The 55840-nt window shown below is 69.8% G+C and carries 58 protein-coding genes and 3 tRNA genes (2 of these 61 only partly in view); 33 read left to right on the top strand and 28 right to left on the bottom strand.

The window, feature by feature from the left end; genetic code table 11:
- The 8 genes from recF to LX12_RS05330 form a co-directional block, all read left to right on the top strand.
- A protein-coding gene (gene recF / locus LX12_RS05365; protein ID WP_253653487.1) for a DNA replication/repair protein RecF crosses the window boundary here: on the top strand, positions 1 to 136 show its 3' portion. Its footprint begins 1061 nt before the window's first position; only the last 136 of its 1197 coding nucleotides appear in the window; its start codon lies off the left edge, out of view; it ends in the stop codon at positions 134 to 136.
- The gene (locus tag LX12_RS05360) at positions 129 to 650 is read left to right on the top strand and encodes a DUF721 family protein (RefSeq protein WP_253653486.1); all 522 of its coding nucleotides are present in this window, start codon (positions 129 to 131) and stop codon (positions 648 to 650) included. Before recF ends, LX12_RS05360 begins: the two co-directional genes overlap by 8 nt.
- Positions 651 to 906: 256 nt before the next feature.
- Positions 907 to 3009 carry a DNA topoisomerase (ATP-hydrolyzing) subunit B gene (gyrB, locus tag LX12_RS05355; RefSeq protein ID WP_253653485.1) on the top strand — a complete coding sequence of 701 codons (2103 nt, stop codon included), beginning with the start codon at positions 907 to 909 and terminating at the stop codon, positions 3007 to 3009.
- Between the two features lie 72 nt (positions 3010 to 3081).
- Entirely contained in the window at positions 3082 to 5574 is a 2493-nt protein-coding gene (gyrA, locus tag LX12_RS05350; protein WP_253653484.1) for a DNA gyrase subunit A, read from the top strand.
- Positions 5575 to 5602: 28 nt separating this feature from the next.
- On the top strand, positions 5603 to 6607 hold the full coding sequence (locus tag LX12_RS22180) for a DUF3566 domain-containing protein (protein WP_253653483.1): 1005 nt from the start codon (positions 5603 to 5605) through the stop codon (positions 6605 to 6607).
- Between the two features lie 65 nt (positions 6608 to 6672).
- Positions 6673 to 6746 (top strand) — tRNA-Ile (locus tag LX12_RS05340).
- Positions 6747 to 6891: 145 nt separating this feature from the next.
- Positions 6892 to 6964 (top strand) — tRNA-Ala (locus tag LX12_RS05335).
- Between the two features lie 95 nt (positions 6965 to 7059).
- Positions 7060 to 8193 (top strand): hypothetical protein, encoded by a 1134-nt coding sequence (locus LX12_RS05330; protein WP_253653482.1) that lies wholly within the window; start codon positions 7060 to 7062, stop codon positions 8191 to 8193.
- Between the two features lie 6 nt (positions 8194 to 8199).
- On the opposite strand, the gene LX12_RS05325 is transcribed toward LX12_RS05330, so the two are convergent.
- Together LX12_RS05325 and LX12_RS05315 are read right to left on the bottom strand one after the other, a co-directional pair.
- Positions 8200 to 8622 (bottom strand): DUF4190 domain-containing protein, encoded by a 423-nt coding sequence (locus tag LX12_RS05325; RefSeq protein ID WP_253653875.1) that lies wholly within the window; start codon positions 8620 to 8622, stop codon positions 8200 to 8202.
- 148 nt (positions 8623 to 8770) lie between these two features.
- Positions 8771 to 9121, bottom strand: coding sequence for a hypothetical protein (locus LX12_RS05315; RefSeq protein ID WP_253653481.1), 351 nt, complete (start codon positions 9119 to 9121; stop codon positions 8771 to 8773).
- Positions 9122 to 9223: 102 nt separating this feature from the next.
- Here LX12_RS05315 and LX12_RS05310 point away from each other — a divergent pair, with 102 nt between their 5' ends.
- Positions 9224 to 9751 (top strand): peptidylprolyl isomerase, encoded by a 528-nt coding sequence (locus LX12_RS05310; RefSeq protein ID WP_253653480.1) that lies wholly within the window; start codon positions 9224 to 9226, stop codon positions 9749 to 9751.
- A 170-nt stretch (positions 9752 to 9921) separates the two neighbouring features.
- Entirely contained in the window at positions 9922 to 10620 is a 699-nt protein-coding gene (locus LX12_RS05305; protein WP_253653479.1) for a rhomboid family intramembrane serine protease, read from the top strand.
- Here LX12_RS05305 and LX12_RS05300 read toward each other — a convergent pair.
- Entirely contained in the window at positions 10610 to 11026 is a 417-nt protein-coding gene (locus LX12_RS05300; RefSeq protein ID WP_253653478.1) for a PH domain-containing protein, read from the bottom strand. The genes LX12_RS05305 and LX12_RS05300 overlap by 11 nt on opposite strands.
- A gap of 88 nt (positions 11027 to 11114) precedes the next feature.
- On the bottom strand, positions 11115 to 11405 hold the full coding sequence (gene crgA / locus LX12_RS05295) for a cell division protein CrgA (RefSeq protein ID WP_253653477.1): 291 nt from the start codon (positions 11403 to 11405) through the stop codon (positions 11115 to 11117).
- A 68-nt stretch (positions 11406 to 11473) separates the two neighbouring features.
- Between crgA and LX12_RS05290 the strand changes: the two genes are divergently transcribed.
- Complete coding sequence (locus LX12_RS05290; protein ID WP_253653476.1) at positions 11474 to 12136, top strand: aminodeoxychorismate/anthranilate synthase component II; 663 nt, start codon at positions 11474 to 11476, stop codon at positions 12134 to 12136.
- Between the two features lie 13 nt (positions 12137 to 12149).
- Here the strand turns inward: LX12_RS05290 and pknB are convergent, their stop codons facing one another.
- The 7 genes from pknB to LX12_RS05255 all read right to left on the bottom strand — a co-directional run bounded on the left by pknB (position 12150) and on the right by LX12_RS05255 (position 22028).
- A complete protein-coding gene (gene pknB, locus LX12_RS05285; RefSeq protein WP_253653475.1) occupies positions 12150 to 14051 on the bottom strand; it encodes a Stk1 family PASTA domain-containing Ser/Thr kinase in 1902 nt (633 codons plus the stop codon).
- Complete coding sequence (locus LX12_RS05280) at positions 14051 to 15427, bottom strand: serine/threonine-protein kinase (RefSeq protein WP_253653474.1); 1377 nt, start codon at positions 15425 to 15427, stop codon at positions 14051 to 14053. The genes pknB and LX12_RS05280 overlap by 1 nt, the downstream gene beginning before the upstream one ends.
- A 58-nt stretch (positions 15428 to 15485) precedes the next feature.
- Positions 15486 to 17000, bottom strand: a complete 1515-nt coding sequence (locus LX12_RS05275) for a peptidoglycan D,D-transpeptidase FtsI family protein (protein WP_253653473.1) — start codon at positions 16998 to 17000, stop codon at positions 15486 to 15488.
- The gene (locus LX12_RS05270; protein ID WP_253653472.1) at positions 16997 to 18424 is read right to left on the bottom strand and encodes an FtsW/RodA/SpoVE family cell cycle protein; all 1428 of its coding nucleotides are present in this window, start codon (positions 18422 to 18424) and stop codon (positions 16997 to 16999) included. Before LX12_RS05270 ends, LX12_RS05275 begins: the two co-directional genes overlap by 4 nt.
- Positions 18425 to 19897, bottom strand: coding sequence for a PP2C family protein-serine/threonine phosphatase (locus tag LX12_RS05265; RefSeq protein ID WP_253653471.1), 1473 nt, complete (start codon positions 19895 to 19897; stop codon positions 18425 to 18427).
- On the bottom strand, positions 19894 to 20361 hold the full coding sequence (locus tag LX12_RS05260) for an FHA domain-containing protein FhaB/FipA (RefSeq protein ID WP_253653470.1): 468 nt from the start codon (positions 20359 to 20361) through the stop codon (positions 19894 to 19896). The genes LX12_RS05265 and LX12_RS05260 overlap by 4 nt, the downstream gene beginning before the upstream one ends.
- A gap of 209 nt (positions 20362 to 20570) precedes the next feature.
- Entirely contained in the window at positions 20571 to 22028 is a 1458-nt protein-coding gene (locus tag LX12_RS05255; protein WP_253653469.1) for an FHA domain-containing protein, read from the bottom strand.
- A 245-nt stretch (positions 22029 to 22273) separates the two neighbouring features.
- Here LX12_RS05255 and LX12_RS05250 point away from each other — a divergent pair.
- Positions 22274 to 22356: transfer RNA gene (locus tag LX12_RS05250), tRNA-Leu, on the top strand.
- Between the two features lie 29 nt (positions 22357 to 22385).
- A complete protein-coding gene (locus LX12_RS05245) occupies positions 22386 to 23003 on the top strand; it encodes a MarC family protein (protein ID WP_253653468.1) in 618 nt (205 codons plus the stop codon).
- 6 nt (positions 23004 to 23009) lie between these two features.
- Here the strand turns inward: LX12_RS05245 and LX12_RS05240 are convergent, their stop codons facing one another.
- Positions 23010 to 23705 carry a hypothetical protein gene (locus LX12_RS05240; RefSeq protein WP_253653467.1) on the bottom strand — a complete coding sequence of 232 codons (696 nt, stop codon included), beginning with the start codon at positions 23703 to 23705 and terminating at the stop codon, positions 23010 to 23012.
- A 237-nt stretch (positions 23706 to 23942) separates the two neighbouring features.
- On the opposite strand from LX12_RS05240, the gene LX12_RS05235 reads away from it, so the two are divergent.
- A complete protein-coding gene (locus LX12_RS05235) occupies positions 23943 to 24218 on the top strand; it encodes a hypothetical protein (protein WP_253653466.1) in 276 nt (91 codons plus the stop codon).
- Positions 24219 to 24263: 45 nt separating this feature from the next.
- Here LX12_RS05235 and LX12_RS05230 read toward each other — a convergent pair whose 3' ends face one another.
- The 4 genes from LX12_RS05230 to LX12_RS05215 form a co-directional block, all read right to left on the bottom strand.
- A complete protein-coding gene (locus LX12_RS05230) occupies positions 24264 to 25211 on the bottom strand; it encodes a glycine betaine ABC transporter substrate-binding protein (protein WP_253653874.1) in 948 nt (315 codons plus the stop codon).
- Positions 25212 to 25279: 68 nt separating this feature from the next.
- Positions 25280 to 26053, bottom strand: coding sequence for an ABC transporter permease (locus tag LX12_RS05225; protein WP_253653465.1), 774 nt, complete (start codon positions 26051 to 26053; stop codon positions 25280 to 25282).
- A complete protein-coding gene (locus tag LX12_RS05220) occupies positions 26050 to 27234 on the bottom strand; it encodes an ABC transporter ATP-binding protein (protein ID WP_253653464.1) in 1185 nt (394 codons plus the stop codon). Before LX12_RS05220 ends, LX12_RS05225 begins: the two co-directional genes overlap by 4 nt.
- Positions 27231 to 27881: an ABC transporter permease gene (locus LX12_RS05215; protein ID WP_253653463.1), complete on the bottom strand. Its 651-nt coding sequence runs from the start codon at positions 27879 to 27881 to the stop codon at positions 27231 to 27233. Before LX12_RS05215 ends, LX12_RS05220 begins: the two co-directional genes overlap by 4 nt.
- Positions 27882 to 28008: 127 nt before the next feature.
- Between LX12_RS05215 and LX12_RS05210 the strand changes: the two genes are divergently transcribed.
- The 4 genes from LX12_RS05210 to LX12_RS05195 are packed head-to-tail and all read left to right on the top strand — an operon-like array spanning position 28009 to position 32056.
- Positions 28009 to 29007 carry a TauD/TfdA dioxygenase family protein gene (locus tag LX12_RS05210; protein WP_253653462.1) on the top strand — a complete coding sequence of 333 codons (999 nt, stop codon included), beginning with the start codon at positions 28009 to 28011 and terminating at the stop codon, positions 29005 to 29007.
- Between the two features lie 7 nt (positions 29008 to 29014).
- On the top strand, positions 29015 to 29449 hold the full coding sequence (locus LX12_RS05205; RefSeq protein ID WP_253653461.1) for an SRPBCC family protein: 435 nt from the start codon (positions 29015 to 29017) through the stop codon (positions 29447 to 29449).
- Positions 29450 to 29504: 55 nt separating this feature from the next.
- Positions 29505 to 30551, top strand: a complete 1047-nt coding sequence (locus LX12_RS05200; protein WP_253653460.1) for a GGDEF domain-containing protein — start codon at positions 29505 to 29507, stop codon at positions 30549 to 30551.
- Entirely contained in the window at positions 30548 to 32056 is a 1509-nt protein-coding gene (locus tag LX12_RS05195; RefSeq protein WP_253653459.1) for an ATP-dependent DNA ligase, read from the top strand. The genes LX12_RS05200 and LX12_RS05195 overlap by 4 nt, the downstream gene beginning before the upstream one ends.
- 26 nt (positions 32057 to 32082) lie before the next feature.
- Here the strand turns inward: LX12_RS05195 and LX12_RS05190 are convergent, their stop codons facing one another.
- The 4 genes from LX12_RS05190 to LX12_RS05175 all read right to left on the bottom strand — a co-directional run bounded on the left by LX12_RS05190 (position 32083) and on the right by LX12_RS05175 (position 34164).
- Entirely contained in the window at positions 32083 to 32352 is a 270-nt protein-coding gene (locus tag LX12_RS05190) for a barstar family protein (protein ID WP_253653458.1), read from the bottom strand.
- Positions 32353 to 32370: 18 nt separating this feature from the next.
- Complete coding sequence (locus LX12_RS05185; RefSeq protein WP_253653457.1) at positions 32371 to 32766, bottom strand: guanyl-specific ribonuclease; 396 nt, start codon at positions 32764 to 32766, stop codon at positions 32371 to 32373.
- 66 nt (positions 32767 to 32832) lie between these two features.
- Positions 32833 to 33735, bottom strand: coding sequence for an SAM-dependent methyltransferase (locus tag LX12_RS05180; RefSeq protein ID WP_253653456.1), 903 nt, complete (start codon positions 33733 to 33735; stop codon positions 32833 to 32835).
- A 9-nt stretch (positions 33736 to 33744) separates the two neighbouring features.
- Entirely contained in the window at positions 33745 to 34164 is a 420-nt protein-coding gene (locus tag LX12_RS05175; RefSeq protein ID WP_253653455.1) for a YccF domain-containing protein, read from the bottom strand.
- A 65-nt stretch (positions 34165 to 34229) separates the two neighbouring features.
- Here LX12_RS05175 and LX12_RS05170 point away from each other — a divergent pair, with 65 nt between their 5' ends.
- The 3 genes from LX12_RS05170 to LX12_RS05160 all read left to right on the top strand — a co-directional run bounded on the left by LX12_RS05170 (position 34230) and on the right by LX12_RS05160 (position 37280).
- The gene (locus LX12_RS05170; RefSeq protein ID WP_253653454.1) at positions 34230 to 35105 is read left to right on the top strand and encodes an SDR family NAD(P)-dependent oxidoreductase; all 876 of its coding nucleotides are present in this window, start codon (positions 34230 to 34232) and stop codon (positions 35103 to 35105) included.
- 83 nt (positions 35106 to 35188) lie between these two features.
- Complete coding sequence (locus LX12_RS05165) at positions 35189 to 36457, top strand: helix-turn-helix domain-containing protein (protein WP_253653453.1); 1269 nt, start codon at positions 35189 to 35191, stop codon at positions 36455 to 36457.
- Between the two features lie 40 nt (positions 36458 to 36497).
- A complete protein-coding gene (locus tag LX12_RS05160; RefSeq protein WP_253653452.1) occupies positions 36498 to 37280 on the top strand; it encodes an acetoacetate decarboxylase family protein in 783 nt (260 codons plus the stop codon).
- 13 nt (positions 37281 to 37293) lie between these two features.
- Here the strand turns inward: LX12_RS05160 and LX12_RS05155 are convergent, their stop codons facing one another.
- Complete coding sequence (locus tag LX12_RS05155; protein WP_253653451.1) at positions 37294 to 37761, bottom strand: SRPBCC family protein; 468 nt, start codon at positions 37759 to 37761, stop codon at positions 37294 to 37296.
- Positions 37762 to 37877: 116 nt separating this feature from the next.
- On the opposite strand from LX12_RS05155, the gene exaC reads away from it, so the two are divergent.
- A complete protein-coding gene (gene exaC, locus LX12_RS05150) occupies positions 37878 to 39401 on the top strand; it encodes an acetaldehyde dehydrogenase ExaC (protein WP_253653450.1) in 1524 nt (507 codons plus the stop codon).
- Positions 39398 to 39814: a DUF779 domain-containing protein gene (locus LX12_RS05145; protein ID WP_253653873.1), complete on the top strand. Its 417-nt coding sequence runs from the start codon at positions 39398 to 39400 to the stop codon at positions 39812 to 39814. The genes exaC and LX12_RS05145 overlap by 4 nt, the downstream gene beginning before the upstream one ends.
- 25 nt (positions 39815 to 39839) lie before the next feature.
- On the opposite strand, the gene LX12_RS05140 is transcribed toward LX12_RS05145, so the two are convergent.
- Positions 39840 to 40580 (bottom strand): SDR family oxidoreductase, encoded by a 741-nt coding sequence (locus LX12_RS05140; RefSeq protein WP_253653449.1) that lies wholly within the window; start codon positions 40578 to 40580, stop codon positions 39840 to 39842.
- A gap of 99 nt (positions 40581 to 40679) precedes the next feature.
- Here LX12_RS05140 and LX12_RS05135 point away from each other — a divergent pair, with 99 nt between their 5' ends.
- Together LX12_RS05135 and LX12_RS05130 are read left to right on the top strand one after the other, a co-directional pair.
- A complete protein-coding gene (locus tag LX12_RS05135; RefSeq protein WP_253653448.1) occupies positions 40680 to 41216 on the top strand; it encodes a TetR/AcrR family transcriptional regulator in 537 nt (178 codons plus the stop codon).
- 49 nt (positions 41217 to 41265) lie between these two features.
- The gene (locus tag LX12_RS05130) at positions 41266 to 42156 is read left to right on the top strand and encodes an SDR family oxidoreductase (protein WP_253653447.1); all 891 of its coding nucleotides are present in this window, start codon (positions 41266 to 41268) and stop codon (positions 42154 to 42156) included.
- 288 nt (positions 42157 to 42444) lie between these two features.
- Here the strand turns inward: LX12_RS05130 and LX12_RS05125 are convergent, their stop codons facing one another.
- A complete protein-coding gene (locus tag LX12_RS05125) occupies positions 42445 to 43767 on the bottom strand; it encodes a hypothetical protein (protein ID WP_253653446.1) in 1323 nt (440 codons plus the stop codon).
- Positions 43760 to 45007, bottom strand: coding sequence for a hypothetical protein (locus LX12_RS05120; protein WP_253653445.1), 1248 nt, complete (start codon positions 45005 to 45007; stop codon positions 43760 to 43762). The genes LX12_RS05125 and LX12_RS05120 overlap by 8 nt, the downstream gene beginning before the upstream one ends.
- A 183-nt stretch (positions 45008 to 45190) precedes the next feature.
- Here LX12_RS05120 and LX12_RS05115 point away from each other — a divergent pair, with 183 nt between their 5' ends.
- Complete coding sequence (locus tag LX12_RS05115) at positions 45191 to 45673, top strand: hypothetical protein (RefSeq protein WP_253653444.1); 483 nt, start codon at positions 45191 to 45193, stop codon at positions 45671 to 45673.
- On the opposite strand, the gene LX12_RS05110 is transcribed toward LX12_RS05115, so the two are convergent.
- Complete coding sequence (locus tag LX12_RS05110; RefSeq protein WP_253653443.1) at positions 45656 to 46894, bottom strand: MFS transporter; 1239 nt, start codon at positions 46892 to 46894, stop codon at positions 45656 to 45658. The genes LX12_RS05115 and LX12_RS05110 overlap by 18 nt on opposite strands.
- 82 nt (positions 46895 to 46976) lie before the next feature.
- Here LX12_RS05110 and LX12_RS05105 point away from each other — a divergent pair, with 82 nt between their 5' ends.
- Positions 46977 to 47849: a LysR family transcriptional regulator gene (locus LX12_RS05105; RefSeq protein ID WP_253653442.1), complete on the top strand. Its 873-nt coding sequence runs from the start codon at positions 46977 to 46979 to the stop codon at positions 47847 to 47849.
- Positions 47850 to 47857: 8 nt separating this feature from the next.
- Positions 47858 to 48757, top strand: a complete 900-nt coding sequence (locus tag LX12_RS05100) for a haloalkane dehalogenase (protein WP_253653441.1) — start codon at positions 47858 to 47860, stop codon at positions 48755 to 48757.
- Here LX12_RS05100 and LX12_RS05095 read toward each other — a convergent pair whose 3' ends face one another.
- Positions 48758 to 49420, bottom strand: coding sequence for a response regulator (locus LX12_RS05095; protein WP_308213969.1), 663 nt, complete (start codon positions 49418 to 49420; stop codon positions 48758 to 48760). It abuts the gene before it with no gap.
- Positions 49417 to 50595: a sensor histidine kinase gene (locus tag LX12_RS05090; RefSeq protein ID WP_253653440.1), complete on the bottom strand. Its 1179-nt coding sequence runs from the start codon at positions 50593 to 50595 to the stop codon at positions 49417 to 49419. Before LX12_RS05090 ends, LX12_RS05095 begins: the two co-directional genes overlap by 4 nt.
- A gap of 164 nt (positions 50596 to 50759) precedes the next feature.
- On the opposite strand from LX12_RS05090, the gene LX12_RS05085 reads away from it, so the two are divergent.
- The gene (locus tag LX12_RS05085) at positions 50760 to 51278 is read left to right on the top strand and encodes a hypothetical protein (RefSeq protein WP_253653439.1); all 519 of its coding nucleotides are present in this window, start codon (positions 50760 to 50762) and stop codon (positions 51276 to 51278) included.
- A 10-nt stretch (positions 51279 to 51288) separates the two neighbouring features.
- Here the strand turns inward: LX12_RS05085 and LX12_RS05080 are convergent, their stop codons facing one another.
- Positions 51289 to 52344 carry an alpha/beta hydrolase gene (locus LX12_RS05080; RefSeq protein ID WP_253653438.1) on the bottom strand — a complete coding sequence of 352 codons (1056 nt, stop codon included), beginning with the start codon at positions 52342 to 52344 and terminating at the stop codon, positions 51289 to 51291.
- Positions 52345 to 52583: 239 nt separating this feature from the next.
- Between LX12_RS05080 and LX12_RS05075 the strand changes: the two genes are divergently transcribed.
- The 4 genes in view from LX12_RS05075 to LX12_RS05060 are tightly spaced (at most 23 nt apart) and all read left to right on the top strand, a layout consistent with a single transcriptional unit that may run on beyond the window.
- Positions 52584 to 53513, top strand: coding sequence for an ABC transporter ATP-binding protein (locus LX12_RS05075; protein ID WP_253653437.1), 930 nt, complete (start codon positions 52584 to 52586; stop codon positions 53511 to 53513).
- On the top strand, positions 53510 to 54304 hold the full coding sequence (locus tag LX12_RS05070; protein ID WP_253653436.1) for an ABC transporter permease: 795 nt from the start codon (positions 53510 to 53512) through the stop codon (positions 54302 to 54304). The genes LX12_RS05075 and LX12_RS05070 overlap by 4 nt, the downstream gene beginning before the upstream one ends.
- A gap of 23 nt (positions 54305 to 54327) precedes the next feature.
- On the top strand, positions 54328 to 55461 hold the full coding sequence (locus LX12_RS05065; RefSeq protein WP_253653435.1) for a sensor histidine kinase: 1134 nt from the start codon (positions 54328 to 54330) through the stop codon (positions 55459 to 55461).
- A protein-coding gene (locus LX12_RS05060; protein WP_253653434.1) for a response regulator transcription factor crosses the window boundary here: on the top strand, positions 55454 to 55840 show its 5' portion. 228 nt of this gene lie beyond the right edge of the window; the window shows 387 of its 615 coding nt (coding positions 1-387); its start codon is at positions 55454 to 55456; its stop codon lies off the right edge, out of view. The genes LX12_RS05065 and LX12_RS05060 overlap by 8 nt, the downstream gene beginning before the upstream one ends.

Genomic DNA, 55840 nt, shown 5'->3' with positions numbered 1-55840 from the left:
CACCGCGGCTGTCGGGGACGACATCCCGGGTGCCGTCGCGGGCCGCCGGCTGGCTGTCGGGGTGGACGACGACCATGAGGTCCGGGAGTCCTACCTGATCGGCGAGACACCGGGTGAGGAGGTCGCACATGGATGACGACACCGCGCACTCGTCGGGTCACGAACTGGCCCGCAAGGCGCTCGAGGACGCCCGCGCCAAGGCGAGAGCCGCGGGCAAGGCCGTCGGCCAGGGCCGTGCGTCCGCGCCGGCGCAGCGGAAGGGTCGGCGGCGATGGTCGGGAGCGCGGCCGGACGGCCGCGATCCGCAGTCGCTCGGGTCGGTGGCCGGTGCGATGGCGAAGACCCGCGGATGGCAGTCCAAGCTGGGGGAGGGCCAGGTGTTCGCGGCCTGGGATCGCATCGTCGGCGAGGACATCGCCGCCCATGCGCAGCCCACGGACCTGCGGGATCGGGTGCTGTCGGTGAGTGCGGAGTCGACGGCGTGGGCGACACAGCTGCGTCTGGTCCAGCGCGACATCCTCGCGAAGATCGCCGCCTCGGTCGGCCGGGACGTGGTCGTGTCGCTGCGCATCACCGGTCCCCGCGCCCCGTCGTGGCGGAAGGGCACGCGCACCGTGCCGGGCCGCGGTCCCCGCGACACCTACGGGTAGATCGCCCACCCGGGAACCGACGGGTCCGACGGTGCGTCCAATGGATACCGTCAGGGCCGCGAGGAGCCTCCCTGAGGGCACGGTTGTCAAGCGGCCCTGGATTTCGGCGAGAAAATCCGTCTACGGCCGCGTCAGACGTGCGCCACGCCCGTTTCCGTACGGGTGAGGCAGTAGTATGGAGAGGTACTGCCCCGAGTCGGGGCACGAGCGTGTGCGAGAGATCGCCGGCGCGGATCAAAAGGAGCGGACCCCACTCGTGGCGGACACCAACGGCACCAGCAAGCCGACCCGATCGACCAAGAAGGCCGGTAGCGACTACGGCGCCGACTCGATCAGCATCCTCGAGGGTCTCGAGGCCGTCCGCAAGCGGCCCGGCATGTACATCGGTTCCACCGGTGAGCGCGGGCTGCACCACCTGATCTGGGAGGTCGTCGACAACTCCGTCGACGAGGCGATGGCCGGCTTCGCGTCGCAGGTCGACGTGACGATCCTCGCCGACGGTGGTGTCCAGGTCGTCGACGACGGCCGCGGGATCCCGACCGACATGCACAAGACCGGCGTCCCCACGGTCGAGGTCGTGATGACCCAGCTCCACGCGGGCGGGAAGTTCGACTCCGAGGCCTATGCGGTCTCCGGTGGTCTGCACGGCGTCGGCATCTCCGTCGTCAACGCCCTGTCGACCAAGGTCGAGTTGGAGATCGACTACGGCGGCAGCCACTGGTCGCAGGTCTACACCCGTGCCGTCCCCGGGCCCCTGGAAAAGGGTTCGAACACTCGCAAGACCGGCACGACGGTCCGCTTCTGGGCCGACGGCGACATCTTCGAGACGACCGAGTACAACTTCGAGACCATCGCCCGTCGTCTGCAGGAGATGGCGTTCCTCAACAAGGGACTCACCATCACGCTCACCGACGAGCGCCCGAAGGTCGTCAACGACGTCGACGACGTCGAGCAGGCCGAGGCCGTCGGAACCTCGGTCGAGGCCGCCGACGCCGTGGGGGACACCGACGGCGAGGCCGTCGTCGAGCCGGGCCCGGACACCGAGAAGAAGGACCTCGGCAAGCCGCGGACCCGCACCTATCACTACCCGGGTGGCCTCGAGGACTACGTCGCGCACCTGAACCGGACCAAGAGCCCGATCCACGCGTCGATCGTCGGCTTCACCGCCAAGGGCACGGGCCACGAGGTCGAGGTCGCCATGCAGTGGAACGGCGGCTACTCCGAGTCGGTGCACACCTTCGCGAACACGATCAACACCCACGAGGGCGGCACGCACGAGGAGGGCTTCCGCGCGGCGCTCACCAGCACGGTGAACAAGTACGCGCTCGACAAGAAGCTCCTCAAGGAGAAGGACCCGAAGCTCACCGGTGACGACATCCGCGAGGGTCTCGCGGCGGTCATCTCGGTGAAGGTCTCCGACCCGCAGTTCGAGGGGCAGACGAAGACCAAGCTCGGCAACACCGAGGTGAAGAGCTTCGTGCAGAAGGTGTCCAACGAGCACCTCTCGCACTGGCTGGAGTCGAACCCGGCCGAGGCCAAGATCATCATCAACAAGGCGGTCGGGTCGGCGCAGGCCCGACTGGCCGCCCGCAAGGCGCGAGAACTGGTGCGGCGCAAGAGCGCGACCGACATCGGTGGTCTGCCCGGCAAGCTCGCCGACTGCCGCAGCAACGACCCGGCGAAGTGCGAGGTCTACATCGTCGAGGGCGACTCGGCCGGCGGTTCGGCCAAGTCCGGTCGTGACTCGATGTACCAGGCGATCCTGCCCATCCGCGGCAAGATCATCAACGTCGAGAAGGCCCGGATCGACCGCGTCCTCAAGAACACCGAGGTCCAGTCGATCATCACGGCGTTCGGCACCGGTATCCACGACGAGTTCGACCTGGCCAAGCTGCGGTATCACAAGATCGTGCTCATGGCCGACGCCGACGTCGACGGACAGCACATCTCGACGCTGCTGCTCACCCTGCTGTTCCGTTTCATGCGGCCGCTCGTCGAGCACGGGCACGTCTACCTGGCGCAGCCGCCGCTGTACAAGCTCAAGTGGCAGAAGGGTGCCGACCCGGAGTTCGCCTACTCCGACCGCGAGCGCGACGGCCTGCTCGAGGCGGGTCGTGCGGCCGGCAAGAAGATCAACACCGACGACGGCATCCAGCGCTACAAGGGCCTCGGCGAGATGAACGCCAAGGAGCTGTGGGAGACCACGATGGACCCGGAGGTCCGTGTGCTCCGTCAGGTCACCCTCGACGACGCCGCCGCGGCCGACGAGCTGTTCAGTGTCCTCATGGGTGAGGACGTCGTGGCCCGCCGCAGCTTCATCGCCCGCAACGCCAAGGACGTGCGCTTCCTCGACGTCTGACGCCGACACGGAACGCCCTCGCATGGCGGGGGTTTCACGTGAAACCGGCCGACTCACACCGAAAGTGAACCCATGACTGACACCACCCTGCCGCCCGAGGGCGCGACCGGCGAGCCCGGCGACCGCATCGAACCGGTCGACATCCAGCAGGAGATGCAGCGCAGCTACATCGACTACGCGATGAGCGTCATCGTCGGTCGTGCCCTACCCGAGGTGCGCGACGGCCTCAAGCCGGTCCACCGCCGACTGCTGTACGCGATGCACGACGAGGGTTACCGACCCGATCGCAGCTACGTGAAGTCGGCCAAGCCGGTGTCGGCGACCATGGGCAACTACCACCCGCACGGCGACAGCGCGATCTACGACGCGCTCGTGCGTCTCGCGCAGCCATGGTCCATGCGCTATCCCCTCGTCGACGGGCAGGGCAACTTCGGGTCGCGCGGCGACGACGGCCCGGCCGCCATGCGCTACACCGAGGCCCGGCTGACGCCGCTCGCGATGGAGATGCTGCGCGACATCGGCGAGGAGACCGTCGATTTCACGCCGAACTACGACGGCAAGACCCTCGAGCCGACGGTGCTGCCGAGCCGTGTGCCGAACCTCCTCATCAACGGGTCGGGCGGCATCGCCGTCGGCATGGCGACCAACATCCCGCCGCACAACCTCGGCGAGGTCGCCGAGGCGGTGTTCTGGGCGCTCGAACACCACGACGCCGACGACGAGTCGACCCTCGCTGCGTGCATGGAGCGGATCAAGGGACCCGACTTCCCGACCGCGGGTCACATCGTCGGCACCGCCGGCATCACCGAGGCGTACACCACCGGCCGCGGCAGCATCCGCATGCGCGGCGTGGTCGAGGTCGAGGAGTCCCGCACAGGCGCCACCACGCTGGTCATCACCGAGCTGCCCTATCAGGTGAACCCCGACCGCATGATCGTGTCGATCGCCGAGCAGGTCAACGACGGCAAGCTCAAGGGCATCAGCAAGATCGAGGACCAGTCCTCCGACCGCGTGGGCATGCGGATCGTCGTGACGCTCAAGCGCGACGCCGTGGCAAAGGTCGTGCTGAACAACCTCTACAAGCACAGTCAGCTGCAGACGAGCTTCGGCGCGAACATGCTCTCCATCGTCGACGGCGTGCCGCGGACACTGCGTCTGGACCAGATGATCCGGCTGTACGTCGCGCACCAGATCGACGTCATCATCCGCCGGACCCGATACCGCCTGCGCAAGGCCGAGGAGCGGGCCCACATCCTGCGCGGCTTCGTCAAGGCGCTCGACGCTCTCGACGAGGTCATCGCCCTGATCCGCGCCTCGGCCAACACCGAGGAGGCGCGCAGCGGCCTGATGGGCCTGCTCGACGTCGACGAGATCCAGGCCGACGCGATCCTCAGCATGCAGCTGCGGCGCCTGTCGGCTCTCGAGCGCCAGAAGATCATCGACGAGCTCGCCGAGATCGAGCGCGAGATCGCCGACCTCAAGGACATCCTGGAGAAGCCGGAGCGTCAGCGCGCGATCGTGCGCGACGAGCTCGCCGAGGTCGTCGAGAAGTTCGGTGACGAGCGCCGGACGCAGATCGTCGCCGCCGACGGTGACGTCACCGACGAGGACCTCATCGCGCGCGAGGACGTCGTCGTCACGATCACCGAGACCGGCTACGCCAAGCGGACGAAGACCGACCTCTACCGCAGTCAGAAGCGGGGCGGCAAGGGTGTCCAGGGTGCCGGCCTCAAACAGGACGACATCGTCGCGCACTTCTTCGTCTGCTCCACCCACGACTGGATCCTGTTCTTCACCACGAAGGGCCGTGTCTACCGCGCGAAGGCCTACGAGCTGCCCGAGGCCAACCGCACCGCCCGCGGTCAGCACGTCGCGAACCTGCTGGCGTTCCAGCCCGAGGAGCGCATCGCTCAGGTCATCCAGATCAAGAGCTACGAGGACGCGCCGTACCTGGTGCTCGCCACCCGCGGCGGTCTCGTGAAGAAGTCGCGCCTCACCGACTTCGACTCCGCGCGGTCCGGCGGCATCATTGCCGTCAACCTGCGCGGCGAGGACGAACTCGTCGGTGCCCGCCTGTGCAGTGCCGACGACGACCTGCTCCTCGTGTCCAAGCGGGGCCAGTCGATCCGGTTCTCGGCGACCGACGAGGCTCTGCGACCGATGGGTCGCCAGACCTCCGGTGTGCAGGGCATGCGGTTCAACGACGACGACGAACTGCTGTCGCTGAACGTCGTGGCCGACGACACCTACCTGCTGGTGGCGACGTCCGGGGGCTACGCGAAGCGGACCGCGATGTCGGACTACCCGGTGCAGGGCCGCGGTGGCAAGGGCGTCCTCACGATCCAGTACGACCGTCGTCGAGGCGACCTGGTCGGCGCGCTCATCGTGGACGACCGGAGCGAGCTCTACGCCATCACCTCCGGCGGCGGCGTGATCCGTACGCTGGCCAAGCAGGTGCGCAAGGCCGGACGCCAGACCAAGGGTGTCCGCCTGATGAACCTCGACGAGGGAACTACCCTCTTGGCCATCGCCCGCAACGCCGACGAGCCCGACGAGGTCGAGTGACCGGCCACCCGCAGCGACAGGAGCGCATGTGAGCACACCCCGCGAGCCCGAGGGTCAGCGCAACGGCCCCTCCGTCCAGGACCGGCCGGACCAGGGCTCCGGCCCGGACACCGGTGCGTCGGACTCGACGTCGTCGTCGCCGGGGGAGCAGGGGCAGCGTCCGAACCCGGGGACCGGCCCGGGAGGCGTGCCGCCATGGCAGCGTGTCGGGAAGGCTCCGGTGACGTCACCGGGTCCGACGCCGCAGCAGGGCACGCCACCGCAGCAGGGGGCCGCGCCGCAGCAGAGCGCTTCGGGCAACGGCGCCTCGTCGGGCGGTGGCCAGTCCGGGTCGTCGGAGGCGCCGAAACGCCCGCAGCGCCCGCTGGTGACCGGCACCGCGGCACCCAAGCCGCCCGGCCAGGACACGCCCACCACCCGTGCGCCGATCGCGAAGCTCGACGCCGACGGGGGAGTCCCCGGTGACGGTGCGGCGCAGCCCGCCACCGCGGACCAGCAGCCGTCGCGCGGACGCAACTCGTTGGCGGGCAAGATCATCGACGGTCCGACCCGCAACATCGGACGGTCGCAGGTCCCCGAGGATCTGCCCGACCTCGACGCGATCCATCACCCGGCGACCTCCCCGACGGCCGTGCGGTCTGCCGAGTCGGTCCCGGCGGGCCATCGTGGTCCGTTGCGCGCCGCGGTGCAGTTGCGTCGGATCGACCCGTGGTCGACCTTCAAGGTCTCCGCGGTCCTGGCCATCGCCCTGTTCCTCATCTGGATGATCGCGATCGGCGTGCTGTACGTGATCCTCGACGGGATGGGGGTCTGGGACCAGATCAACAACTCGTTCGGTCAGCTCGTCTCGAGCGACAACACCACGGAGTCGTCGTTCGAGATCACCGCCGGCACGGTGTTCGGCATCGCTGCGGGCGTCGGCGCGCTCTACGTCATCGTGTTCACCGCGCTCACGACGGTGGGAGCGTTCATCTACAACATGAGCTCCGACCTCGTCGGGGGCATCGAGGTGACACTCGCCGACCGGGACTGACGGCCGTTTTGTCGCCGGTCCCGGTGATCCGGTAGCCTTTCCCGGGTTGACCGGAGACGGTCCACGGGCCTATAGCTCAGGCGGTTAGAGCGCTTCGCTGATAACGAAGAGGTCGGAGGTTCAAGTCCTCCTAGGCCCACTCCGAGAGGATGCACCCACATGCGGATCGTGCTTCTCGTCGCGGCAGTCGTCACCGGCACGGTGGTCGCCCTGATCGCCGAGTCGCGGCGGAACACCCAGGTGTGGCACACCCTCCCGGACCGCCGGACCTGATCTGCGCGGACGGGGCCTTAGCTCAGTTGGTAGAGCGCTGCCTTTGCAAGGCAGATGTCAGGAGTTCGAATCTCCTAGGCTCCACACATCATCGGCGTTGCACAGTCGTCACCGGATCGGTACCGGCAGACTCGGACATCGATCTCGCCGTCGCACCGCACCGTCGTTACCGTGACCGCGTGCCGACATCACCGCTCACCCGTGCCGTGCGACGCTGTGCCGTCCTCGTCGGGGTCGCGGCCGCGGTCGGGGGACTGATCCCCGCCGATGCCGGCGCGGCGGCCGCTCCCGCGGACGTCCTGCGCCAACCATTCGCCGCCACCAGCATCTGGAACACACCCATCGGTTCCGACGCCCGCTACGTGCCCGCGGGGCTCCCGGCCGTGCCGCGCGGGTCGGTCTGGGCACCGATGCCGCAGGACGACGGCGACCACCTGATCTTCACCCCGGACGCCCCCCTCGTGGCGGTGCATGCGAACTCTGCCGGGTGGACCGGCCGGAGTCGTTGCGGCACAGCAGGTCCAATCCTCTTCAGCGCGCCGATCCCGCGCGACTACGTCGTCCGGTCGTCGAACGAGAACGAGGGCGCCACGTTTCTCCTGCCCGACGGCCGGACGATGCGCTACGTCGCACCCCTCGCCCGGTGTGTTGCCGGTGGCGGGGCGACCGCGCAGGACGTGAGTGCTCCGGTCGACCTGTACGGGGACGGCCTGTCGCGCCGCCCGGGTGCCGCAGGACTCAGCGGCGGTCCGGGTGGCGTCCTGCGCGTCGGCGAGCTGGGCCCGGGGTCACCGACCGGGCCGCGTCACGCGCTGAGGGTCATCGTCGACAGCCCCCAGGTGCTCTTCCGCTGCCGCACGGAACCGCAGTGCTTCCGCTGGCCCGCCGCGACGTCGGACGCGGGATCGGTCGGCGGGTACGGCACGATCGGCGACAACCGCAACATCGCCATGAGGATGGGCGCCCTCCTCGCCATCCCGGCGCGGACGGATCTGTCGCGACTCGGCCTCGAGACCGTCCCCGGGCGACAGCTGGCGTGGACGATGCAGAACTTCGGCGCCTACGTCGCCGACTCCACAGGCGGACCGTCCTTCGGCTTCGTGACCGAGCGGGGACCGTCCGGGTCGTTCGCCGACAGGTTCCGGGCCGACAACGGCTTCCCGTTCGCGCAACGGGTGCGCGACAACACCCCGTGGTCGCGGGATGTGCAGCGGATCATGGTGGCGCTCAGCGTGGTCGACGACAACGGGCCGTCGTCGATCGGCGGCGGTGGCGTGCCGATCACGGCACGCGCGGTGCTCCCCGGTCGGTGACCGGGGTCAGGACCCCTGACCGGCGATCGCCAGGTAGACGATCAGGCACAGGATCGCGGCCGCGACGTAGGCGTAACCGATCCACAGAGCCGCCGAGGCGAGTTGCTCCCCGTACTCCTTGCGCCGACGGATCTGCCCGCGCGCCACGTGCCCGCAGACGATGCCGACGATCGCGGTCACCCCGAGGAACGACAACACCAGCGCGACGATCGCGAGGACGTTGGTCGACTTGCGCGGCGCCGCTGTCATCGGGCTCGATTCCGGGTCGTCGGTGTCGGGGGCGGTGTCGTGCTGTGTCCGGATCGCGGAGTCGGGGTAGACCGTCGTCGGCCGGTCGTCGGGCGCCGGACCGCGACGGGGCGGTTGTTGCGAGTACGCGAGGGCACCGCTGTCGCCGGGCCTCGGTACGGAGGTCGTCGGCGGGGGCATGGGCGGACGGCGATCAGGAGCGGGCGCGCCCGGTCCGGGGCCCATCGGTCGCCGAGGAGGCGGGACCGGTCGGCCGCCGGGCGGACGGGACATCTCCCCGCTCGGGGGTCGTGACGTCGGGCGATCGTCGGGATGCACGGGTCGAAGATTACTCGGGCGGGTTCTGGGCCCCGGCGGCATCCGCGGTCGGCACGTCCTGGACACGCGGCGGTGCCGGGGCGACGGGCGGCGGCGTGCTGCTCCGGGCGCGCAGCGCGACGACGGCACCCGTCGCGACGACGAGCCCGCCGATCGCGCCGAGGGCGACGACCACACGCAGGCGCGAGCGCTGCTTCCCACCGGAAGGGGCCGGAGTCACCGGTGTGGCCGGCGAGGCCTTCTGCGCCGCACGGCGGCGGCGGGCGGACAGCAGTCCGCGCGCGGCGAGCAGTCGCACGGGTGCCGACCACGGGGTGACGACACCCAGCGCGGTCGTCGTGACGGCGGTGGCCTTGGACATCAGCTGCTCTCCGATCGTCGGTCGCGCCCGCGGCGCGGCATGCGGACCAGCCTGCCAGGTCGCTCTCGTCCCCGGTACAGGGGCGGATGGCACGATGGGGGCGTGAGCACACCACAGAAGACAGCGACCGCGACCCTGCACACGAACCGCGGCGACATCGTCGTCGATCTGTTCGGCAACCACGCCCCGAAGACGGTGGAGAACTTCACCGGTCTGGCGACCGGCTCGAAGGACTACAGCCAGCCGAACGCCTCCGGTGGTGACTCCGGTCCCTTCTACGACGGATCGATCTTCCACCGCGTCATCGACGGCTTCATGATCCAGGGTGGTGACCCGACCGGCACCGGCACCGGTGGCCCCGGCTACCAGTTCGGCGACGAGTTCCACCCGGAGCTGCAGTTCGACCAGCCGTACCTGCTCGCCATGGCCAACGCCGGCCCGGGCACCAACGGATCGCAGTTCTTCATCACCGTCGGCAAGACGCCGCACCTGAACCGTCGCCACACCATCTTCGGTGTCGTCGCCGACGCGGAGTCGCGCAAGGTCGTCGACGCGATCGCGACCACCAGCACCGACCGTCGCGACAAGCCGCTCGACGACGTCGTCATCGAGAAGATCGAGATCAGCTGAACCAGCCGTTCCCGCCGCCGCCGTCCGCCCCGCGGACGGTGTGCGTGCGGCACCCCGACCGCCCGACCGGACTCGCCTGCACCCGGTGCGGGCGTCCGGCGTGTCCGGAATGCCTGACACCGGCCGCGGTCGGCCAGCACTGCGTCGACTGCGTGCGGGAGTCGCGGGGCATGACACCCCGCGCGATCACCATCGGGACGTCGCGTCCCCGGGCGACGTTCGCGCTCATCGCCGTGAACGTCCTCGTCTTCGTCCTCACGGCGGCCCAGGCCCACGGCGTCGGGAATGTCGACTTCCGCGATTCCCGAATCTTTTATGACGGTGTGCTGTTCGGCCCGTTCGTCGGGCAGGGCGAGGTGTGGCGGATCGTCACGTCCGGCTTCCTGCACTACTCCGTCATCCACATCGGGCTGAACATGCTGACCCTCTACATTCTGGGTCGTGAGCTCGAGAGTGCCCTCGGCACCGCACGTTTCGTCGGGATCTACGTCGTCGCGCTGCTGGGCGGCAGCGCAGCTGTCCTGAGTTTCAACCCCGACGTCCCCGCGGCAGGTGCGTCAGGCGCGATCTATGGCGTCATGGGTGGACTGCTCGTCGCGGTCATCCGCGCCAAGATGCCGCCCGGCCAGATCGTCGGCCTGATCGTCATCAACATCGTCATCTCGGTGACGATCCCCAACATCTCCCTGTGGGCGCACCTCGGGGGACTCGTCTTCGGTGCCGCGGCGACCGCCGGCGTGCTGCTGCTCCCCGGCCTCGTCCTGTCGGGACGCACCCGGACCGCACGGTCGGTGTCGCGGGTCGGCTGGGCCGCCATCGGCACCCTCGGCGTGCTCGCCGCAGCCATCGCGCTCCTCGTCAGCGGCTGACCGGGAACCCCGCCCGCTCGAGCGCGTCGACGACGTCGTCGGGATGACTGCCGAGATCCCACCGGCCCATCACGACGAGACGGTCGTTCGGGAGATCGAACTCGAGAGTGGGCGTCTTCCGGCCGAGGCGAGCGGTCGCCACGACGCGGACCCGCGACACCTCCGACGGCGTGTACTCCACCGTGCCGCGCAGCGTGCGTAGCCGGATGCGCGCCGGCGACACCACGAGTCGAGGGCGGACGACCAGCGCCGTCGTGCCGAGGACGAGAAGGAGCACCGCGGCGACGCCCATGATGACGGTGCCGCCCGGGTCCGACAGCGACGCGATGGCCGCCGCCCCGAGCACGAGACCGCCCACGATGAGCGCAATTCCCGCGGGTCTCGGCGTCGACCAGCTCGATGTCACGCCGTGGGCAGAGTTGTCCACAGGCTTTGTCCACAATGGGGATGACTTACACACATGTCATTCCCCAGGTTGGGGAGAGATGGCGACGTCAGCGCCACCGCATGGTCATCAACAGGCCGGAGATCATGAACCCGAAGCCGATGAGGAAGTTCCACGCGCCGAGCGCGTACATCCAGTGCAGGATCTTGCCGTCGGCGCCGAGGCTGCTCGGGGTGGCGACGAGATAGAAGACGATCAGCCAGGCCAGACCGAACAGCATCAACCCGAGCATCGCGCCGACGTAGATCTGGCTCGACGGCCCGACCTTCACCTTGACCGGTGTGCGGCTCGCCGGGTTGATCGTGTAGTCGGTCCGCTTCCTTACTTTGGATTTCGGCATCGCTTCCTCACTGTGAACAGGCCCCACCACGGTATCCCACCTGCGGAGCAGCGCGTACGGTGTGGCGGATGAGCACGGGTCCCTCGGTTCTGGTCGTCGACAACTACGACAGCTTCGTCTACAACCTCGTCCAGTACCTCGGGCAGCTGGGCGTCTCGGCGACGGTGTGGCGCAACGACGATCGCCGTCTCGACGACCTCGACGCGGTCGTGGAGCAGTTCGACGCGATCCTCCTGAGCCCGGGTCCGGGTACCCCGCAGCGTGCCGGCGCGACCATGCCGCTCGTCGAGGTCGCCGCGCGGACCGCCACGCCGGTCCTGGGGGTGTGCCTCGGACACCAGGCGATCGGAGCCGCGTTCGGTGCCACCGTCGACCGGGCGCCGGAACTGCTGCACGGCAAGACGTCCACGGTGCACCACGCCGGTGACGGCGTGCTCGCCGGACTCGACGACCCGTTCGTCGCGACGCGGTACCACTCGTTGACGGTCCTCCCGGAGACCATCCCGGACGAGCTGGTCGTGACCGGTCGGACAGAAAGCGGCATCGTGATGGCGATGCGACACCGCGACCTCCCGATCCACGGTGTGCAGTTCCACCCCGAGAGCGTGCTCACGCAGGGTGGCCACAGGATGCTCGCGAACTGGCTCCGGCTTGCCGGTCACGACGTCCCCGAGACCGTGGTGGTCGAGCTGGAGCAGGCGATGGCCACGGCCATCGCACCGGTCGCCTGACGTCCGGAGTCGGTCAGCCCGCGGGGAGCAGGCTGACCTGACCGACGGTCACCTCGATGGCCTGGTCGTTGTTCACCACGCTGTTCGTCGGCGGGTTCTGCGAGATGACGCGGTTCGCGTCGGGACTCCCCAGGCCGACGTTGCGCGGTACCTGGTTGAGGGTGGTGTTCTTCCACCCCGCCGCGGTCAGCGTGTCCTGGGCCTGTTGGACCGTCTTGCCGGTGAGGTCGGGCATGCGGAACTGGTTTCCGCGTGAGACCGTCACGGTGACGACACTGTTCTCGTCGACCTGGGTGCCCGCGGCGGGCGACGAGCTGAGGACGGTCCCGGCCGGCTGTTCGGAGTCGGCCTGCTGGGTCTGGATCCGCAGGCGCGCGTTCTCCAGCGTCTGCTGCGCCTCGTCGGAGGTCTGCCCGGTGACGGTCGGTACCGACACCTGCCGCGGTCCGGTCCCGATCTGGATCGTGATCGTCGTGTTCACCGACTGCGAGGTGCCGCTCTGCGGCGACAGGCCGGCGACCTTGCCGCGCAACTGGTTCGACGACGGGACCTGAGCGCTCTTCACGTCGGTGAAGCCGAGCTCGTTGAGCGTCTTGCGGGCCTCGTCCTCGGTGCGACCGGTGAGGTCCGGGAGGTCCTGGCGCTGCGGTCCGCTCGAGATGTACAGCGTCACGGCCGAATTCTTGTCGACCCGGACGCCCTCGGCGGGGGCGGTGCGGGTCGGACTCCCCGAGGGCACCTGGTTGTTGGGCTCCTGCAACGTGCTGACCCGCAGGCCCATGGTGCTGAGCGTCGACTGTGCCTGGGTGGCGGACATGTCGGTGACGCGGGGGATGGTCACCTGATCGGTGTCGGAGGACCACGGACGCACCAGCAGCAGAGCGATCACCACGACCAGCACCGCGGCGAGGGCACCGAAGCCGACCAGCCGACGGCGATTCCGTCGGGGCGGCTCGTCGTCGAGGTCGGGACGACGGTGGGAGGTGGGGACCGCCCGCCCGTGTCGTTGGCGCGCAACGGGTTCGATGATGCCGGTCTTGTCCTCGTCGGACAGCAGCATGGGCGCACTGGGGCGGCCACCGGCGAGGACCTTCATCAGGTCCGACCGCAGCTCGCCGGCGGACTGGTACCGGTTCGCCGGGTTCTTGCTCATCGCCTTGAGGACGACGGAGTCCAGGACGGAGGGGATCTCGCGCCGGATGCTCGACGGGACCGGAGGGTCCTCGCGGACGTGCTGGTAGGCGACCGCGACCGGCGAGTCCCCGGTGAACGGCGGCTGACCGGTGAGGAGTTCGAAGAGCACGCAGCCCATCGAGTAGACGTCGCTGCGGGCGTCGACGCTCTCGCCGCGTGCCTGCTCCGGCGAGAGGTACTGCGCGGTGCCGATGACGGCCGAGGTCTGGGTCATCGAGCCCGTGGCGTCGGACATCGCGCGTGCGATGCCGAAGTCCATCACCTTCACCGCGCCGGACCGGTCGATCATGACGTTGGCCGGCTTCATGTCGCGGTGGACGATGCCGTTCTGGTGCGAGAAATCCAGTGCCGCAGCCACGTCGGCCATCCAGGTCATGGCCTGCCGCGGTGACACGTGGCCCTGGGCGCGCAGGACGTCGCGCAGGGTCTCACCGTCGACGAACTCCATGACGATGAACGGCAGCGGCCCCTCTGGGGTCGTCGCCTCGCCGGTGTCGAAGACGGAGACGATCGTCGGATGGTTCAGCGCGGCGGCGTTCTGTGCCTCCCGCCGGAAGCGGAGGTAGAAGCTCGGGTCGCGGGCGAGGTCGGCGCGCAGCACCTTGATCGCCACGTCGCGGTGGAGCCGGAGATCACGCGCGTGGTGCACCTCGGACATCCCGCCGAACCCGAGCGTCTCGCCGAGTTCGTAGCGGTCGGAGAGGTGACGAGGCGTGGTCATCAGTCACCTCTCTCGCTCTGGCCGGCCAGCGGTGTCGGCGTCGCGCTCCCACTGTAGTTCTGCTGCAGACCCGGGATCAGCGAGCCGAGACCCGGGAACAACCCACCCGGCGTGGTGGTGGTCGTGGTCGTCTCCGGGGTGGTGGTCGTGGTCTCCGGGGTGGTGGTGGTCGTCGTGGTCTCGGTCGTCGTCGTGGTGGTGGTCGTCTCCTCCTGGGTGGGGGCGACCTCCGTCGTCTGCGTCACCGTCGACGGTGTGGTGGACGGTGTGGTCGACCCGTCACCGCTGCCGCTCGTGGCGAGCCAGTACCCGACGAGGCCGAGCGCGGCCAACAGGAGCAGGACGGCCACGGCCGCGAGCGCTTTCTGCCCGGCGGTCCAGCGGTTGTCGTCCGGCGGCGGTGCGGCCGGGATCGGGCGACGCGACGTCGCCGTCGGGGGCGGGGGACCCGCCGGTCGCGGGATCGGCGCCGACATCTCGCGGGTGTGGAGGGGCGGCGGCGCGATCGGTCCGACACCGGCTCCCGGTGTCGGGGGACGACGGCCTGCGCGGACCGCGGCGACGGCGTCGGCGAACTCCCCGCCGTCGGCGTACCGACGGTGCGGGTCCTTCGCCATGGTGATGGCGATGAGTTCCCGTATGCCGCCGGGCAGTTCGGCCGGCAGCGGGGGAGGGGTCTCGCGGATGTGCTTCATCGCGACGGTGATCGCGCCGTCACCGAGGAACGGTCGGCGACCGGAGATCGACTCGTACCCGACGACGCCGAGCGAGTACACGTCCGAGGCGCTCGTCGCGTCCTCGCCGAGGGCCTGTTCCGGCGAGATGTACTGTGCCGTACCCATCACCATGCCGGTCTGCGTCACCGGGGCCGCGTCGACCGCCTTCGCGATGCCGAAGTCGGTGATCTTCACCTGACCGGTCGGGGTGATGAGGATGTTGCCGGGCTTGACGTCCCGGTGGATGAGTCCGGCGGTGTGCGCGGCGTTCAGCGCGCGACCGGTCTGCTCGAGCATGTCGAGCGCATTCGTCAGCGACAACCGGCCCAGGCGGGCGAGCACCGCGTTGAGCGGCTCACCGTTGACGAGCTCCATGACGAGGTAGGCCAACGCCGGACCGCCTGCGCGGTCGGGGGTCTCGCCGTAGTCGAAGATGCTCGCGATGCCCGGGTCGTGCAGGCGCGCTGTGGTCATCGCCTCGATCCGGAAGCGCTGCAGGAACTCCGCGTCGTCGGAGAACTCCGACTTGAGCACCTTCACCGCGACCCGTCGGTCGAGACGGGTGTCGATGCCCTCCCAGACCTGGCCCATGCCGCCGGTGGCGATCAGCCGCATCAACCGGTAGCGATCGGCGATCGTCGTCCCGCTCTGCAGGCTCATCCGTTCCCCCTCTCCCCCGACCCGAACCCTGTGGTGGCGCCCCGGATCCCGCCGCGGCTCATTGGTTGCCCCCGACCATCGCGTTGATGACCGCACGCCCGATCGGCGCGGCCGACGACCCACCCGTCGACTGGATGCCGCGGTCGCCGTTCTCGACGATGACCGCGACGGCGATCTGCGCGTTGCTGGACGGACCGAAGGCGATGTACCACGCGTAGGGCGTCTCGGCTGCGTCGGAGGTCGCCGAGTGCTCGGCCGTACCCGTCTTCGACGCGATGGTCACCGACGACCCGCCCGACCCCGTGGTGTTGCGCTCGGAGTCGATCATGAGACTGGTGAGCGTCGCGGCGGTCTGCGCGGAGATCGGCTCGTCCATGCTGCTGGGCGCCGTGGTGTAGAGCGTCTTGAGGTCCGGTCCCTGCAGCTTGTCGACGAGGTAGGGCTGCATCCGCACGCCGCCGTTGGCGACCGTCGCGGCGATCATCGCGTTCTCCAGCGGTGTCATCCGCACGTCGCGCTGTCCGATCGCACTCTGCCCCAGCGCCGCCAGGTCCGAGATGGGCCCCGTCGTCGACCCCGCCACAGACATCGGGACGTCCGGGGTGTCGGAGTCGAGGCCGAAGGCCGTCGCCGCCGACTTCACCGACGCGATGGGGTTCTGGAGGCGCTGCGTGGCCAGCTGCACGAACGCGGTGTTGCAGGAGTACTGGAACGCCTGACGCAGGGTGACCTCGCCGCCGGACGACCCGGGGCACGTCTCGCCGCCGTAGTTCGTCAGGCTGGTCGCGGTGTCGGGCAACGTGATCGAGCTCGACGCGGTCAGCCGGGTCGAGTCCGGGTTGATGCCCTGCGCGAGCGCGGCGGCCGTCGTGACGACCTTGAACGTGGAACCCGGCGGGTAGGTCTGGTCGATCGCGCGGTTGAGCATCGGCTGCGGCGACGACTCGGTGATCGACTCCGGGTTCCACCGGTTCCAGGCCGCCTCACGCTCCGCGGCGTCGTGGCTTGCGAGGAGGTTCGGGTCGTACGACGGCGTCGACACCATCGCCAGGATCGCACCGGTCTTCGGCGCGATGGCCACGACCGACCCGCGGCAGCCGCCAGAGCAGCCTGCGTTCATCGCGTCGTAGGCGACCTTCTGCAGGTTCGGTCGGATGGTGGTGACGACGTTGCCGCCCCGGGGATCCCGGCCCGAGAACATGTCCAGGAAACGCTGCCCGAAGAGGCGGTCGTCGTTGCCGTTGAGCAGCGAGTCGTAGGCCTGCTCGATGCCGGCGCTGCCGTACTGGAACGAGTAGAAGCCGGTCACGGGCGCGAACGCCGCGGCGTCCTTCCCGGGGTACACCCGCAGGTACTTCAGACGGTCGTTCGTCGGGACCGACTGGGCGATGACGGTCTGGCCGGCCGTGATCTGCCCGCGCTGACGGGAGTACTCGTCGAGCAGGACGCGCTGGTTGCGGGGATCGCTGCGCAGCGAGTCCGCCTTGAACACCTGCACATACGTGGTGTTCGCCAGCAGGGCGACCACCATCACCATGACCGCGATGACGACGCGGCGGATCGGGACGTTCACGCGCGCTTCACCACCTGTGTCGGCGCGGCGGCGACGGGGACCTGCTTGCGCTTGGACGTGTCGGGTTCGCGTGCCGCGTTGGACACCCGGACCAGCAGCGCGACGAGGACGAAGTTCGCCAGCAGCGACGACCCGCCGTAGGACATGAACGGCGTCGTCAGACCGGTGAGCGGGATCAGCTTGGTGACGCCGCCGACGACGACGAAGAGCTGCACCGCCATCGAGAACGACAGGCCCGTCGCGAGCAGCTTGCCGAAGCTGTCGCGCACGGTGATGCCGGTGCGCAACCCGCGGACGACGAGGATGAGGTAGATGCCCAGGATCGCGGTCATCCCGACGAGTCCGAGCTCCTCACCGATGGTCGCGACGATGAAGTCGGTGTTGGCGAAGGGGACGATGTTCGGCCGACCCGACCCGAGCCCGGTGCCGAACAGCCCACCGGTGGCGAGCCCGAACAGACCCTGTCCGACCTGGTACCCCTGGCCGTAGAAGTCGCTGAAGGGGTTCTGCCACACCTGGACTCGGACCTGCAGGTGCGGGAACAGCTCGTAGGCGAGCACCGCCCCTACGGTGAACAGCACGACGCCGATCACGACCCAGCCGACGCGTTCGGTCGCGACGTAGAGCATCGCGAGGATGGTCGTGAAGATCAGCAGCGGACCGCCGAGATCGTTGGCGAGGGCGAAGATCCCGATCGTCACGATCCACGCGGCGAGCAGGGGACCGAGGTCGCGGGCGCGCGGCAGGTCCATGCCGAGGAAGTGCTTGCCGGCCGTCGTGAACAGATCCCTCTTCGACACCAGGAGCGACGCCGTGAAGATGATGATGAGGATCTTCGAGAACTCACCGGGCTGGATGTTGAAGAGCGGTGTGCGGATCCAGTTCTTCGAGCCGTTGATCTCCGACAGCGACGCCGGCAGCAGGACCGGGATGGCGAGGAAGACCAGGCCGGACAGACCGAGGATGTAGCTGTAGCGCGACAGTGTGCGGTGGTCGCGGACGAAGATCAGGATGGCCGCGAACGCGACGATGCCGAGCACCATCCACAGGACCTGCTGGTCGGCGTTCGACGTCGACGCCGTGGTCTCGGCGGTCTCGCCGTTGCGGCCGGACCCGAGGTCGAGGCGGTGGATGAGGACCAGTCCCAGACCGTTCAGCATCGCGACGAGCGGCAGGATCAGCGGGTCGGCATAGGGCGCGAACCGTCGGATGACGAGGTGCGCACCGCCGTACAGCACGGCGAAGATGACCAGGTACTTGCCGACAGCCCAGGTGAGCTGCTGCTCCTGGGCGGCCTCCACGTTGATGAGCGCCACCGTCACCACCAGGGTGACCAGCGCCAGCAGTCCCAGCTCCGTCGTGCGCCCGGTGGGTCGCCGGATGGGCCCGGAGGTCGGGGTGGGGGTGACCGATTCCTGCGACATTCAGTGCCCCCGACAGATCTTGCGACCGCTGTCGTCGAAGCGGTCGACGCTGGTGTCGACGGTGGAGCTCGGAGCCGCGGACGACACGGGCGGCGGTGCCGGCTGACCGGGCGCGGTGGTGGTGGCCGGCGGGGGCAGCGGCGTGGACGACGGGGCGTGCGTGGCCGACGAGGGCGGGGTCGAGGTGGCCGACGTCGACTGCTCACCGCACAGTGGCAGCAGCGACAACAGGGTGACGTTCTGCTTCGCCTCGCCCAGGGGCACGCTCGGCTTGCTCGCACGGACCGTGTTCTGGCTCGGCTGGGACAGGTCGGCCACCCGCAGCGGCGAACAGGACGACGACCCGACGTCGGTGAAGGAGATGGTCGGCGTCGCGGCGGACGGGTCGCTGACGCAGGCCGCGAGGCTCACCGAGTTCAGCGAGACTCCGAGCACCGACCCCTGCATGCCGCGGTAGAGCACGACGTCGCCGTCGTGTTCGCCCACGTAGTAGTTGGACCGGATGATCGATCGCGCGACGAACCCGCCCGCGACCACCAGGACGATGAGCACGATCGCGATCGCCGCCCAGAGCCATTTGCGGCGGGGCCGGCGCTCCTCGACCACGTCCTCGACGTCGACGGTGGGCCGCCGCGGCGACTCCTGCGGCGGGCGCAGGGCCGCGGCCCGTCCGGCCGACGTCTTCGGGTCCGGGACGTAGTCGTCGTCACCCTCACCGGCGGCGCCTGCGCGGATCGGTCGGTGGTCGCCGTAGTCGACGTCGACGACGTCGGCCACGACGACGGTCACGTTGTCGGGCCCGCCGCCGCGGAGCGCGAGCTCGATGAGGCGGTCGGCGCAGTCCCCGTGGTCGGCGACCGACGCCAGGGTGTCGGCGATCGTCTCCTCGGACACCACGTCGGACAGGCCGTCGGAGCACAGCAGGTACCGGTCGCCGGCGCGGGCCTCCCGGATGGTCAGGGTCGGTTCCACCTCGGCGCCGGTGAGCGCGCGCATGATCAGCGACCGCTGGGGGTGCGTGTGGGCCTGCTCGGCCGTGATCCGCCCCTCCTCGACGAGCGTCTGCACGAACGTGTCGTCGCGGGTGATCTGGTTCAGCTCGCCGTCGCGGAGCAGGTACCCCCGGGAGTCGCCGATGTGACACAGCGCGAGGCGGTTGCCGGCGAACAGGATCGCGGTGAGCGTGGTGCCCATCCCGTCCAGCTCGGGGGACCGCTCCACCTGGTCGGCGATGGCGGCGTTGCCGCTGGCGATGGCCGATTCGAGCTTACCGAGCAGGTCACCGCCGGGTTCGTCGTCGTCGAGCGGTTGCAGGGCCTCGATGACGAGCTGGCTGGCGACCTCGCCGGCCGCGTGTCCGCCCATGCCGTCGGCGAGCGCTAGCAGACGCGCGCCCGCGTACACGGAGTCCTCGTTGTTGGAGCGGACCAGCCCGCGGTCACTCCGCGCGATGTAGCGCAGGACGAGGGTCACGGGCGCAGCTCGATCACGGTCTTGCCGATCCGGATCGGCGTGGCCAGGGGAACCTTCACCGCCGTCGTGACCTTGCCGCGGTCGAGATAGGTGCCGTTCGTGGAGCCGAGGTCCTCGACGTACCAGTCGTCACCCCGACGGGAGATGCGGGCATGTCGCTCGGAGGCGTAGTCGTCGGACAGGACGAGCGTCGAGTCGGCGGCGCGTCCGATGAGGACCGGTTGCGTCCCGAGGGTGATCCGGGTGTTGGCGAGGGCGCCGTGCGTGACGACGAGGAAGCGCGCCGCCCCCTTCGCGCGGGGTGCGCCGCCCGATCCGCGTCCCGACCGCTGGAAACGGGGGACGGGACGTTGGCCCGTGGCCGCGTACACGTCGTGGCGCAGTGCGCGCAGGACGGCCCAGACGACCAGCCACAACAGGAGCAGGAACCCGATGCGGGTCAACTGCAGCACGATGCCCTGCACAGGGGTTCACCTCCGTCGCGGTCTGGAGTGGGCCGTGGGTCGTCCGTGTGTGCCTGCGGTCGCGCGCAGCGTCGGACGCGACGCCCGCGGCGACTCATGGACCCACATCCTATGGGGGTGGCGCCGGGGAGTCGGTATCCGTAGGTGTCAGCTTCGCATCGCTTGTCCACCGACCGTGTCCGGGCCGATCACGGCCGGACACACAGATCTCACTGGAAGCGGACGGTGATGTCCGAGTGACCGAGCCGGATGCGGTCGCCGTCGGCGAGCTCCCAGCTGCTCACGGCCACGTCGTTGACGGTGGTGCCGTTGGTCGAGTTGAGATCGTGCAGGAGCGCGGTCCGACCGTCCCAGCGGATCTCGACGTGACGACGCGAGACGCCGGTGTCGGGGAGGCGGAACTGCGCGTCCTGACCACGGCCGATGACGTTGGAGCCGTCGCGCAGCGAGAACGTCCGGTTGGAGCCGTCCTCGAGGACGAGGGTCACACCGGTCGGTGCGTAGGTCGGTGCGGCCGTCGCCTGGCCGTAGCCCTGCTCGTAGCCGGCGGGCTGGTAGGCGCCCTGGTCGTAGGCACCGCGGTCGTATCCGCCCTGATAGGCACCGCCGCTGCGCGGGGCGTAGCCACCCTGGTCGTACCCACCCTGCTGGTACCCGGCGTCGCGGTAGTCGGCGTCGGAGTAGTAGCCGGCGTCGCCCTGCTGGTAGCCACGATCGCCCTCGTATCCGGCGCCGCCCTGGTCGTAGCCCTGCTGGTCGTAGCCGCCGGCCTGGCCGTACCCGCCCTGCTGGTAGCCGCCCGCGGGTCCGTAGGTGCCCTGGTCGTGACCGCCGCGCTGGTCCCAGCCGCCCTGCTGGTACCCGCTGTCGCGGTAGCCGCGGTCGGCGTAGCCCTGGCCGTACCCGGCGTCGCCCGCCCGGTCGTAGGAGCGGGCATCGTATCCCTCGCCGCCGTAGCCGCTGCCGGCCTGACCCTGCGGCTGGTCGTAGCCGCGCTGGTCGTACCCGCCGGTCCCGTATCCACCCTGGCCGTGGGCGCCGTAGCCGGAGGCACCGCTCTGATCCCAGGCCGCCTGATCGTGGCCGGCCCCGCCCTGGTCGTAGGAACCCTGCTCGTAGGAGCCCCGGTCGTACTCGCGGTCGTCGTGCCCGCGTCGCGAGTCGTGTCCTGGGTTCTGCGTCATGGGAAACACTCCTGGTCGGGGCTGAACGGGGGGGTTCGCGGGCGGGAGGGGAGCGGCCGGGGGCGGCCCGGCGGGCCGACCCGTCGAACCGGGGACGGGGTGGGGTGTCGCGTCCGGGTCGACGCGTCCACGCGCCCGGAACTGTCCCGTGTGCAGTGACGGGGACTGCTCGAACTCGACGACCACGTCCCCGTAGGTCTGCCATCCGTTGTCTCGGATGAAGTGCTCGAGATGCCGCGAGAACGTCTTGCGGTTCAACTCGTATTCCGACGACAGCTCCGCGTGGTCGGTGGGGCTGACCACCACCGTGTAGGCGTTCGGGGCGAGTGCGCCGCCGTCACCGAGGTCCTCGACGGAGTCCTCGGCCTCGCGCTGGAGGGCGTTCTCGACCTCCTGGGGGGCCACCTTGCCCCCGAAGACGCGGGCGAAACCGTCGTCGACGGCACCCTCGAGCTTCCGTTCGATGCGCTGCAGAATCCCCATGTCGGGACACCTCCCTCCACGACGTCAGCGTGTCACCGTGCATTCCGCGCCGTTTGATGATAGCGATCGAGCAGGCCAATCGTGCCATCGTGTCATCAACAGTCCCGTGTGTCACACCGGCCGACGGCTCCGGGCCCCCGGGGTCCGGTCGCGCGATTTATCCGGCTGCCGCACTGCGTGTTATCGTCGTCGGCGTCCGTCACCCAGACGGGCATGCCGGTTCGGACAGTGTCCGGACTTGTCACGGGCGAGTGGCGGAATGGCAGACGCGCTGGCTTCAGGTGCCAGTGTCCTTCGGGACGTGGGGGTTCAAGTCCCCCTTCGCCCACCCACACACCCACGGGGCACACTCTCCGCGTGGGTTTCGATGTCACCGAGTACACGACAGTGCTCATCACGCTCGTGGTCATCATGGACCCACCGGGTCAGATACCGATCTTTCTGAGCCTCGTCGGTCATCAGACGCCGGCCGCGCGGAACCGGGCGGCGTTCCAGGCGCCGGCGGTCAGCCTGCTCGTCATCTCGACGTTCGCCATCGGCGGCAAGTTCATCCTCGCCTACCTCCACATCGGGGTGCCTGCGCTGCAGGGCGCCGGGGGTCTCCTTCTCCTCCTCGTGGCGCTGCAGCTGCTGACCGGACTGGGGAACGCGTCGAACCCCCGCGCGGCGGACGGGGTGAACGTCGCCCTCGTGCCCCTCGGCACGCCGCTGCTCGCCGGGCCGGGCGCCATCGCGGCGGTCATCGTCTCGGTGTCCCAGGCCGACGACGAGGCGGGCACCTATCTCGCGATCGCCGCCGCCATCGTCACGGTGCATCTGATCCTGGCGACGGTGCTCCGGTTCTCGACGGTCCTCATCCGCATCCTCGGCGTCGGTGGGGTGACGCTCTTGGCGAAGATCGCGGGTCTGCTGCTCGCCGCGATCGCGGTCCAGCTCATCGCCAACTCGATCATCGGCTTCGTGAACACGGCCTGACCGCGATCAGCCTGCGGCCACGATCTCGACGTCGAGCTCGACACCGCGTTCGTGACCCTGGTGCTCGACGAACACGCAGATCCCGGTGCCCCGGTCGAGCCGAACGGTGGCGGGCACGCCTGGCACCCACTGCTGCGTGTCCATGTCGAGGTCGCCGGTGAGGAGGGCGCAGCACATGCACCGTGGTTCATATGCGGGCGTCGACTGCACGATCGCTTCCAACGCGGGCCGGCCGTGATGGGTGACCATGCGGACGTCCCCGACATCCACCCCGTGTGGGTCGCCCGGTTCCCACGCGAAACGCGCTGTGTCCGCGAATTCGCTGGGATCGAGCATCGCGACCCAGTGGTAATTGCGGAAGAACGGTTGGTCGACATCGACGGAGGTAAGGACATCGGGGAAGTCCGAGACGAGCCCGTCGTCGTCGAACACGGGCGTGATGTCCTGCGGCCACACCCCGGACACCCGTCTCCACGGGCGGTCACCCGTCGCCGTCCACATCCCGTCCATCGGTCGCGACGCCCGATACCGGTGGAGAACCGTGCCGTCGAGCGCGGTGACCACGAGGTCGGCTGGGCGGCGGATCCGGGCGCGACGGGGATCCATCGCATCGCCCGACCAGACGAACTCGACGGATCGCCACAGCCAATGCGACGACTGAGCGAGACGTCGGAAAGCGTCGGGATCGGGATGGGAGGACATCGGGACATGATCGCCATCTCCGCCCTTTCGCCGCGACACATTTTCCCTTGTCGAATTCTCCTTTGTCGAATGATCAGAGAACAGCACTTTCTCGTCGTTCAGCCGAACGACTCCTCACGTTCTTCAACAGCCGCTATGATCGCTTGCGAATAACGAACACAGCACGGAGGCGTTTCGGGGGTCTCGCTCGACGTGCTCGTTTCTGACGACGGTGTAGAGACGACGACGGAGAGCGACGTGAGCGAACTGGGTGGGGCCCCGCGCGATGCCGCGGATCGGCCTGTGGTCAACGCTGTCGTCGGACTCCCCGACGGCAAGGGCATGTGCATCGAGACCCGCACCGAGACCGAGACCGCCATCGAGATGTTGGCCGCGAACGGCCACGTCGTGCGCATCACCGTCCGTCCCGGCGGCGAGATCGTCGTCGCGACCGACGGCCTGGACCGGTCCGGACATGTCGTGACCGTCGACAGTGACGGTGTCGTCGCGCCGGAGCCGATGCCCGTCCGGTGATGCTCACCCCGGGCCTGTCGGCCCGGGGGTCCCGCCGCGGCGGGGTCAGGCCTTCACGAACCCCTGCGAGATCATCCAGTTCCGCGCGACCGTCGCCGGTTCCTGGCCGTCCACGTCGACCTCGCGGTTCATCGCGGTGATCGCCGCGTTGGTCAGCTTGTCCGAGACCGGCGCCATCACCTTCGCAATGTCGGGGTGGTCGAGGGCGAACTGCTTGCGCATGACGATCGCGGCGTTGTAGTTCGGGAAGAACTTCTTGTCGTCGGTGAGGATCTGCAGGTCCAGCGCTTGGATACGACCGTCGGTGGTGAACACCTCGCCGAAGGCGCACTGGCCGCCGTTCGCGGTGGCCGAGTAGATGATGCCCGTCTGCAGGATCGACACCTGCGCCTTGGTCACCGGGAAGCCGTACACCCGTGCCATACCGGGGAAACCGTCCTGGCGGGAACGGAACTCGGTCTCCAGACACGTGCGCGCGGCACCCGGGTCGCGGTTCACCAGCGCGGCGTAGTCGCTGAGCGTCTTCACGCCCGTCTTCTCCACCGTCGCCTTGTTCGCGGCCAGCGCGTAGGTGTTGTTCATCGGCGCCGGCGCGGTCCAGACCAGACCGTTCTTCTTGAGGTCCTCGTCGCGGACGGCCTCGAACTGCTTGCGCTCGTCGGGGATCGGCTTCTCGTTGCCGAGGTAGTTGATCCACCCGGTGCCGGTGTACTCGTAGGTGACGTCGACCTGGCCCTCGATCTGCGAGTCCCGCGTCGAGCGGGAGCCGACGATGCTGGTCAGGTCGCGCACGTTCGCCCCGGCGGCCATCAGCGAGTACTCGATGATGTAGCCGAGGATCACCTGCTCGGTGAACTCCTTCGAGCCCACGGTGACCTTCACGCCCTTGAGTGCGTCCACCGGCTTGATCGAGCCGGGCTGCACGGTGAACGGCGGTGTGCTGCCGGACGCGAGGCCACACGCCGCCGTGACCGCGATCATCAGCCCCGACATCGCCAGCAGCGCAGCGGTCTTGGCGCGGCGGGGGAGAGTCGACACACTCGTACTGCGCGGTGAACCGCTCATACCCTGAGTCCCTTCGGTCCGAGCCAGCGTTCGGCCAGGGCGCCGGCCCAGTCGACCAGGAGCGCGAGGCACGCGGCGAGCACGGCACCCAGGATCAGGGCGACGTTGTCCCGCAGCTTGTAGCCGGTGTCGATGAGGATGCCGAGCCCGCCCGCGTCGACGAGGAAGCTCAGCGTGGCGGTGCCGACGGCCAGCACCAGCGAGGTGCGCAGTCCGGCCAGGATGTAGGGGATCGCGAGGGGGAACTCGAGTCGCCACAGGATGTCGGGCTTGGACATGCCCTGGCCCCGGCCGGCGTCGATGACCGCGCGGTCGACGCTGGCGAACCCGAGGAGGGTGTTGGCGAGCACCGGCAGCAGCGAGTAGATCGCGATGGGGATGACGCCGATCCAGAAACCGGTGGTCGCCGTCCAGAGGAACAGCAGCACCAGCAGACCGATCGCCGGCGTCGCCTGGCCGATGTTGGCGATCGCGACCGCGACGGGGGCGAAGCGCACCCACCCGGGGCGGCTCAGCAATGTGCCCAGCGGGACCGCGATCGCCACGACGATCGCGGCGACCACGACGCTGATCACGAGGTGCTGCCACACCAGCGACGCCAGGTTCGACGGGTTGATCGTCTCCTTCTGGGTGGCGGTGAGGCTCTGCGTGAACGCCCATGCGATCACCGCGGCGGCGATCGCGAGCACCACCAACGGTTGGATGAGGAGTCGGACGCGGCCCTCGGTGTCGACCTCGGCGGCCTGTACCGCCGACGTCGTGGCGGTCACGCGGGCTCCGCGGCGGACGACCCGCGCAGGTCGCGGATGGCCGACATCAGGGTCTCGATCACGACGACGCCCTCGTAGCGACCGTTGCGGCCGGTGACGATCGCCGAGACGCAGCCGGTGGAGAGGATGGCCTCCAGCGCCTGCTGCAGGGTCGACGACATCGACACCAGGTCGGCGGGGACGCCGACGTCCCGCAGGTTCGACGCGGTGCGCAGGTGGTGGTCGCGGACCCAGCGCACCGGGCGGTCACGGTCGTCGACGATGACGCCCCAGTCGTCGTCGGAGGCGTCGATGGCGCGGGCGAGTTGCTCGACGGGGTCGTTCTCGTGCGCGGAGGGCCGCTTTTCCAGCTGGACATCACGCACCCGCTGCAGCCCGAGCTGTTGGAGGAGTGCGCCCTTGCCCACGAAGCCCTCGACCATCTCGGTGGCCGGGTTGGCCAGGATCGCCTCGGGGGTGTCGTACTGCTGGATCGAGGACTGGTCACCGAGGACGGCGATCTTGTCGCCCAGCTTCACGGCCTCGGCGAAGTCGTGGGTGACGAAGACGATCGTCGTGCCGATCTCGGCGTGCAGACGGATCAACTCGTCCTGCAGGGAGGCACGGGTGATGGGGTCGACGGCGCCGAACGGCTCGTCCATCAGCAGTACCGGGGGATCGGCCGCGAGCGCACGGGCCACGCCCACACGCTGCTGCTGACCGCCGGACAGCTGACGCGGGAAGCGGCGAGCGTAGATCGCCGGGTCGAGGCCGACCAGCGACAGCATCTCCTCGACGCGCGCCGCGACCCGCTTCTTGTCCCACTTGAGCAGGCCGGGCACCAGCGACACGTTCTGCTCGATGGTCATGTGCGGGAACAGACCCGCCTGCTGGATGGAGTAGCCGATGGAGCGGCGCAGTTCGTTCGCCGGGATGGAGAGGGCGTCGCGGCCGCCGATCGTGATGGATCCCGAGGTCGGCTCGATGAGGCGGTTGATCATCCGCATCGTGGTCGTCTTGCCGCAGCCCGACGGGCCGACGAACACGACGATCTCGCCGGCCCCGATCGTCATCGACACGTCCTCGACGGCAGCCTTCTGCTGGCCGGGGTACCGCTTGCTCACGTGGTCGAGGACGATCTCGACGCCGGTCGCCTTCTCCGTCGACGAGGTCGCAGCCGACCTCTCCTGCACTCCGGTCATGCTGCGAGTCCCTTCGATGTGGTGAGACGGCCGATCACCTGGTAGATCGCGTCCAGTACGAGAGCCAGCACCACGATGAGGATGGTGCCGGTGAGTGCCATCGGGATGGCGGTGGGGCTGCCGATGCGGGCGAGCCCCGAGAAGATGAGGTTGCCCAGGCCGGGTCCCTTGGCGTAGGCGGCGATGGCGAGGATGCCCATCGCCATCGTCGAGCTGACGCGCATGCCCGCGAGCACCGACGGCCACGCGAGACGCATCTCGACCCGCCACAGCGTCTGGATCCGACTCATGCCGGTGCCGCGGGCGGCGTCGACCAGGGCCGGGTCGACGGCGGTCAGTCCGACGATCGTGTTCCGGATGATCGGCAGCAGCGAGTACAGCACCAGCGCGATGACGCTGGGCGTGACGCCGAGGTGGAAGATCGGGATGAGCAGGCCGAGCAGGGCGAACGACGGGATCGTGAGGATCGCCGACGACAGCGAGTTCGCCAGCGACGACGCGGTCGCGTTGCGGTAGGTGAGCACACCGATCGCGACGGCGATGAGTGTGGCCAGGACGACGCTCTGCACGACGGCACTGACGTGTTGGTAGCTGTCGAACAGCAGCTGGCGCCGGTGGTCGGTGAAGTAGTTCCAGACGTTGTCCACGGGCCCTCCTCACTGGTGAATGTGGCCCGTGCGACCGACGCGCCGCGGTCTCGACGGGCCATCGCAATTCGGCTCAGTATGCGCGCAACCGTTCCCCGAGGGCCCGACTTGGGGCATACATGCTGGTATGACGGCGATTCTGGACCCCACGAGCACCACCGACGCACCCCGTGCGGACTTCGCCGATCCCCGGGTCACGCTGACGAAGATCGGCCACCACCTGGGAGCCCGGATCGACGGCGTGCACCTGTCGGCCGACCTCGACGACACGACCGTCGAGGACATCCGACGGGCGGTCCTGACCCACAAGGTCGTCGTCATCACGGGGCAGCACCACATCGACGACGACGGCCAGTACGCGTTCGCGTCGCGGTTGGGCGTCCCCACGAAGGCGCATCCGACGGTCCTGTCGCGGGGTGAGGACCTGTTGCCGCTGGAGGGGGCCGCGAACTCGTGGCACACCGACGTCACCTTCGTCGACCGCATCCCGAAGATGTCGGTGCTGCGGGCCGTGGTGCAGCCGGAGTACGGCGGCGCGACCATGTGGGCGTCGACGGTCGCGGCCTACGCGGCGCTGCCGCTGCCGTTGCGCGTCCTCGCCGACTCGCTGCGCGCGGTGCACACCAACGACTACGACTACGCCGAGCACCTCACCGTGGGCGACTCCAGTGACCCGGCGTACCGGGAGGAGTTCGTGCGCACCGTCTTCCGGACCGAGCACCCCGTCGTCCGCGTCCACCCCGAGACCGGCGAGCGCGCACTGACCCTGGGCCACTTCGTCGATTCCTTCACGGGTCTGAAGACGTCGGAGACCGCGGACATCCTGCGTCTGTTGCAGGCGCGCATCGAGCGCCCCGACAACACCGTCCGCTGGGCATGGTCGCCGGGCGACGTCGCGATCTGGGACAACCGCTCGACGCAGCACTACGGCGTCGCCGACTTCGGGGGCGCCTACCGCCGGGTGAACCGCGTGACCCTCGCCGGCGACATCCCCGTGGGTGTCGACGGTCGTCGGTCGACGGTGATCGCCGGCGACGCGTCGCACTACTCGGTCGTCGACGAGCCGTCGCGACTGCCGGGCTTCGCCCCTGTGAGCGACCGCAGCATCTCCGGCTTCGCCCGCTGAGGCGCGCATGGTCCAGGTGACGCGGACGTTCACGGCCGGGGTCGAGCAGAAGGCGGCGGTCGCCTACCTCCGCGACTTCGCGAACGCCACGCAGTGGGACCCCGGCAGCATCAGCAACGTGCAGACCACCGACGGCCCTGTCGCCGTCGGCACCGTCTGGCACAACACGTCCTCGTTCGGGGGTGCCAAGCCCCAGCTCGACTACACCCTGGTCCGCGACGACCCCGACCACGTGCGGTTCGAGGGGACGAACACCGCGACGGACACCGCCGACGACATCGCCGTCCGCGCCCTCGGCGACGGCCGCAGCGAGATCACCTACACGGCGACCATCCGACCGAAGGGCGTGTGGCGACTGGGCATCCCGGTCTTCTGGCTGCTCTTCCAGCGGATCGCCGGTGAGACCGTCCGGTCGATGACGGATTCTCTGGAGACGCTCTGACCCCCCTGCATTAGTGTCATACGCCACAGAGGTTCCGACACGGGGTGAGTGAGCGATGCGAGGTGTCCGTCCCGCGCAGCCGGCAGCTCACCGCGAGTCCCGCATCCAGGCGATCTCGCGATACACGATCGGCGCGGCGGCCGCGAACTTCGCACTGCTCGCGTACCTGACGCGCCTCTACACCGACAGTCCCTGGTGGCTCGATCTCCTCGTCATCGCGTTCGGGACGCTGTCACTGGTCACCGCCGTCGTGTGGGTGGTGAGCCGGTGGTTCCTGACTCCGCGGGGCATCCGCACGTTCATCGTCTTCGCCGACCTCGGCACCGGTCTCGTCCTCACGTCGATCGAACCCCTGGCCGACGCGGTCATCGGGTGCGCCCTGTTCGGGGTGATCGGCCTGATGGCCGTCTTCTTCCTGCCACGGCGATGGTTGGTGGCGCACACCCTCTTCGCGACGGTCGTCACCGCCGCCTACGCCGGCGCCGCGATCGCCTACGGGGCGGGCGTCGTCTATGTCCTCGTCCGCATGGACATCGTCCTGTTCGCCGTCGTCGGACCGATCCTCACCGTCGAGCTCGCCTGGCGGACCATGCGCGAACGGGCCGTGCTCGCCTCGACGGACCCGCTCACCGGTGTCCGCAACCTGCGCGGGATGTGGAGCGCGATGGTCCCGATGGTCGCGCGGTCGGCGCGGACCGGGGAGTCGGTGGCCGTCGCGGTCGCCGACATCGACGGGTTCAAGTCCGTCAACGACATCCACGGTCACGACGTCGGCGACGAGGTGATCGCGCATGTTGCGGGCGAGCTGACCGGTCACGTCGGCGATCTCGGGGTGGTCGCCCGCAGCGGCGGCGAGGAGTTCACCATCGCGCTGATCCACCCGAGCGTCGACCTGCTCTGCGATCGCGTGCGGGCGATCCCGACACGCCTGTCGGGGGGAAGGGACGCTCCCACGGTGACGTTGAGCGTGGGGGTCACGTTCGTCAGCCATGACACCGGGACCACCCCGCGGGACGTCGCCCGCGCGGCGCATCGACAGGCGGACAAGGTCATGTACGAGCAGAAGCGGTCCGGCGGCAACGGGGTCCGGGTGCGCCGGTGACCCTGCTCGCGTCCGTCGTCGACGCCTCCGAGCGGGTCGCTGCGACCCGGTCACGCAAGACCAAGACCGCCGAACTCGCCGCCGTCCTGTCCGTGGCCGCGCCCGACGAGGTGCTCGCCACGGTCGTCTGGCTGGCGGGGGAGACCCGTCAGGGACGGATCGGCATCGGGTGGCGGACGCTGTCGTCGGCGCGCCCCGACCCGGCGGCGGAGCCGTCGCTCACCGTGACCGAGGTCGACGCCGCGCTCACCGAGCTGACCACCATCACCGGCGCCGGATCCACGCAACGCCGCAAGGCCGCCCTGGGTGCGCTGCTCGGCGCGGCCACAGCGTCGGAGCAGAAGTTCCTCATCGGTCTCATCACCGGCGAGCTGCGGCAGGGCGCGCTCGAGGGCGTGATGACGGAGGCGATCGCGGCGGCGTCCGGTGTCGACGCAGCGGTCGTCCGGCGCGCGGTCATGCTCTCCGGTGACCTCGCACGCACCGCGGCCGACGCCATCACCGGTGGCGAGGAGACGCTGCGGGCCGTGGCTCTCGTCGTCGGGAGGCCGGTCCGGCCGATGCTGGCGTCACCGGGCTCGTCGATGGACGAGGCGATCGCGTCGCTCGGGCCCGACGTCGTCGTCGAGTACAAGCTCGACGGGGCACGCATCCAGGTCCACCGCACCGGTGACGACGTCCTCATCGTGACGCGGACGCTGCGGGACATCACGTCGTCGGTGCCCGAACTCGTCGAGTTGGTCCGGGGCCTGCCGTGCGAGTCCGTCGTCCTCGACGGGGAGACGCTCGCCCTCGCCGACTCGGGTCGCCCTCGCCCGTTCCAGGAGACGATGAGCCGGTTCGGCTCCGCCGAGGGCGAACTCCTGTTGTCGCCGTGGTTCTTCGACTGCCTTCACCTCGACGGCGTCGACCTCCTCGACGCGCCGCTCGAGGAACGGCTCGTGGCACTCGAGCGCGTCGCCGGACCCCATCGCATCCCGTCGGTGATGCGTCCGACCCCCGACGAGGCGGCCGCGCACCTCGACGCCGCGCTCGCCGCCGGCCACGAGGGGGCCATGGTGAAGGACCTCGCGTCGCCCTACAGTGCAGGCCGCCGCGGGAAGAGTTGGCAGAAGATCAAGCCCGAACACACCCTCGACCTCGTCGTCATCGGCGTGGAGTGGGGGAGCGGTCGGCGGTCGGGATGGCTCTCGAACCTGCACCTGGGCGCACGCGACCCCGACGGCGGCCCGCCGATCATGGTGGGCAAGACGTTCAAGGGACTCACCGACGAGCTGTTGCGGTGGCAGACCGAGGAGTTGCCGCGGTACGAGACGCACCGTGACGGTCATACCGTGTACCTGCGGCCGGAGATCGTCGTGGAGATCGAACTCGACGGTGCGCAGACGTCGTCGCGCTACCCCGGCGGGGTGGCGCTGCGCTTCGCACGGGTCCTGCGGTACCGGCCCGACAAGACACCGGCCGAGGCCGACACCGTCGACACGGTCCGCGCCATGCGCCTCTGATCGGTCGGTCGGCGCAGGCCCGACGGTCAGTGCAGGTGCAGCGGCACACCCTCGTCGGCGAACACCGCGACGATCTCGTCGAAGCGGTCGAGATGCGCCCGGACGGTGTCGGACTGCGTCAGTTCGAACTCGAAGCCCTGGTCGGCCGGTGTGCCGAATCCTCCACGGAGGCAGTCGGCGAGCGCGTCGAGATTGGCGCCGAAGTAGCCGCCCGGACCGTTGACGGCCCGGCCGATCTCGTCGTAGAAGTCCTTCGTCGACGCGATGGCCGAGCCGTCGATGCGGTAGCGGATCACGGGTGTCGTTCTACCGGATCAGTAGTTCGCGTCGCGGATCTCGCAGAAGGAGCCGTAGTGGTCACCGGTGTAGTAGTAGTGGGGCGGGCTGGTGAGAGGCGTTCCGCCGGTGACGATCCGACGTGCCCCGCGGGTGCTCGAGCCGGGCGTGATCACCGTGTACTCGTGGTAGTAGCCCGACGCCGCCGACGGCAGGACGCCCTCCCGGTTGGAGAACACGACGCCGTCGTTGTTCGGGTAGGGGAACGGGCCACCGTCGTGGATGAGGTCGACCGTGTCGGTCGCCTGCGACGGCAGCGACGACAGGTAGCAGGAGGAGATGGCCGCGTCGGCGGTCGCTGGGGTGGCGAGAGTCAGTGCGCCGGTGGCGAACACCGCGGCGGCGACGGCGGAGAACCGCTTCTTCGTGAGCATGCGTAATGATTACCGGGTGGTCGTGGCCGTCGGGTCAACCGCGGGTGAACGGTGGATGATCGGGCGTCAGCGACGGTGCGCGGTGACGATGCGGACCTTGCCGATCATCGCCGAGTAGCGCTCGTCGGAGGTGATCCCGCTGCCGCGGCCGTTCTCCCCCAGCACCGACACGACCGGTTCCGACGTGGCCGTCCAGCCGTGCTCCTCCAGCCACTGCTGCGCGTCGAACTCTCCCGTGTCCAGGAACAGGTCCTCCACGCTCACCCCGAAACCCGTGGCGTCGACGTCCCAGTCGTCGGTGTCGATCGGCCCACTCGTCGTGTCCAGCATGAGCACGCTGCCACTCGGCGCCACCGACGTGATCGTGGTGAGCAGTCGCTCCTGGTCGGCCGGACGGAGGTAGGGGAGCAGGCCCTCCGCGAGCCAGAACGTGGGCACGTCGTCGGCGAAATCCGCGGAGCGCAGTGCGCTCAGCCAGTCGTCGCGGAGGTCGCAGGCGACCGACACGCGTGTGGCCGACGGGCGTGCGCCGACCTCGTCGAGCACCTCGTCCTTGAACCCGATGACCGCGGGCTGGTCGACCTCGAACACGGTGGTGCCCGGCGTCCACGGGATCCGCGCGGCGCGCGCGTCGAGGCCGCTCGCGAGGAGGACCACCTGACGGCACCGGTCGGCGTTGGCCGTCCGGATCTCGTCGTCGATGCGCAAGGTCCTCGCCGCCATCATGTCGGTGAGGAACTCCAGCGACCGGGTCATGTCGGGGTCGTCCTGTGCCCGCTCCTCGACCGCGGTGGGTGTGATGTCCGCATCGCCCGCGGCGAGCACCAGCGACTCGGCGAACGGGTCGTCGATCAGCGCGTCGTCACGCCTGCTCTCCAGCGCCCGTCCCAGCGCCACCAGCAGCGCGGTCCGCCCCACGCTGGAGGTGATGGTCCACTGGTCGCCGTCCGAACGCTGATTCGTTTGCATGCCTAAATGTTAGCGACGCGTCTGCGGCATCGCCACGTACGCGTTCCCGGCGACCATGCGGGTGTCGACGATGCGCGCGCCGAGGGGGAGCAGCGAGACGGGCACCAGCTTGAAGTTGGCGAGACCGAGCGGGATCCCGATGATCGTCAGACACAGCAGGACCCCGGTGACGATGTGGCCGAGCGCGAGCCAGATGCCGGCGACGATCAGCCAGATCACGTTCCCGATCGCCGACGCCACGCCCGCACCCGGATCGCGGACGACGCTGCGCCCGAACGGCCACAGCGCGTAGGCGCCGATCCGGAACGCGGCGATCCCGAACGGGATGGTGATGATGAGGATGCAGCAGACGATGCCGGCGAGGAAGTACCCGATGGCCATCCACAGGCCCGCCAGCACCAGCCAGATGATGTTGAGAAGCGTGTTCATCGGCTCATTCTGCCGTCCGCCGGTCTGACACGAGCCCGTGTCAGCCGGTCCTCTACCGTTCTCGCATGAGCAATCCTGTGACCGCCTTCGCGACGCGCGTGGTGCGCACCGCGATGCAGCGTCCCCGCACCCCGAGCGATTTCGTCTCGGCCCTGCCCACCGGGTCCCCGACCGAGCGTCTGCGCGGCGCCACCGTCCTCATCACCGGCTCGTCGTCGGGCATCGGTGCCGAGGCGGCGGAGAAGTTCGCCCGACGCGGCGCCACCGTCCTCCTCGTCGCCCGACGGGTGGAGGAGCTCGACGAGGTCGTCGCACGGATCCGTGCCGACGGCGGGACCGCCCACTCCTGCCCGGCCGATCTCGCCGACACCGACGACGCCGCCCGACTCATCGACGAGGTGCTGCGCGACCACGGCTGCCCCGACGTCGTCGTGAACAACGCCGGCCGGTCGATCCGTCGTGACGTGCTCGACTCGACCGACCGCCTGCACGACTACCAGCGGACCATGGCCATCAACTACTTCGGCCCGGTGCAGCTGACGCTCGGGTTCCTGCCCGCCATGAAGGAGCGCGGCAGCGGACACTTCATCAACGTGTCGACGTGGGGCATCCCGATGGGGGCGATGCCCAAGTTCTCCGCCTACGCCGGGTCGAAGGCGGCGATCTCGGTCTTCGGTCGCAGCATCGCCGCCGAGCTCCGCGGCACCGGCATCACGGTGAGCACCGTGTACTTCCCGCTCACCCGCACCCCGATGATCGCGCCGACCGACGAGTACCAGAAGGCCCCGGCGCTCACGGCGACGGAGGCCGCCGACTGGCTGGTCCACGCGGCGGTCCACCGCGAGCTGGAGATCATGCCGCGTGTCGCCCGTTTCCTGCGGCGGGTGAGTGCCGTGTCGTCGGACGTCGCCGACGGGCTCGTCGCCCGCAACGCCGTCTGAACAGCCCCGACGCGCACGGTGTGCTCTAGGGCACAATGGTGCGCGATGGGGACGCGCGACACAGGCGCGGTAGGAGGTGTGCGATGACCGTTGGTCCCGACCGGCACGACGCCTCCGTGCGGACCGCGCTGGAGCGCATGCTGACCGACGGAGACGCCCCGGACGTGCGCTCGGTGGTGCGGGAATCGTGGATGCGGTCGCTCCGCCGCGGTGTGGACCCGTCGTCGACGGCCACCGTGGAATCCGTCGCCGGGCCCGACGACTTCACCGGGTACCGCGCCACGCACCCGATGACCGCCGTCCGTCCGATGATCCGGTCGCTGATGCTCGACGACATCGCCGGCACCGGTGTAGTCATGGCCCTCACCGACGAGCACGGGCGGCTGCTGTGGGTCGAGGGTGATCACGAGGCGCGTGACCGGGCCGCGGCGATCGACTTCGTCGAGGGGGCGGTCTGGGCGGAGGAGGTCGTGGGGACCAACGCCCCCGGTGTGGCCCTCGCGGTGGACAGCGGAGTGCAGATCGTCGGCGCCGAGCACTTCGTCCAACCCGTCCAGGGGTGGAACTGCGCGGCCGCCCCCGTCCACGACCCGGTGACCGGCCACGTCATCGGCGTCCTCGACGTCACGGGCGGCAACCCGGTGGCGGCGCCCTTCGCCCTGTCCGCGGTGCGGTCGGTCGTCTCCGCCATCGAACTGCACCTGCGGATGGGTGCCGTCGACCTGTCGACCCTGTCGGCACCCGACGACCCGGCGCGTCCCGCGACGGTCGCCGTGCTCGACGCCGACGGCCCGCGGTGGATCCCGCCGACCGGCCCGTCGCGTCGGCTGAGCCCCCGGCACGCCGAGATCCTCCTGCTGCTCGCCTGGCACCGCGACGGGCTCTCGACCGAGCAGCTCGCGATGGCGCTGTCGGAGGACGGTGTCGACGCGGTGACCGTCCGCGCCGAGATCTCCCGTCTCCGGCGTGACCTCGGGTCCGACGTGGTGCTGTCCCGCCCCTATCGGGCGGGTGTGCCGATCGGTTGCGACATCGCCGGCGTCGTCGACCGGGCTCGTCGCGGCGACGTGGCGGGAGCGGTCGCGGCGCTCGGTCGTGGCGGCCTGGCCGCCGACTCCCGGGCACCCGGCGTCACCGCGATCCTCGAGGAGGTCCTCGCCGATCTCCGCGGTCTCGCTCTCGGGGGCAGCGACCCGGCCGGGTTGCGCGCCTGGACCGCGTCGGTCCACGGTCGCGACGACGCGGCGGCCTGGCACGCGTTGGCCCGGCGCATGCCGTCCGACTCCGTGGAGACCGCCCGCGCCCGAGGACGCGCCGCACTCGTGGACCGACGACTCGGTGTCCGGCTCTAGGACCCTTCAACCAATGGAACAGATCTGTTAGCTTGTTCCAATGATGTCGACCAGCGCGCTGCACCGGGGATTCCGGTGGACCGACCTGCCCTCGACCGTCCCCGAGGGCGTCGCGACCGACGAGATGCTCCTGCAGACGCCCGACCACGGGAGCCCGGCACCGTGGCGCATAGCTGGCCGCGGCGTGTGGTGGTCGACCCGAGCGCGCTCCGACGACCGCGAACTGCTACCGGCCGCGCTCCGGCGGGGCGCCCGACCGCTGCTGCGCGTCGGTTTCGCGGTCACCTACAGCGAGACACCGGTCGGTGGATACCACGAGCTCGGCGGGGCGATCCTCTACGCGCGCCTGGGCGGGGTCTTCGGCCACATCCCGTTCCTGCCCGTCGACTCCGCGGCCACGATGCGCGGTGGCCGCGAGAACTGGGCCCTGCCCAAGGTGCTGGCCGACTTCTCCGGTGACCCCGTCGCCGACAGCACCGTCACCGTGACGGGTGCGCGACCCGACGGCGACTGGTCCGTCGCGATCACGGCCGAGTCACCCGGGACGTCCAGGCACATCGGGGTCCCGCGGTTCGCCGCCGGATCGCTCACCACGCGGCTGCTCTCCGCGGTCTCCGGCCTCGAGCAGGTCGACGCCGACGGCGTATGCGGCAGAACGGGTTTCGACGACCTCGGTGCCATGTCGCTGACGACCGCCCCCACGCGGATCCGCCTGTCGACGGCGGGGAGCCCGCAGCTGCGGCGCCTGTTCGCCGACCGCAGCTACTCGGGCGGCACCATCGACTACTCGGGCGTCACCCTCGCCGCACCGCGCGTGCGCTGACCGCTGCGTCTCCTCAGCTGTAGCGCTGCGCCAGCTTGGCGAGTGTGTTGCTGATGCCCTCGCCGTTCTTCTTGTCGTAGCCGGTGATCTCGAGGAACTTCGGCGAACGCGCCGTCGTGTAGTCGAAGGTCTCGGTCACCTCGGTGACACCGGGTGAGGTCTCCCGGAAGTCCCAGCGCCACTTGTGACCCATGGGGTGCTGCCACTCGACGGTCTGGCCGTCGACGATCTCGGTCGCGGTCGAGGTGATCTTGTAGGGCAAGCCGAACTGCTTCATCCCGACGCTGAACTTGTCGCCGGTCGACAGCTTCTCGGGGCCCTTCACGGTCGAGTCACGGACGGTGCCCGACCCGTCGAGCTCGTGGTGACGATGCGGGTTCGCGGCGAGGGCGAACAGTTCCGCGGCGGGCGCGTTCACGGTCACGCGGCGGGCGACCTTGTGGGATCCGACGTCGACGGGACTGACCTGTGGCTGACTCATGCCCTCGAACCTACGCGGATCGGGCGTCGTCGCCGATGCAACGGACCTGCAACGTTGCCTGCGTAGCATCGGTGATGCACATCACAAACCATCAGGGCAGTGAGGGAGAGAGACCAATGCCGGTTTTCGCCAACCCGGGCACCGACGGTGCCGTCATGTCGTTCGAGTCGCGCTACGAGAACTTCATCGGGGGCAAGTGGATCGCGCCCACGAAGGGCCAGTACTTCGAGAACCCCTCGCCGGTGAACGGCAAGACGTTCTGTGAGGTCGCCCGCTCGACCGCCGAGGACATCGACCTCGCCCTCGACGCCGCGCACGCCGCCGCACCGGCCTGGGGCAAGACCGCCCCCGCCGAGCGCGCGCAGGTCCTGCTGCGCATCGCCGACCGGATGGAGCAGAACCTCGAGAAGATCGCCGTCGCCGAGTCGTGGGAGAACGGCAAGGCCGTTCGCGAGACGCTCGCCGCCGACATCCCGCTCGCGATCGACCACTTCCGCTACTTCGCCGGCGCGATCCGCGCGCAGGAGGGGTCGCTCTCGCAGATCGACGAGGACACCGTCGCCTACCACTTCCACGAGCCGCTCGGCGTCGTCGGGCAGATCATCCCGTGGAACTTCCCGATCCTCATGGCGGTGTGGAAGCTCGCCCCCGCGCTGGCCGCCGGCAACGCCGTCGTCCTCAAGCCGGCCGAGCAGACGCCGGCGTCGATCCTGTACCTGATGAGCCTCATCTCGGACCTGCTGCCCGACGGTGTGGTCAACATCGTGAACGGCTTCGGTGTCGAGGCCGGCAAGCCGCTGGCGTCGAGCAACCGGATCCGCAAGATCGCGTTCACCGGTGAGACCACCACCGGCCGGCTGATCATGCAGTACGCGTCGGAGAACCTCATCCCGGTGACGCTGGAGCTCGGCGGCAAGAGCCCGAACATCTTCTTCGACGACGTGATGGCGGCCGACGACGGCTTCCGCGACCGTGCGCTCGAGGGCTTCACCATGTTCGCGCTCAACCAGGGCGAGGTCTGCACCTGCCCGAGTCGCGCGCTGGTCCAGCAGTCGATCTACTCCGACTTCGTCGACCTCGCGGTCAAGCGCGTCGAGCAGATCAAGCAGGGCAACCCGCTCGACACCGACACGATGATGGGCGCGCAGGCCTCCAACGACCAGTTCGAGAAGATCACCTCGTACCTGAACATCGGTCGCGAGGAGGGCGCGAAGGTCCTCACCGGTGGTGAGCCGGCCGACCTCGGCGGCGACCTCTCGGGTGGCTACTACATCAAGCCGACCGTCTTCGAGGGCAGCAACAGCATGCGGATCTTCCAGGAGGAGATCTTCGGCCCGGTGCTCGCGCTGACGTCGTTCTCCGACTACGAGAACGCGATGTCGATCGCCAACGACACCCTCTACGGGCTCGGGGCGGGCGTCTGGTCGCGTGACGGTGCCCGCGCCTACCGCGCCGGCCGCGACATCCAGGCCGGTCGCGTGTGGACGAACACCTACCACGACTACCCGGCGCACGCGGCGTTCGGCGGCTACAAGCAGTCGGGCATCGGCCGGGAGAACCACGCGATGATGCTCGACCACTACCAGCAGACGAAGAACCTGCTCGTGGGGTACGCGCAGAACGCCAAGGGGTTCTTCTGATCACTCAGGCGCCCCCGCGCGCGGTCGCCCAGGACTCCGCCGTGCAGCTCCTGACCAAGCTGTCGGAGCTGCACGGCGGGCTCATGATCCACCAGTCCGGTGGCTGCTGCGACGGGTCGGCGCCGATGTGTTACCCGGTCGGCGACTACCGGGTGGGACAGCGCGACATCCTGCTCGGCGAGATCGCCCTGCCGGATCCGCTTCCGCCGGTACGGGTCTGGATCAACGGTGATCAGTTCGAACTGTGGAAGCACACCCAGCTGATCCTCGACGTCGTCCCCGGGCGCGGCGCCGGGTTCAGCCTGGAGGCCCCGGAAGGGGTCCGCTTCCTCTCGCGGTCGCGGGCGTTCAGTCCCGACGAGAACACCGCGCTCGCCGCGGATCCGCCGAAGAAGGGTGCCGACTTCTTCTGAGTCGGCATATCGGCGCCGCCACGGATCAGCCCTGGGTGACGGGACGGATCGTCAGATCACCGATCTCGACGTCCCAGGGCTGATCCACGGCGAACTCGACCGCCCGCGCGACCGCGTCGGGGTCGAGTCCTGCGGTGGTCATCCCGCGTTCGATCTCGGCGCGGATCCCGGGGTCGGTGACCGACGACGCGAACTCCGTCCGGACGAAGCCGGGGGAGATCGCGGTCGTCTTGACCACCCCGTCGGTCGACTCCTGGCGGAACGCCTCGAGAATCGTGCGCACCGCGTTCTTGGTGCCGGCGTACACGCCCATGGTGGGCACGATCTTGATGCCCGCCGTCGACACGATGGTCACGAAGTGCCCGCGACCCTGCTCGCGGAAGACCGGCAGCGCGGCGTCGATCCCGTGGAGCACCCCGCGGACGTTGATGTCGATCATCGCGTCCCAGTCGTCGACGCGCTGCGCGTCGATCCGCGAGATCGGCCCTATCCCCGCGTTGGCGACGAGGACGTCCAGCCTGCCGAACTCCTCGACCGCCGCGGCGACGAACGCGTGCATCTCCTCGCGGGACGTGACGTCCACGGTGGCCACGGCCGGGCGCCCACCGGACGACCGGATGCCGTCGGCGACGGCCTCCAGCCGGTCCGCGCGGCGCCCACCCACGACGACGGCCGCGCCGGCACGGGCGAGGCGCCGTGCGGTGGCCTCACCGATCCCGGACCCAGCCCCGGTGATAGCGACGACGAGATGGTCGAGTGCGGACATGGCGCTACCCTCCTGACGAGAAGCGGACGACCTGTCCGCTTGCCGCCCACTGTAAGCGGACAACCCATCCGTTTGCACGTGCCGATCGGAGGAGACCCGATGCGCAGCGACGCCGAGCGGAACCGCGCGCAGATTCTCGACGCTGCGCGCGCGCTTCTCGTGGACGGTGCCGACCTGTCGCTGAGCCAGGTGGCGCGGGCGGCCGGTGTCGGTCAGGGGACGCTCTACCGGCACTTCGCCGACCGTGACGCGCTCATCGGCGCCGTCTACACCGCCGAGATCGACGATCTCGCGCTCCTCGCACGTCAGGAGGCGTCCGGAGACGACGCGGTCGCGGGCCTCCGACGCTGGTTGGCGCGTCTCGCCGATTACGCCGTGGTGAAACGCGGTGTGATGACCGCGGTCTCGGCGTCGACGTGGTCCGACGTCTCGTCGACCACCCACGGTCGGCTGGGCGAGGCGGTGACCGCGCTGCTCGACGCGGGCCGTGCCGCCGGCGAATTCCGAGAGGGCATCGACGCCCGGGACGTCATCCTCATGACCTGGTTCCTCACACAGGTCACCGCCGACGAGTGGGACGACCGAGTGCCCCGTCTGCTCGACGTGCTCGTCGACGGACTCCGGCGTGGGTCCTAGGGTGTGATCGGGCCGACACCGGGCCCGCAGTCGAAGAAGGGTGCGCGTCATGGCGTCGCTTAGGGGCAAAGTCGTCCTCATCACGGGTGCCGCGCGCGGCATCGGCTACGAGACCGCCAAGGCGGTGGTGAAGCGCGGCGGCAAGGTCGTCATCGCCGACATCGAGGAGAGCACCCTCGCGCTCGTCGCCGACGAACTGGGCGACTCCGCGGTGAGTGCCGTCGCCGACGTGACCGATCTGGCGAGCATGCAGGCCGCCGTCGACGCTGGCGTCGCGAAGTTCGGCGGGATCGACATGGTGCTCGCGAACGCCGGCATCGCCTCCTACGGGTCCGTCCTCAACGTCGACCCGAACGCCTTCCGCAGGGTCGTCGACATCAACGTCACCGGCGTCTTCCACACGGTGCGGGCCGCATTGCCGTCGGTGATCGAGCGCAAGGGGTACATCCTCGTGGTGTCGTCGCTCGCCGCGTTCACGCCGGCCCCCGGTCTCGCGGCCTACAACGCGAGCAAGGCTGGCGCCGAGATGTTCGCCAGCGCACTGCGTCTCGAGGTGAAGCACCTCGGGGTCGACGTCGGCTCGGCGCACATGTCGTGGATCGACACCCCGCTCGTCCAGGATGCCAAGAAGGACCTGTCGGCGTTCGCCGAGATGCTCTCGAACCTGCCCGGCCCGCTGAGCCAGACCACCACCGTCGACAAGTGCGTCGACGCGTTCATCTCCGGTCTCGAGAAGCGCAAGCGCCGCGTCTACGTGCCCGGCTGGGTCGGCGCGATCGGCACGCTGCGGTCGGTGATCACGTCGAAGGTCGGCGAGCAGTCGTCGCTGCAGCAGGCGCCGCACATCATCCCCAAGATGGACGCCGAGGTCGCCGCCCTCGGCCGCTCCACCAGCGCCCGCAACATCGAGTCGGGCGCGGTCGTCGAGTCAGGTCACTGAGATCTGCGGGCGGCCGGACGTCGTCACCGGCGCCGCTGCTCCTCGAGAAGCTGTCGTGCTCGATCGCTGACGGGTCGCCCGGTTCGTCTGCTCGCCCGTTCCGCGATCCGCGCAGCCGCCTCCAGAGAACTACGCGAGCGTCGCCGGGCCGGTTGTGCTGACCGAGCGGCTTCGCTGCTCGTCATCGACGTCCTCCTCGGCCGTTGGTGCCCTCATCGTCGGCGCTGATCCATTGCTTCGCTACTGTCTCGCAATCGATGCCGTCAGGTGCGACGTCGTGCACAGGATTCAAAACTGTCGTGAGGCCGTCGGGCGGCGTGCGAGCACCGCGGCGACGACGCCACACAGACCAAGCGCGATGAGCGCCGCCACCGTCTGTGGTGTCGATGACGGTGAGCTCGCGATCCCGTCGAACCCCGCGCCGTCGCTCAGCGGGGTGTACGAGGTCCACCCGAAGTCGGTGCCGGTGGTCAGACGCGTGAGCACGAGCAGCGCGAGCGCTCCGACGACGGTGGCCGGCTCCGGTCGACCCGCGACCACCGCCGCAGCGATCGCCATCGTCACGACGACGGGGACGCCGAACGGGCCCAGCAGGATCGGCACGACGGCCCAGGGCTCCTCCGTGACGAACTGGGTCGCGCTGAACACCGCGAGAAGCACGACCGCGATCACCACGCCGCGTGCCCGGTGATCCGTCGCCGTGCGCCGGAGCACCGTGGTGGTGACGTTCGCGGCGACGGCGACGAGGACCACAGTCATCGACGCCACTGCGGCACCGCCCGAGGTCGTGCCATCGGTCGCGATCGCGGTCGTCGAGGCGGCGGCTGCCACCCACACGAGACTGGTTCGACCGACGTGCACCATCGCAGCCACCACCGCGAGTCCCAGCAGCACGTACCCGCCGTAGAACGTGTGCAGTCCGGTTCGGGTCTCATCCCTCAGCGAGTCCGAGATGAACCGCAGGAACCACCAGTGCACGAGGGCACCGCCGACCACCAGCGCGGCAGCTCCCAGTATGGGTCCGCGTGCAGGCGCGGCAACCGTGGTTCGCCATCGGGTGACAAGGCACGCGATGAGGACGAGCATGCTCAGTGTCCCGAGGACGGCAGCGCCGAGATCCACGGTGCTCGTGCCGGAAACCTGTCCCGACGGCAGGAAATCAGCGTATCGCCGCGGACCACCGAACCCGTCGGCCCGGACCCGCGCGAGGAGCGGTGCGACGAGGATCCCCACCACCGCGCCGATGACGACCGCGACCGCACAGCTCCGACTGTCGGCAGCCCGGGCGAGCTGTAGTGCGGCACCGAGCAGGACCCCGGCGGCGACGGTGGTCAGAACCGTTGGCGGTGCCGAGCTGATGCTCACCACCAGGAGTACGACTGCGGCGATGCCGCCGACGAACAGCGCGTCGGCAACGCGCCGTGCGCCGACGCAGACGGCGAGGGCCGCGAGCAGTCCCCACGCCGAGGCGACTGTGGTGGATTCCCAGGGGAACCCGGGTGGTTGCGGGGTGATACCGACGATGTCCCCGTGGCTCGACGGGGCAGCGAGGAACAGGCCGGCGGGAGCAGCGGCCATCGCCACGGCGACGATGACGAGACGCTCACGCATCGCTGACCCGTCGTCGGACCACGACAAGGGCGGCGGCGCAGATACCGAGAGTGGCCACCGCCGGTAGGACGTACTGCGCGGCGAGGGTGATGCTCTGCGGAAGGAAGTACCGACCGACATCAACGCTGTAGGACTCCGACTTGCCGAAGCTCGCCACGAGGAACACCACCGCCCGCGGAGAGGTCTTCCAGAGCGCCACGGCGGTGAAGGCCGTCGCGAGAACCCCCGGCGACACCGGCCCACGCCGCACCTCGGAGGTGAACGCCGCGACGACCACGACCGGGACCACGAACAGTGCCAGGACGGAGAACGCCCGACTCATGGCGCCGCCGGTGATCAACCAGGTTGCGGCACAGGGGACGAGCACCACAAGGAGGAGCTCCGGGCGGGTGACACGCCGACCCACCACGACGCCGACGGCGGCGAGAGGGGCCAGCACGAGAAGCCAGGCGACGTCCGGGAGCCAACTCAGGTCGGCGGAGTGGATGACCGCCCACGCGAGTGCGACGACGAGAACGGTTGGGCCACCGCGTCGTCGCAGCATGACCGCGCCGAGGAGCACGGTGGGGACCAGCAACCACCCCCAGTACCAGTCCTTGATCGGCTGGGCGGACTCGAACCAGATCCCGAGCGCCCAGGCGACGGCGGTTATCCCGAGGCAGACGGCCACGACGCGCGCGATGGGGGCAGCCTCATCGGACGGCACCGACCGCACCCGCCACGTCGCCATCACGAGACAGATCAGCGAGATCACCGCGAGCGCGGTGCCCACGGAGCGTGTGTCGACGGCGTGCTCCGGGTTCGGGCCGTCGACGACGATCGTCAGTGGATGCCGGAGCGGGAAGGAGACCGTCGCCCCGACGACGGCGCCGGCCGCGAGCGCGATGACCACCGCGCGATGCGAGGCCCAGGCGACCAGCCGGCCGACAGCGAGACCCGCGAGCACCGAGGTGATCCATGCCGCCGCCCACGAGTGCGTGCTCGAGTCGACCGTCGCGGCCACGCCGACGAGACCCACCGCGGCGACAGCCGGGGCGGCCGCGTCGCGCCCCGCGGTCAGCGCCGCGGCGAGGATCGCGACGACGATCCCGACCGCAGCCGCCGTCTCCGGCGCATGGACGACGACGTCACCGAGCGCGGCGTCGCGTCCGACGAACTGGCGTGCCGTGGTGAGGCTGAGGAGGGCCCCGCAGCCACCGGACGCCGCAGCGACCGCCCCGATCATCTGCGACCGGTCCATGCCACCTCCTCGAGTCGTTACCGGGAGCAACGTATCCGATCCGTACGGACGATCCGGACGAACGGGGCAGGAACGATCTCCACCCGACCTCCACCCGCGGGCCGATCCGGGTGCGCGCCGATCCGGCGACTCTGAGATGCGTGCCCCGACAGCCGGGGCGACACAGACCGGAGGGTGATGGCGATGCTGGTGAACGTGGTCGTGGGGTTGCTGGTCCTGGGGTGGATCCTGACGCGGCAGATGTCTCCGCGGCAGGTGAAGGACTCGCCGAAGGGCGCGCTGATCGTCACCGTGATCGGGCTGGTGTCGGCGGCGCAGTTCGTCGACCATCACCACCTGTCGGGCGTCGCGCTGGCCGTCATTGCGTCGTCTGCCGCGGTCGGTGTCGCGTTCGCGGTCGCGCGGGGACTCACCGTGCGGATCTGGCGGGACGAGCAGGGACGGCTCATGTCGCGGGGGACGGCGATGACGCTCGTGTTGTGGATCGTGGGCCTCGCGGTGCACGTCGGGCTGGACATGCTCGCCGGGCACGGCGCCGGGTCGGCGACGATCGTGCTCTACATCGGCACGATGCTGCTGGCGCAGCTTCTCGTCGTGCAGTGGCGGGCACGGTCGCTGACCGCCGCGCCGGTGAAGCAGCCGGTGTCGTCAGCTCTCCACGGGTGACCGACGGGTGCGGGTGATGACGGTGGTGGCGAGTGCGATGGCCACCACCATCAGCACGCCGGTGTAGACGACGATGCCGGCCCACCCGAATCCGCTGAACGCGATGCCGCCGAGCGCGCCGACGACCGAGCTGCCGAGGTAGTACCCGAACAGGTAGAGCGACGACGCCTCTGCGCGATGGGCTGTCGCGCGGGCACCGACCCACCCACTGGCCGTCGAGTGCGCCCCGAAGAATCCGCCGGTGAACAGCAGGACACCGAGCAGCGTGGAGGGCAGCCAGTCGGGGAGCGTGACGACGAGCCCGACCGCCATCACGCCGATCGCCACCGCCAGCACACGCCCGCGGCCGACCCGGTCGGACATGCGGCCGGCCCACGTCGAGGAGAACGTCCCCGCCAGATACATGACGAACACGATCCCGACGACGCTCTGCGGCAACGAGAACGGCGAGGCGAGCAGGCGGAACGACAGGAAGTTGTAGACCGTGACGAACCCGCCCATGAGCAGGAACGCCAAGCCGAACAGGCAGAGCATGGGGACGTCTCGGAGGTGCCCGGCCAGGTTGCCGATCACCTCACGCACCGCGATGGTCTGGGGCTCGAAGTTGCGTGACGCGGGGACGAGTCGGATGAACACCAGGGCGAAGGTCAGCGAGACCAGGCAGGCGATCTCGAGGGCCCACCGCCAGTCGACGACGTCCGCGGCGAGGCCGGGCACCAGTCGACCGGTCAACCCGCCGATCGTCGTACCGGACACGTAGTAGCCCATCGCCTTGCCGAGCGAGGCGCCGTCGATCTCCTCGGCCAGGTAGGCCATGGCGACAGCGGGCACACCCGCGCAGAGGATCCCGACGACCGCGCGACCGGCCAGCAGGACCTCGATCGACGGCGACCACGGGAGTGCGAGGCCGAGCAGCGATGCGGCGACCGCGGAGACCACCATGACCTTGATCCGCCCGTACCGCTCCGACAGCACGCTGACCGGGATGATCGCGAAGGCCAGGAAACCGGTCGTCAGCGACACGGTGAGCGCCGACGTCGTCGGGGACACCCCGAAGTGCTCGGAGAACACGGGGAGCATCGCCTGCACGTGGTACATCGCCATGAACGCGGCCATCCCGGCCGCGAACATCGCCACCGTCGCGTTGCGGAACTGTCGCGACCCGGCGACATGACCGGTGGCGGCGGGTGCGGGTGCGGTGCGCGCGGTGGTCATCGTCATGACAACAACACTGACGCCGATCCGTTCCGAACAGAAATGAATCTTTCGCGCCCTCCTGATGCACTGGACGCATAATTGCTGCATGCGGTCGGAGATGGACTGGTTCGTCGAACTGGCCGAGGCGGAGAACGTCTCGGCCGCGGCCGCCGAGTTGCATCTCTCGCAACCGACGCTGTCGCGCATGCTCGGTCGCCTCGAACGGGAACTCGGGACCGAGCTGTTCGACCGTGTCGGCCGCCGACTGTCGCTGAACGACCGCGGGCGCGCCTACCTCGACCACTGCCGGCGAGCGCGGGCGGAGATGGACGCCGGCCGCGCGGCGGTCCGCGCGATGGTGGATCCGGTGCAGGGGACGGTGCGTCTGGCGTTCCTCCACTCGTTCGGCATCCGACTGGTCCCCGAGCTGATCGGCGGATTCCGCCGCGAGGCGCACGTGGCGTTCACCCTGTTCCAGGACGCCGCCGAGGTGGTGGCCGACCGCGTCCGTTCCGACGACGCCGATCTCGCGATCGTCTCGCCCCGACCCACCGGCTCCGACCTCGTGTGGGCGCCGCTCCTCACCCAGCGACTGGGGTTGGCCGTCCCGGCCGACCACCACCTCGTGGACCGGGCGGAGGTGTCGTTGGCGGAGGTGGCGACCGAGCCGTTCGTCGCGATGGAGGCCGGCTTCGGCATGCGCCGCATCCTCGACGAGCTCTGCGCCGCCGAGGACTTCCGCCCCGACATCACGTTCGAGACCACCGAGCTGGGCACCATCGCCGGGCTGGTCGGCGCCGGGCTCGGAGTCGCGGTGATGCCGATCGAGGACACCGGCCCGCTCGCCGCCGACGTCGTCCTCGTCCCGCTGGCGGGGCCGCAGACGACCCGCGAGATCGTCCTGATCTGGCGCCGCGATCGCCCGCTCGTCGGGGCGGCGGCCCGGTTCCGGGATTTCGTCGTCGAGCGGAGAGGATGATCAGGGCCATGGATGTCTTCCGCACCCCCGACGAGCGCTTCGACGACCTGCCCGGGTGGGACTTCCCGCCGCAGTACGTCGATGTCGACGGTCTGCGCATCCACCACGTCGACGTCGCACCCGACGGCCCGCCCACCGGTGGGCCGATCGTGCTGTTCCACGGTGAGCCGACGTGGTCCTACCTGTACCGCAGGATGATCCGCCCGCTCGCCGCCGCGGGCCACCGCGTGATCGCCCACGACCACGCCGGTTTCGGGCGGTCGGACAAGCCGACGGACCGCGACTGGTACTCCTTCGACCGCCACTCCGCGATCGCCGACGCCGTGCTCGACCACCTCGAGGTGACCGACGCGACCGTCGTCGTCCAGGACTGGGGCGGGCCGATCGGGCTGCGGTGGGCCACCGAGCACCGCGACCGCGTGGCGAACCTCGTCATCATGAACACCGGCCTCTTCAGCGGTCGGGTGAGCAGGGGGTTCCTGGCCTGGCGGGACTTCGCTGCGAAGAACCCCGACCTGCCCGTCGGTCGGATCATCCAGGGCGCGACGGTCACCGACGTGCCGGCCGAGGTGATCGCCGCCTACGACGCACCGTTCCCGACTGTCGAGTCGAAAGCCGGTGCGGCACAGTTCCCGCTGCTGGTCCCGGTGGAGGAGAGCGACCCGGGCGCAGAGGTGCTCCGAGGCGTCGCCGACGTGTTGTCGCGCTGGGAGGTCCCGACGCTGCTGGCCTTCTCCGACAGCGATCCCGTGTTCCCGCACCCGAAGTCGGGTCAGGTGTTCACCGACCTGATCCCCACGGCGGGAGAGCAGGTGACCGTCGCGGGCGCGGCCCACTTCCTGCAGGAGGACAAGGGTGAGGAGATCGCGGCGCACATCGTGGGGTTCCTCCACGAGGGCGGGGTCTGATCACCCGCGCGCGATCCCCGATCGGTAGGCGAGGGCGACGGCCTGCGCCCGGTCCCGGACGTCGAGCTTGGCGAACGCGTTGTTGATGTGTGTCTTCACGGTCGACTCGGAGACGAACAACGCGGCCGCGATCTCGCGGTTGCTGAGCCCGTCGGCCATGTGCACCAGTACTTCTCGTTCGCGCGCGGTCAGCGCGCCGACGCCGGTCACGTCTGTTCCGGGTCCGGGCGGACCCGACGGCCGCATCGCCGCGACGAGTCGCTGCTGCACCGAGCGGTCGAGGACCGACTGACCCGCGGCGGCTGCGCGGATGGCCGCTGCGAGTTCGTGTCGATCGGCGTCCTTCGTCAGATAGCCGACGGCTCCGGCGTCGAGCGCGGCGAACACCGAGGCGTCGTCGTCGAACGTGGTGAGCACGACGACCGGCAACCCCGGGTGCGACTCGCCGATCTGTCGCGTGGCGGCCGCGCCGTCGACGCCGGGCATACGGAGGTCGGTGAGGACCACGTCGGGGTTCGCCTGGCCCACCGCGGACACCAGCGTCGCCCCGTCGGCCGCGGTGGCGACGACGTCGATGTCCGGCTGGAGATCGAGCATGGCCGCGACGGCCTCGCGGATCGTCGTCTGGTCGTCGGCCACGACCACGCGGATCGTGTCGGTCACGTCGTCACCTCCACCCGCACCAGCCACCCGCCCGCGAGGTCGCCGTCGACGCGCGGTCCGGCGACCAGCGTCGCACCGATCTCGTCGGCCCGCTCGCGCATGCCCGTGAGTCCGAGACCGGCGCCGTCGAGGAAGCGGGGATCGCCGGTCGGCGTGGCGTTCTCGACGGACACGGTGAGCAGGCCGAGAGCGAAGACGACCGACACGTGCGCGGGGCTGCCCGGCGCGTGCCGACGGGCGTTGGTCAGGGCCTCGCCGACGATGCGGGTCAGGTGCGCGACGACGTCGGCGTCGACCGGGCGCGGCGTGCCCTCGACGGCGACCGACTCGGTGGTGCCGGCCACGAGCGGGCGGAGTGCGCCCACGAGGTCTCCCGACTCGTCGCGGAGGGCGTAGACCGCCCGGCGTGCCTCCCCGAGCCCGTCGGTCACCAGCGATCGTGCCGTGGCCACCGCGACGCGGGCGTCGTCGTCGCGGCCGTCCTCCATGAGCGCCTCGACCAGGTTCAGCTGCATGTTCACCCCGGACAGCGAGTGGGCGAGCACGTCGTGGATCTCACGGGCGACACGAGCGCGTTCGGCGAGCACCTGAGCACGTGCCTCCGAGGCGATCGCGCGGTCGGTCTGTTCGATCTTCTCGCGCATCAGGACGAGCGTCCGGACGCGGTCGCGCCGTGTCATCCCCACGAGCACGGCGAGGCCCAGGACGACGACCCAGGCGTACCGGGCGTCGTCGAAGCGCGTGACCATCCCGACCGCGGCGGTGATCGAGGCGACCCCCGCCACGACGAGTGCCCGGCGCGTCTCGAAAAGGAACCCCGACGCGCCGGCGATCACCGGGGCGAACGCAGGCGCCACCCCGCCCGGCGCGACGGCGAACAGCACGCCCGCGGCGATCGCGCCCCCGAGCATCACCGGGAACCACAGCGAGGGTCCGATCGCCGGCGGCCGGAACAGCCGCAGCACGAGGACGACCGAGACCACCGCGAGCAGCACGAGAGCGGCGATCCGCAGGGTGCCGTCGACCTGGCGCGGGACCGTCACCCAGGCCCACACCATCAGGGCGGGGTTGACGAGAGCGAAGAACCGTCCTGGGGCATCGTCGCCGTATTCGCCGAAGTCCCGTCGTGCAGCCGCCGGCAGCGCGGAGGCGAGCAGCGAGCGCGGCGAGGGCATGGCACGACGATGCCACCCCGGACGGGCGAGCGGCTCCTCCTGTGGGTGGAGCGCGGGATCCACCCGGGGTCGGTCTGCGGGCCGATCCGATGGCCGCCGCCGACGACGACCGTTGTCCTCGACCCCGTCAGGCACCCGGCCGGCGGATCGATCGAGGAGGTCCCATGTCGGATCTGACCCAGTCCATCGTGATGAGCGGCGGCTTCTTCGCCCTGATGCTGGTCACGCAGTTCGGGACGCGCAGCCTGTCGACGCATCGCATCCTCGCGTCGGTGGGGATCGTCGTCGGCGTCGGGTTCTCGTACCTCGAGGCGGCGCCCACCGACGCACACAGCCTGGCCGCCTACGCGGTCGCCGTCGGCGTCGGGCTGGTGTTCGCCGGCCTCGCGACCGCGACGACGAGGTCGTGGATCGACGCGGCGACGGGGAAGCGGATGACACGGTGTGGGACGGCGTTCCTCGCGGTGTGGGCCACCGCGATGCTCCTGCGTGTGGTGTTCGTCTGGGCGGTGTCCGACGACGCGTCGTTCCGCACGTGGGTGGGTGAGCAGATGGCGAGACTGCATCTGACGCCGGCGGTGATCGCACCGTTCTTCGTGCTGTGGGCCCTGACGATGGTCGGCGGGCGCGTGACGGCACTCGTGGTCCGTACGCCGCGGACCTCTGCTCCGCGGGTGGCCTGACCTGCGGACGTCAGCGAGCGGGCGTGAACACCTTGTCGACGAAGTGGGCCGCGGCGCGCAGCGCCCGCCCGGACTCGGGCGTCAGCACCGGGAACATCTGGAAGACGTGGGTCTGGTCGGGCCAGATCTGCAGGTCGCTGCGACCGCCCGCGGCGGAGATCCGCGAGTGGATGTCGCGGGCGTCGTCGCTCATGCACTCGAGGCTGCCCGCCTGCACGAGGGTGGGAGGCAGCGCCATGTCGGACGTCAGTTCCGGGACCAGGCGTGGGTCGTCGCGGTCCACGTCGCCGAGGTACATGCCGAGCACGTGGGCGCCGAGGCGGGCGTCGATGAGCGGATCGCGGTGCCCTGCCTCGTGCCGCTTCATCGCGAGCGAGAAGGTCGGGTCCGACAGCGGCGAGAACAGCACCATCGCACCCGGCTGCGGCGTCCCCGTGCGGTGGTTGTGAGCGATCAGGTCGAGCGCGAGGTGCCCGCCCGCGGAGTCGCCCGCGACGAGGATGCGGTCGGCCGAGTAGCCCTTGTCGAGCAGCCACTGGTACCCGGCGATCGCGTCGTCGCCACCGGTGGGGAAACGGTGTTCGGGCCCTTTGCGGTAGTCGAGGACGAACGCCGGCATGTCGGTCAGGGTGGACAGGCGCGACACGAGGCCACGGTGGGTCCGGGGCGTGCAGATCGCGTAGCCGCTGCCGTGCAGGTAGTAGATGACGGTGCCGCCGGGGCCGACGCCACGACCGTGCACCCACTCGCCGCGCAGGCCGCGGGGGTGATGAACCCGGGACACGCGGGTCCCGCGGGGGACCGGGCTGAGGCGACACATCATCTGATTGATCACGGGTCGAGCCCGTCGGATCATTGCCGGTGACGGCGTGAGGACCAGTCCGTCGGTGCTGAGCCCGAACCTCCGCAGACCCCAGCCGGACGACATGAGAGGCAGTGCGCGACCCATGGAGCCGTTGATGGTGCGGGAGCGCCGCGAGCCGCGGGCGGAGTGCCAGGGCATGTCGAGCGTGTCGGCGACCGTGCCTGTCGGGGCGGTTCCGTCGGGTTCGATGGTCAGACTCATCCGCGTGCGACCTCCTGGCGCACCGGCCGTCGGTGCGGTCGGTCTGTCGATGAACGTATGCCTGTTCATCGAGAGAAACACGCGGGGTGTGACGCGTGACCGTTCTGCAACGGATCGTTGGTGATCCGTGATGGACGTAACGAAACGGCTTTCGCACGCATGCGCATCTGACAGATGTCACAGGCAGCCCGTGACAAACGACGGGGGAAACACCCTCCGACCAGCGCGATCGTGGATGCATGACATCACCACTCGCGCTCGAGGCCCGGGCGCTCACGAAATCGTTCCGTACGCGTGGCTCCGACTCGGTCCGGGCCGTCGACGGCGTCGACCTGGCCGTCCGGCAGGGCGAGGTCGTCGCCGTCCTCGGCCCCAACGGCGCCGGGAAGACCACGACGCTCGACATGGTGCTGGGGCTGACCCGGCCCGACAGCGGTTCGGTCCGCCTGTTCGGTGTGGCTCCCGACGAGGCCGTCGCGGCCGGCCGGATCGCGGCGGTCCTGCAGAGCGGTGGGCTGCTCGGCGACTTCACCGTCGGCGAGACCGTCGAGATCATCGCCGCGACTCATCGCGACCCCGCCCCGGTCGACGAGGTGATGCGCCGTGCGGGCATCGCCGAGCTCGGCGGCCGCCTCGTGTCGAAGTGCTCCGGGGGCGAGCAGCAGCGGCTGAAGTTCGCCCTCGCGCTGCTGCCCGACCCGGACCTGATCGTGCTCGACGAGCCGACCGCCGGGATGGACGTCGAGTCGCGCCGGGCCTTCTGGTCCGCCATGCGTGAGGACGCCGGTGCGGGCCGCACGGTGCTGTTCGCGACGCACTATCTGGAGGAGGCCGACGCCTTCGCCGACCGGATCGTGATGATCGCGGGCGGACGGGTGGTCGCCGACGGCTCAACCGCGGCCATCCGCGCCCAGGCGTCGGGACGGACGGTGTCCGCCGTCGTCGATCCTGCGTCGGTCGGCTGGATCCGGGACACCGCCCCGGGTGTGCGCGAGGTGACCGTCCGCGGCGACCGTGTCGAGATCGCCACCGACGACTCCGACGCCACCGCTCGATTCCTGTTCGCGCACAGCGACGCCCACGACGTCGAGATCGTCGCCCACGACCTCGAGGACGCGTTCGTCGCGCTCACGTCCTCCGCCACCGCCGAGAAGGAGACCCTCCGATGACCACCCTCGCCACACCGACGCGACCCGCCCTGCTCGGACTGCGCGGGTTCTCGACCACTTACATCCGCCACGACTTGCGACGGGTCCTCCGCAACCGCCGCGCGATGATCTTCACCCTCGTGATGCCGACCGTCCTCTACATCGTCTTCGGGGCGTCGCAGAAGTTCACCGGGACGATCGGCCACGCCAACACGCAGGCCTACGTGATGGTCCACATGGCGGTCTACGGCGCGATCCTGGCCACCACCACCAACGCCGCGTCGGTGGCTCTCGAGCAACAGGCCGGCTGGACCCGGACACTGCGTCTGACACGACTGTCGCCGGCGGCCTACGTCGTGGCGAAGGCGGCGGTGGCGATGTCGGTCGCGGCGTTGCCGCTGATCCTGCTCAGCATCGTCGGTGCGATCACCGGTGCCAGCGCACCCGTCGGCGTGTGGACCGGGTCCGTCGTCCTCGGGTGGCTGGGCTCGGCGGTGTTCGCCGCGTTCGGCCTCGCGATGGGCAGCGGGCTGCGGTCGGAGGCGGCGATGCAGGCGTCCGGTGGAGTGCTGACGGTGTTGGCGTTCGCCGGCGACGTCTTCGTCCCCCTGCGGGGCACGATGCTGACCGTCTCGCAGTTCACGCCGATGTTCGGGGTCAACGCGCTCGCCAACTTCCCGATGACCGGCGGTGACACCCCATACGGAGACCACATCTCGCTGTGGGTCGCGATCGCCAACGTCGTCGTGTGGGCCGCGATCATGGCGGGCGCCGCCGCATTCTTCTTCCGTCGGGGCACCGCGCGCCAGTGAGCACCTCTTCTACAGTCGCTGCCATGACCGAGCCGACCACCACCGGACCCCGCGTCCGGTGGTGGTCGTACTCGGGTCGGACGCCCGACAGATCCTGGGCCTTCACCGCCGTGTGGCTGGTGTTCCTCGCCTATCCGATCGTGTCGCTGCTGAACTCGGGCCAGAGCGTCCTGCGCGTCATCTGGGGACTGGCGCTGATCGCGTTGTTCGCCGCGACCTATGTCGTCGCGGCCACGCACATCATGTCCTGGAAGCTGGACCACCGCCGTCCGCGTCTCGCGCTCGCCTACGGCGGTGTACTGCTCGTCATCGCGGCCGCGACGGTGCCGGTCCTCCGCGATGGTGTCGTGTCGTTCGCGCCCTATCTGATGGGTGTCGCCGCGTTCGGGTTCGGCGGGATCCTCGGTCCCGTCCTCGTCGGCGTCGTGCTGGTCGTCGGGCTGGGTCTGCCGCTGGTCGTCCCGGGGTGGTCGCTTGACTCGGGAACCGTTCTGGCACTGGTGATCGTGGCGTTCGTGATGGTCCTCATGATCTCCGCGCGCAGCGCGGAGCAGCGTCGCGACGAGGCGGAGGCCCGGCAGCGGGAAGCCGACGAGCAGCTCGCGGTGGTCGCCGAGCGCGAGCGGGTCGCCCGCGACGTCCACGACATCCTCGGGCACTCGTTGACGGTGATGACGGTGAAGACCGAGCTCGCCGGCCGACTCGTCGACATCGACCCCGAGCGCGCCAAAGCCGAACTGGCGGAACTGCACGCGCTGTCCCGGCAGGCGCTGGCCGAGGTGCGGTCGACGGTCGGGTCGCTGCGCACACCGGACCTGCGCACCGAACTCGCGTCGGCGCGGTCTGCGCTGACGGCTGCGCAGATCGACGCCGATCTCCCCGTCGCGGTCGACGTGACGACCGCGCGGGGCTCCCTCTTCGCGTGGGTTCTCCGTGAGTCGGTCACGAACGTGGTGCGCCACAGCGGTGCGTCCCGATGCGTCGTCGAACTCGGACAGGATCGGATGGTCGTGCGCGACAACGGGTGCGGCGTTCCCGACCATGCATTCGGGAACGGTCTGCGCGGGCTCACCGAGCGTGTCGAATCGGCGGGTGCGCACCTTTCCGTCCGAGGGGACCCATCGGGGACGACGGTCGAGGTGGCGTTCGATGGCTGAGCCCATCCGGCTGCTTCTCGCCGACGACCAAGCGCTCGTGCGGGGAGCGCTGGCGGCGTTGCTGGAGCTCGAGCAGGACATCACCGTGGTCGCGCAGGTGGGTAGGGGCGACGAGGTCGTCGACGCGGCGCGTGTCAACGATGTCGACGTGTGCCTCCTGGACATCGAGATGCCCGGTGCCGACGGGATCGAGACCGCGGCTGCGGTGCGAGAAGCCCTGCCCCGCACCCGGTCGCTGATCGTGACGACCTTCGGACGCCCCGGCTATCTCCGACGCGCGATCGATGCCGGCGCGTCGGGGTTCATCGTCAAGGACACCCCGGCCGCGGAACTCGCGGACGCCGTCCGTCGGGTGTATGCGGGCCTGCGAGTGATCGAT

Source organism: Williamsia serinedens, from assembly GCF_024171725.1.
GTDB lineage: Bacteria > Actinomycetota > Actinomycetes > Mycobacteriales > Mycobacteriaceae > Williamsia_A > Williamsia_A serinedens.
The sequence above is the reverse complement of the archived record's forward strand: the minus strand, read 5'-3'. Positions and strand labels throughout refer to the sequence as shown.

Excerpts from the sequence above, each read along its gene's own strand:
- LX12_RS05155 (WP_253653451.1), bottom strand. The coding sequence starts at position 37,761 with ATGAGTCAGCCACAGGTCAGTCCCGTCGACGTCGGATCCCACAAGGTC.
- LX12_RS05200 (WP_253653460.1), top strand. The coding sequence starts at position 29,505 with ATGCGAGGTGTCCGTCCCGCGCAGCCGGCAGCTCACCGCGAGTCCCGC.
- crgA (WP_253653477.1), bottom strand. The coding sequence starts at position 11,405 with ATGCCGAAATCCAAAGTAAGGAAGCGGACCGACTACACGATCAACCCG.
- LX12_RS05170 (WP_253653454.1), top strand. The coding sequence starts at position 34,230 with ATGAGCAATCCTGTGACCGCCTTCGCGACGCGCGTGGTGCGCACCGCG.
- LX12_RS05140 (WP_253653449.1), bottom strand. The coding sequence starts at position 40,580 with ATGTCCGCACTCGACCATCTCGTCGTCGCTATCACCGGGGCTGGGTCC.
- LX12_RS05065 (WP_253653435.1), top strand. The coding sequence starts at position 54,328 with ATGACCGAGCCGACCACCACCGGACCCCGCGTCCGGTGGTGGTCGTAC.
- LX12_RS05115 (WP_253653444.1), top strand. The coding sequence starts at position 45,191 with ATGCTGGTGAACGTGGTCGTGGGGTTGCTGGTCCTGGGGTGGATCCTG.
- LX12_RS05205 (WP_253653461.1), top strand. The coding sequence starts at position 29,015 with ATGGTCCAGGTGACGCGGACGTTCACGGCCGGGGTCGAGCAGAAGGCG.
- LX12_RS05240 (WP_253653467.1), bottom strand. The coding sequence starts at position 23,705 with ATGTCCTCCCATCCCGATCCCGACGCTTTCCGACGTCTCGCTCAGTCG.
- LX12_RS05120 (WP_253653445.1), bottom strand. The coding sequence starts at position 45,007 with ATGGACCGGTCGCAGATGATCGGGGCGGTCGCTGCGGCGTCCGGTGGC.
- LX12_RS05070 (WP_253653436.1), top strand. The coding sequence starts at position 53,510 with ATGACCACCCTCGCCACACCGACGCGACCCGCCCTGCTCGGACTGCGC.
- LX12_RS05090 (WP_253653440.1), bottom strand. The coding sequence starts at position 50,595 with ATGCCCTCGCCGCGCTCGCTGCTCGCCTCCGCGCTGCCGGCGGCTGCA.
- LX12_RS05130 (WP_253653447.1), top strand. The coding sequence starts at position 41,266 with ATGGCGTCGCTTAGGGGCAAAGTCGTCCTCATCACGGGTGCCGCGCGC.
- LX12_RS05220 (WP_253653464.1), bottom strand. The coding sequence starts at position 27,234 with ATGACCGGAGTGCAGGAGAGGTCGGCTGCGACCTCGTCGACGGAGAAG.
- pknB (WP_253653475.1), bottom strand. The coding sequence starts at position 14,051 with ATGACCACGCCTCGTCACCTCTCCGACCGCTACGAACTCGGCGAGACG.
- LX12_RS05075 (WP_253653437.1), top strand. The coding sequence starts at position 52,584 with ATGACATCACCACTCGCGCTCGAGGCCCGGGCGCTCACGAAATCGTTC.
- LX12_RS05125 (WP_253653446.1), bottom strand. The coding sequence starts at position 43,767 with ATGCGTGAGCGTCTCGTCATCGTCGCCGTGGCGATGGCCGCTGCTCCC.
- LX12_RS05160 (WP_253653452.1), top strand. The coding sequence starts at position 36,498 with ATGATGTCGACCAGCGCGCTGCACCGGGGATTCCGGTGGACCGACCTG.
- LX12_RS05110 (WP_253653443.1), bottom strand. The coding sequence starts at position 46,894 with ATGACGATGACCACCGCGCGCACCGCACCCGCACCCGCCGCCACCGGT.
- LX12_RS05100 (WP_253653441.1), top strand. The coding sequence starts at position 47,858 with ATGGATGTCTTCCGCACCCCCGACGAGCGCTTCGACGACCTGCCCGGG.
- LX12_RS05280 (WP_253653474.1), bottom strand. The coding sequence starts at position 15,427 with ATGAGCCTGCAGAGCGGGACGACGATCGCCGATCGCTACCGGTTGATG.
- LX12_RS05360 (WP_253653486.1), top strand. The coding sequence starts at position 129 with ATGGATGACGACACCGCGCACTCGTCGGGTCACGAACTGGCCCGCAAG.
- LX12_RS05325 (WP_253653875.1), bottom strand. The coding sequence starts at position 8,622 with ATGCCCCCGCCGACGACCTCCGTACCGAGGCCCGGCGACAGCGGTGCC.
- LX12_RS05165 (WP_253653453.1), top strand. The coding sequence starts at position 35,189 with ATGACCGTTGGTCCCGACCGGCACGACGCCTCCGTGCGGACCGCGCTG.
- LX12_RS05175 (WP_253653455.1), bottom strand. The coding sequence starts at position 34,164 with ATGAACACGCTTCTCAACATCATCTGGCTGGTGCTGGCGGGCCTGTGG.
- LX12_RS05180 (WP_253653456.1), bottom strand. The coding sequence starts at position 33,735 with ATGCAAACGAATCAGCGTTCGGACGGCGACCAGTGGACCATCACCTCC.
- LX12_RS05230 (WP_253653874.1), bottom strand. The coding sequence starts at position 25,211 with ATGTCGGGGCTGATGATCGCGGTCACGGCGGCGTGTGGCCTCGCGTCC.
- LX12_RS05305 (WP_253653479.1), top strand. The coding sequence starts at position 9,922 with ATGACACCCCGCGCGATCACCATCGGGACGTCGCGTCCCCGGGCGACG.
- LX12_RS05270 (WP_253653472.1), bottom strand. The coding sequence starts at position 18,424 with ATGTCGCAGGAATCGGTCACCCCCACCCCGACCTCCGGGCCCATCCGG.
- LX12_RS05085 (WP_253653439.1), top strand. The coding sequence starts at position 50,760 with ATGTCGGATCTGACCCAGTCCATCGTGATGAGCGGCGGCTTCTTCGCC.
- LX12_RS05185 (WP_253653457.1), bottom strand. The coding sequence starts at position 32,766 with ATGCTCACGAAGAAGCGGTTCTCCGCCGTCGCCGCCGCGGTGTTCGCC.
- gyrA (WP_253653484.1), top strand. The coding sequence starts at position 3,082 with ATGACTGACACCACCCTGCCGCCCGAGGGCGCGACCGGCGAGCCCGGC.
- LX12_RS05105 (WP_253653442.1), top strand. The coding sequence starts at position 46,977 with ATGCGGTCGGAGATGGACTGGTTCGTCGAACTGGCCGAGGCGGAGAAC.
- LX12_RS05315 (WP_253653481.1), bottom strand. The coding sequence starts at position 9,121 with ATGTCCAAGGCCACCGCCGTCACGACGACCGCGCTGGGTGTCGTCACC.
- LX12_RS05290 (WP_253653476.1), top strand. The coding sequence starts at position 11,474 with ATGAGCACGGGTCCCTCGGTTCTGGTCGTCGACAACTACGACAGCTTC.
- LX12_RS05080 (WP_253653438.1), bottom strand. The coding sequence starts at position 52,344 with ATGAGTCTGACCATCGAACCCGACGGAACCGCCCCGACAGGCACGGTC.
- LX12_RS05135 (WP_253653448.1), top strand. The coding sequence starts at position 40,680 with ATGCGCAGCGACGCCGAGCGGAACCGCGCGCAGATTCTCGACGCTGCG.
- LX12_RS05210 (WP_253653462.1), top strand. The coding sequence starts at position 28,009 with ATGACGGCGATTCTGGACCCCACGAGCACCACCGACGCACCCCGTGCG.
- exaC (WP_253653450.1), top strand. The coding sequence starts at position 37,878 with ATGCCGGTTTTCGCCAACCCGGGCACCGACGGTGCCGTCATGTCGTTC.
- LX12_RS05255 (WP_253653469.1), bottom strand. The coding sequence starts at position 22,028 with ATGGGGATTCTGCAGCGCATCGAACGGAAGCTCGAGGGTGCCGTCGAC.